The 55714-nt window shown below is 71.6% G+C and carries 55 protein-coding genes and 1 tRNA gene (2 of these 56 cut by a window edge); 22 read left to right on the top strand and 34 right to left on the bottom strand.

The annotated features are described in order from the left end of the window. The 4 genes in view from D7I47_RS07200 to D7I47_RS07185 are tightly spaced (at most 14 nt apart) and all read left to right on the top strand, a layout consistent with a single transcriptional unit that may run on beyond the window. On the top strand, positions 1–565 hold the 3' end of the coding sequence (locus D7I47_RS07200; RefSeq protein WP_120762408.1) for an SDR family oxidoreductase. It extends 1751 nt beyond the left edge of the window; 565 of the gene's 2316 nt are visible here — the last part of the coding sequence; the start codon falls outside the window, past its left edge; its stop codon occupies positions 563–565. 14 nt (positions 566–579) lie between these two features. Further along, on the top strand, positions 580–1374 hold the full coding sequence (locus D7I47_RS07195) for a ferritin family protein (RefSeq protein WP_120762407.1): 795 nt from the start codon (positions 580–582) through the stop codon (positions 1372–1374). Further along, positions 1371–2042, top strand: a complete 672-nt coding sequence (locus D7I47_RS07190) for a DUF6498-containing protein (protein WP_120762406.1) — start codon at positions 1371–1373, stop codon at positions 2040–2042. The genes D7I47_RS07195 and D7I47_RS07190 overlap by 4 nt, the downstream gene beginning before the upstream one ends. After that, a complete protein-coding gene (locus D7I47_RS07185) occupies positions 2039–2581 on the top strand; it encodes a TetR/AcrR family transcriptional regulator (RefSeq protein ID WP_120762405.1) in 543 nt (180 codons plus the stop codon). Before D7I47_RS07190 ends, D7I47_RS07185 begins: the two co-directional genes overlap by 4 nt. Positions 2582–2669: 88 nt before the next feature. On the opposite strand, the gene D7I47_RS07180 is transcribed toward D7I47_RS07185, so the two are convergent. From D7I47_RS07180 to aceA, 4 genes are all read right to left on the bottom strand, one after another. Continuing rightward, a complete protein-coding gene (locus tag D7I47_RS07180; RefSeq protein WP_120762404.1) occupies positions 2670–3701 on the bottom strand; it encodes an SDR family NAD(P)-dependent oxidoreductase in 1032 nt (343 codons plus the stop codon). A gap of 106 nt (positions 3702–3807) precedes the next feature. Beyond that, complete coding sequence (locus D7I47_RS07175) at positions 3808–4362, bottom strand: adenylate kinase family protein (RefSeq protein WP_120762403.1); 555 nt, start codon at positions 4360–4362, stop codon at positions 3808–3810. Next, on the bottom strand, positions 4362–6023 hold the full coding sequence (aceB, locus tag D7I47_RS07170) for a malate synthase A (protein ID WP_120762402.1): 1662 nt from the start codon (positions 6021–6023) through the stop codon (positions 4362–4364). The genes D7I47_RS07175 and aceB overlap by 1 nt, the downstream gene beginning before the upstream one ends. A 107-nt stretch (positions 6024–6130) precedes the next feature. Then, positions 6131–7447, bottom strand: a complete 1317-nt coding sequence (gene aceA, locus D7I47_RS07165) for an isocitrate lyase (protein WP_120762401.1) — start codon at positions 7445–7447, stop codon at positions 6131–6133. Between the two features lie 145 nt (positions 7448–7592). Between aceA and D7I47_RS07160 the strand changes: the two genes are divergently transcribed. Beyond that, the gene (locus D7I47_RS07160) at positions 7593–9053 is read left to right on the top strand and encodes a helix-turn-helix transcriptional regulator (RefSeq protein ID WP_120762400.1); all 1461 of its coding nucleotides are present in this window, start codon (positions 7593–7595) and stop codon (positions 9051–9053) included. 92 nt (positions 9054–9145) lie between these two features. Here the strand turns inward: D7I47_RS07160 and D7I47_RS07155 are convergent, their stop codons facing one another. The 10 genes from D7I47_RS07155 to D7I47_RS07110 all read right to left on the bottom strand — a co-directional run bounded on the left by D7I47_RS07155 (position 9146) and on the right by D7I47_RS07110 (position 19558). After that, entirely contained in the window at positions 9146–10747 is a 1602-nt protein-coding gene (locus D7I47_RS07155) for an SLC13 family permease (protein WP_120762399.1), read from the bottom strand. A 37-nt stretch (positions 10748–10784) separates the two neighbouring features. Next, positions 10785–10991 (bottom strand): hypothetical protein, encoded by a 207-nt coding sequence (locus tag D7I47_RS07150; RefSeq protein WP_157981661.1) that lies wholly within the window; start codon positions 10989–10991, stop codon positions 10785–10787. A gap of 48 nt (positions 10992–11039) precedes the next feature. Next, positions 11040–12440: an NtaA/DmoA family FMN-dependent monooxygenase gene (locus D7I47_RS07145; RefSeq protein WP_120762397.1), complete on the bottom strand. Its 1401-nt coding sequence runs from the start codon at positions 12438–12440 to the stop codon at positions 11040–11042. A gap of 10 nt (positions 12441–12450) precedes the next feature. Then, on the bottom strand, positions 12451–13629 hold the full coding sequence (locus D7I47_RS07140) for an acyl-CoA dehydrogenase family protein (RefSeq protein ID WP_120762396.1): 1179 nt from the start codon (positions 13627–13629) through the stop codon (positions 12451–12453). Beyond that, a complete protein-coding gene (locus D7I47_RS07135; RefSeq protein ID WP_120762395.1) occupies positions 13626–14618 on the bottom strand; it encodes an aldo/keto reductase in 993 nt (330 codons plus the stop codon). Before D7I47_RS07135 ends, D7I47_RS07140 begins: the two co-directional genes overlap by 4 nt. Then, on the bottom strand, positions 14615–15772 hold the full coding sequence (locus D7I47_RS07130) for an acyl-CoA dehydrogenase family protein (protein ID WP_227000931.1): 1158 nt from the start codon (positions 15770–15772) through the stop codon (positions 14615–14617). Before D7I47_RS07130 ends, D7I47_RS07135 begins: the two co-directional genes overlap by 4 nt. After that, on the bottom strand, positions 15769–16431 hold the full coding sequence (locus tag D7I47_RS07125; RefSeq protein ID WP_120762394.1) for a methionine ABC transporter permease: 663 nt from the start codon (positions 16429–16431) through the stop codon (positions 15769–15771). Before D7I47_RS07125 ends, D7I47_RS07130 begins: the two co-directional genes overlap by 4 nt. Then, entirely contained in the window at positions 16424–17467 is a 1044-nt protein-coding gene (locus D7I47_RS07120) for a methionine ABC transporter ATP-binding protein (protein WP_120762393.1), read from the bottom strand. The genes D7I47_RS07125 and D7I47_RS07120 overlap by 8 nt, the downstream gene beginning before the upstream one ends. A gap of 89 nt (positions 17468–17556) precedes the next feature. Then, positions 17557–18549, bottom strand: a complete 993-nt coding sequence (locus tag D7I47_RS07115) for a MetQ/NlpA family ABC transporter substrate-binding protein (protein ID WP_120762392.1) — start codon at positions 18547–18549, stop codon at positions 17557–17559. A gap of 145 nt (positions 18550–18694) precedes the next feature. Continuing rightward, a complete protein-coding gene (locus D7I47_RS07110) occupies positions 18695–19558 on the bottom strand; it encodes an alpha/beta fold hydrolase (RefSeq protein WP_157981660.1) in 864 nt (287 codons plus the stop codon). A 69-nt stretch (positions 19559–19627) separates the two neighbouring features. On the opposite strand from D7I47_RS07110, the gene D7I47_RS07105 reads away from it, so the two are divergent. Continuing rightward, positions 19628–20302 (top strand): TetR/AcrR family transcriptional regulator, encoded by a 675-nt coding sequence (locus tag D7I47_RS07105; protein WP_120762390.1) that lies wholly within the window; start codon positions 19628–19630, stop codon positions 20300–20302. On the opposite strand, the gene D7I47_RS07100 is transcribed toward D7I47_RS07105, so the two are convergent. Continuing rightward, complete coding sequence (locus D7I47_RS07100; protein WP_120762389.1) at positions 20266–20796, bottom strand: TetR/AcrR family transcriptional regulator; 531 nt, start codon at positions 20794–20796, stop codon at positions 20266–20268. The two genes, D7I47_RS07105 and D7I47_RS07100, sit on opposite strands and share 37 nt — an antisense overlap. Positions 20797–20882: 86 nt before the next feature. Between D7I47_RS07100 and D7I47_RS07095 the strand changes: the two genes are divergently transcribed. After that, entirely contained in the window at positions 20883–21809 is a 927-nt protein-coding gene (locus D7I47_RS07095) for an SDR family NAD(P)-dependent oxidoreductase (RefSeq protein WP_120762388.1), read from the top strand. Positions 21810–21818: 9 nt separating this feature from the next. Here the strand turns inward: D7I47_RS07095 and D7I47_RS07090 are convergent, their stop codons facing one another. The 3 genes from D7I47_RS07090 to D7I47_RS07080 are packed head-to-tail and all read right to left on the bottom strand — an operon-like array spanning position 21819 to position 24440. Then, positions 21819–23006, bottom strand: coding sequence for an acetyl-CoA C-acetyltransferase (locus tag D7I47_RS07090; RefSeq protein WP_120762387.1), 1188 nt, complete (start codon positions 23004–23006; stop codon positions 21819–21821). Beyond that, positions 23003–23659: a CoA transferase subunit B gene (locus D7I47_RS07085; protein WP_193726464.1), complete on the bottom strand. Its 657-nt coding sequence runs from the start codon at positions 23657–23659 to the stop codon at positions 23003–23005. The genes D7I47_RS07090 and D7I47_RS07085 overlap by 4 nt, the downstream gene beginning before the upstream one ends. A gap of 4 nt (positions 23660–23663) precedes the next feature. Then, the gene (locus D7I47_RS07080; RefSeq protein ID WP_120762386.1) at positions 23664–24440 is read right to left on the bottom strand and encodes a CoA transferase subunit A; all 777 of its coding nucleotides are present in this window, start codon (positions 24438–24440) and stop codon (positions 23664–23666) included. A gap of 131 nt (positions 24441–24571) precedes the next feature. Here D7I47_RS07080 and D7I47_RS07075 point away from each other — a divergent pair, with 131 nt between their 5' ends. Then, on the top strand, positions 24572–25366 hold the full coding sequence (locus D7I47_RS07075) for an IclR family transcriptional regulator (RefSeq protein WP_120762385.1): 795 nt from the start codon (positions 24572–24574) through the stop codon (positions 25364–25366). Positions 25367–25513: 147 nt separating this feature from the next. On the opposite strand, the gene D7I47_RS07065 is transcribed toward D7I47_RS07075, so the two are convergent. Then, a complete protein-coding gene (locus D7I47_RS07065) occupies positions 25514–25777 on the bottom strand; it encodes a ribbon-helix-helix protein, CopG family (protein WP_120762384.1) in 264 nt (87 codons plus the stop codon). 63 nt (positions 25778–25840) lie between these two features. On the opposite strand from D7I47_RS07065, the gene D7I47_RS07060 reads away from it, so the two are divergent. From D7I47_RS07060 to D7I47_RS07040, 5 genes are all read left to right on the top strand, one after another. Continuing rightward, positions 25841–26626 (top strand): sulfite exporter TauE/SafE family protein, encoded by a 786-nt coding sequence (locus tag D7I47_RS07060; protein ID WP_120762383.1) that lies wholly within the window; start codon positions 25841–25843, stop codon positions 26624–26626. A 246-nt stretch (positions 26627–26872) separates the two neighbouring features. Then, positions 26873–27289 (top strand): hypothetical protein, encoded by a 417-nt coding sequence (locus D7I47_RS07055; protein WP_120762382.1) that lies wholly within the window; start codon positions 26873–26875, stop codon positions 27287–27289. Further along, on the top strand, positions 27286–28515 hold the full coding sequence (locus D7I47_RS07050) for an Nramp family divalent metal transporter (protein ID WP_120762381.1): 1230 nt from the start codon (positions 27286–27288) through the stop codon (positions 28513–28515). The genes D7I47_RS07055 and D7I47_RS07050 overlap by 4 nt, the downstream gene beginning before the upstream one ends. Continuing rightward, positions 28512–28901 (top strand): hypothetical protein, encoded by a 390-nt coding sequence (locus D7I47_RS07045; protein WP_120762380.1) that lies wholly within the window; start codon positions 28512–28514, stop codon positions 28899–28901. Before D7I47_RS07050 ends, D7I47_RS07045 begins: the two co-directional genes overlap by 4 nt. Beyond that, the gene (locus D7I47_RS07040) at positions 28888–29229 is read left to right on the top strand and encodes a PRC-barrel domain containing protein (RefSeq protein ID WP_120762379.1); all 342 of its coding nucleotides are present in this window, start codon (positions 28888–28890) and stop codon (positions 29227–29229) included. The genes D7I47_RS07045 and D7I47_RS07040 overlap by 14 nt, the downstream gene beginning before the upstream one ends. Positions 29230–29247: 18 nt before the next feature. Here the strand turns inward: D7I47_RS07040 and D7I47_RS07035 are convergent, their stop codons facing one another. The 5 genes from D7I47_RS07035 to D7I47_RS07015 all read right to left on the bottom strand — a co-directional run bounded on the left by D7I47_RS07035 (position 29248) and on the right by D7I47_RS07015 (position 34815). Continuing rightward, positions 29248–30504, bottom strand: coding sequence for an ATP-binding protein (locus D7I47_RS07035; RefSeq protein ID WP_120762378.1), 1257 nt, complete (start codon positions 30502–30504; stop codon positions 29248–29250). Between the two features lie 84 nt (positions 30505–30588). Next, entirely contained in the window at positions 30589–31347 is a 759-nt protein-coding gene (locus D7I47_RS07030) for a carbohydrate ABC transporter permease (protein ID WP_120763856.1), read from the bottom strand. Positions 31348–31403: 56 nt separating this feature from the next. Then, a complete protein-coding gene (locus tag D7I47_RS07025) occupies positions 31404–32423 on the bottom strand; it encodes a carbohydrate ABC transporter permease (protein ID WP_227000927.1) in 1020 nt (339 codons plus the stop codon). Positions 32424–32466: 43 nt separating this feature from the next. Next, positions 32467–33702 carry a sugar ABC transporter substrate-binding protein gene (locus D7I47_RS07020; protein ID WP_120762377.1) on the bottom strand — a complete coding sequence of 412 codons (1236 nt, stop codon included), beginning with the start codon at positions 33700–33702 and terminating at the stop codon, positions 32467–32469. A 108-nt stretch (positions 33703–33810) separates the two neighbouring features. Then, the gene (locus tag D7I47_RS07015; protein WP_120762376.1) at positions 33811–34815 is read right to left on the bottom strand and encodes a LacI family DNA-binding transcriptional regulator; all 1005 of its coding nucleotides are present in this window, start codon (positions 34813–34815) and stop codon (positions 33811–33813) included. A gap of 214 nt (positions 34816–35029) precedes the next feature. On the opposite strand from D7I47_RS07015, the gene D7I47_RS07010 reads away from it, so the two are divergent. The 5 genes from D7I47_RS07010 (at position 35030) to nhaA (ending at position 42364) form a co-directional block, all read left to right on the top strand. Then, complete coding sequence (locus D7I47_RS07010) at positions 35030–36916, top strand: glycoside hydrolase family 127 protein (RefSeq protein ID WP_120762375.1); 1887 nt, start codon at positions 35030–35032, stop codon at positions 36914–36916. A gap of 71 nt (positions 36917–36987) precedes the next feature. Then, the gene (locus D7I47_RS07005) at positions 36988–39162 is read left to right on the top strand and encodes an RICIN domain-containing protein (RefSeq protein WP_120762374.1); all 2175 of its coding nucleotides are present in this window, start codon (positions 36988–36990) and stop codon (positions 39160–39162) included. Between the two features lie 87 nt (positions 39163–39249). After that, positions 39250–39576, top strand: a complete 327-nt coding sequence (locus D7I47_RS14755; protein WP_157981659.1) for a hypothetical protein — start codon at positions 39250–39252, stop codon at positions 39574–39576. 90 nt (positions 39577–39666) lie between these two features. Continuing rightward, on the top strand, positions 39667–40482 hold the full coding sequence (locus tag D7I47_RS06995; RefSeq protein ID WP_120762373.1) for an SDR family oxidoreductase: 816 nt from the start codon (positions 39667–39669) through the stop codon (positions 40480–40482). Position 40483: 1 nt separating this feature from the next. Beyond that, positions 40484–42364: a Na+/H+ antiporter NhaA gene (gene nhaA / locus D7I47_RS06990; RefSeq protein ID WP_120762372.1), complete on the top strand. Its 1881-nt coding sequence runs from the start codon at positions 40484–40486 to the stop codon at positions 42362–42364. Here nhaA and D7I47_RS06985 read toward each other — a convergent pair. Together D7I47_RS06985 and D7I47_RS06980 are read right to left on the bottom strand one after the other, a co-directional pair. Next, positions 42345–44045, bottom strand: coding sequence for an ABC1 kinase family protein (locus D7I47_RS06985; protein WP_120762371.1), 1701 nt, complete (start codon positions 44043–44045; stop codon positions 42345–42347). The two genes, nhaA and D7I47_RS06985, sit on opposite strands and share 20 nt — an antisense overlap. Before the next feature lie 4 nt (positions 44046–44049). After that, positions 44050–44568: a PadR family transcriptional regulator gene (locus D7I47_RS06980; protein WP_120762370.1), complete on the bottom strand. Its 519-nt coding sequence runs from the start codon at positions 44566–44568 to the stop codon at positions 44050–44052. Positions 44569–44671: 103 nt separating this feature from the next. Here D7I47_RS06980 and D7I47_RS06975 point away from each other — a divergent pair, with 103 nt between their 5' ends. Then, positions 44672–45133 (top strand): phage tail protein, encoded by a 462-nt coding sequence (locus tag D7I47_RS06975; protein WP_120762369.1) that lies wholly within the window; start codon positions 44672–44674, stop codon positions 45131–45133. Positions 45134–45228: 95 nt separating this feature from the next. After that, the gene (locus tag D7I47_RS06970) at positions 45229–45615 is read left to right on the top strand and encodes a DUF2510 domain-containing protein (RefSeq protein WP_120762368.1); all 387 of its coding nucleotides are present in this window, start codon (positions 45229–45231) and stop codon (positions 45613–45615) included. 166 nt (positions 45616–45781) lie between these two features. Here the strand turns inward: D7I47_RS06970 and D7I47_RS06965 are convergent. Next, a tRNA-Arg gene (locus D7I47_RS06965) sits at positions 45782–45854 on the bottom strand. Between the two features lie 179 nt (positions 45855–46033). Here D7I47_RS06965 and D7I47_RS06960 point away from each other — a divergent pair. After that, entirely contained in the window at positions 46034–47074 is a 1041-nt protein-coding gene (locus tag D7I47_RS06960) for a zinc-binding metallopeptidase family protein (protein WP_227000925.1), read from the top strand. 98 nt (positions 47075–47172) lie between these two features. Next, on the top strand, positions 47173–47805 hold the full coding sequence (locus D7I47_RS06955) for a winged helix-turn-helix domain-containing protein (protein WP_120762367.1): 633 nt from the start codon (positions 47173–47175) through the stop codon (positions 47803–47805). Positions 47806–47906: 101 nt separating this feature from the next. Here D7I47_RS06955 and D7I47_RS06950 read toward each other — a convergent pair whose 3' ends face one another. The 7 genes from D7I47_RS06950 to D7I47_RS06920 form a co-directional block, all read right to left on the bottom strand. Further along, on the bottom strand, positions 47907–48809 hold the full coding sequence (locus D7I47_RS06950) for an N-acetylglucosamine kinase (protein WP_120762366.1): 903 nt from the start codon (positions 48807–48809) through the stop codon (positions 47907–47909). Further along, on the bottom strand, positions 48806–49774 hold the full coding sequence (locus D7I47_RS06945) for a glycoside hydrolase family 113 (RefSeq protein ID WP_227000923.1): 969 nt from the start codon (positions 49772–49774) through the stop codon (positions 48806–48808). Before D7I47_RS06945 ends, D7I47_RS06950 begins: the two co-directional genes overlap by 4 nt. Next, a complete protein-coding gene (locus D7I47_RS06940; protein ID WP_120762365.1) occupies positions 49771–52215 on the bottom strand; it encodes a glycoside hydrolase family 2 protein in 2445 nt (814 codons plus the stop codon). The genes D7I47_RS06945 and D7I47_RS06940 overlap by 4 nt, the downstream gene beginning before the upstream one ends. Next, entirely contained in the window at positions 52212–53057 is an 846-nt protein-coding gene (locus D7I47_RS06935) for a carbohydrate ABC transporter permease (protein WP_227000921.1), read from the bottom strand. Before D7I47_RS06935 ends, D7I47_RS06940 begins: the two co-directional genes overlap by 4 nt. Then, positions 53054–53995: a carbohydrate ABC transporter permease gene (locus D7I47_RS06930; RefSeq protein WP_120762364.1), complete on the bottom strand. Its 942-nt coding sequence runs from the start codon at positions 53993–53995 to the stop codon at positions 53054–53056. Before D7I47_RS06930 ends, D7I47_RS06935 begins: the two co-directional genes overlap by 4 nt. Next, entirely contained in the window at positions 53995–55311 is a 1317-nt protein-coding gene (locus tag D7I47_RS06925) for an ABC transporter substrate-binding protein (protein ID WP_120762363.1), read from the bottom strand. Before D7I47_RS06925 ends, D7I47_RS06930 begins: the two co-directional genes overlap by 1 nt. Positions 55312–55425: 114 nt before the next feature. After that, on the bottom strand, positions 55426–55714 hold the 3' portion of the coding sequence (locus D7I47_RS06920) for a TRIC cation channel family protein (RefSeq protein ID WP_120762362.1). The gene runs 65 nt beyond the window's last position; the window shows 289 of its 354 coding nt (coding positions 66–354); the start codon falls outside the window, past its right edge — the gene reads right to left on this strand; the stop codon is at positions 55426–55428.

The raw sequence follows: 55714 nt of genomic DNA, 5'->3' as shown, positions 1-55714 counted from the left end.
GTTCATCCGCACCTTCCTGCGACGCTACGAGGGGATGCCCCAGGCCCGCCTCGAGAAGATCGTCGACGGCGGCTACGCCGACACGATGCTCGGCCACACCGCGACCACGGCGCTCGAGCGGGCCGCCGCCCACCGCGCGGCCGGGCACCGCACGGTGCTCGTCACGGGATCCATCGGCACGCTCACCGCCCCCGTCGCGGCCGCCTTCGACGAGGTCGTCGGCGGGCAGATGCACGTCAAGGACGGCCAGCTCACCGGCTACCTCGGCCGCCCGCCGCTCGTCGACGAGGCGCGCGCCAACTGGCTGCGGCAGTACGCCGAACGCGGCGGCTACGACCTGTCGGCCTCCTACGGCTACGGCGACAGCCACGCCGACCTGGTCTGGCTCGAACTGCTCGGCCACCCGCACGCGGTCAACCCCGACAGCCGCCTCGCGCGCGAGGCCGGCCGGCGGCGGTGGCGCATCGACACCTGGAAGAGCGGATCCCGCGCCGCGAACCGTGCTTTGATGGCGGAAGGCACCGCATCCGGCACCCCCGAGGAAGGAGCGGGCGGCCGTCGCTGACCGCCCGAGCGCCCATGGCATTCGACATCGACAAGTACACGGCGAACTCGGATGCCGTCGCCTGGGCCGACCTCGACTTCGACGTCTTCGACGAGCATCCGCTGCCCGAGAACACGCTGCGCACCCTGCGCTACATGTGCGACATCGAGTACCACACCACCTGCTACCTGCGGGACCTGCTCACGACCCCCTCGCACAACGAGCCCGAGGTGGGCGCGTTCATGACGATGTGGAACCGCGAGGAGTTCTGGCACGGCGAGGCGCTCGCCGCGGTGCTCGCCAAGCACGGCATCACCGTCGACTACGACATCCTCAAGGCCACCCGCCTCAAGCTCGGCTGGAAGGACCGCCTCGACCCCATCAAGCAGTCGATCATGGGCGGACTCGTCGGAGGCGACTTCGTCGCCGTGCACATGGCGTGGGGCGCCGCCAACGAGTGGTCGGCGAACGCCGCCTACCTGCGCATGGCGGAGCTCGAGGGCAACCCCGTGCTCGGCGAACTGCTGAAGCGGATCGCGCGGCAGGAGACGCGGCACGTCGCCTTCTACGCATCCCAGGCACGCGACCGGCTGAAGGACTCGAAGAAGGCGCAGAAGATCGCCCGGTTCGCGCTGTCGCGGTTCTGGGGCCCGGTGGGCTCGGGGGTGCAGGAGGAGTCGGAGGTGACGCACGTCATGACCCACCTGTTCGCGGGGCCGGAGGGTCGCAAGCTCGTGCGCGACGTCGACTCGCACATCGCGAAGCTGCCGGGCATGGAGGGCCTCACGATCGTCGAGGACTCGCTCGAGAAGCGCGGCATCGCGGCGTGATCCCCGCACCGCTGCGCACGGCGGGGCTCTGGCTCAGCGTCGCCGTGTACCTCGTGCTGCCGCTCGTCGGCCTGTTCGCGTGGGGCTGGGACTGGCGTCCCATCGTGCTGCTGTACTGGCTCGAGAACATCACCATCGGCGGGGTCGTGTTCATCTCGCTCGTGCGCCGCGCCCGCGGCGGCGAGGGCGTGCAGGCCGGGTTCCCGGCGGCGTTCTTCCTCATGCACTACGGGCTGTTCACCTTCGTGCACGGGGTGTTCGTGATCGTCGGGATCACGCTCATCCCGATCATGACCGACACCCCGGGCGCGCCCTTCAACCCTTGGTGGGTGCTCCTCGCGTGGCTCCTGACGACGGCGGTGCAGTGGGTGCTCGCGCTGCGGGTGGTGCCGCCGCGCCCGGGCGGGATCGGGAGCGCGTACGGGCGCGTCATCGTGCTGCACGTCGTGATTCTCGGCGCCGTGTGGCTCATCGCCGCGTTCGGCCTGCCGTCGACCGTCGCGGTCGCGCTCGTCGTGCTGCACGCAGTGGTCGACGTGATCGAGCTCGTCGTCGGCTCCCGGATGGCGAGCGGGCGCTACCGCTGGGAGCAGACCTCCCCCGGCCGCTTCGCGCTGCGCCGCATCCCGGAGGGCGAGGGCGGCCCCAGCGATAGAGTCGCCGGGTGACCACCCCCCGCGTGCCGGCCAAGGAGTCGATCCGCGCGGCGGCGGCGAAGCTCTTCCCGGTGAAGGGCTACACGGGCACCTCGGTGCGCGACATCGCCGCCGAGGCCGGCGTGGATCCGGCGCTCGTCATCCGCCACTACGGGTCGAAGGAGGGGCTGTTCCTCGAGATCATGCGCGTCGACGAGTCGGCCCCGCCGCTGCTCGACGGGCCGCTCGAGACGCTCGGGGAGCGCTTCATCGACTACGTGCTGACGCCCGACGACGAGGTGCGCGGGGTGTTCCTGGCGCTGCTGCGTGCGAGCGAGTCGGAGGGCGTCGCGCCGCGGCTGCGGCTCATGCACGAGACGGCGTTCGTGGCGCCCCTGCTCTCCCGACTCGAGGGGCCGGATGCCGAGCTCCGCGCGCGCCTCGCGGCCGCCCTCGTCGGCGGCCTGCTCTACAGCCTGTGGGTGGTGGGCGACGAGCAGCTCCTCGCCGCCGACCACGCCGACCTCGTCCGCCGCTACGGCGCCCTCCTCCAGTCCCTCATCACCCCGTGACGCTGACTGGTCGGTTTCTCGCCCCATTCGTGTGGTTTGAGGCCAGAAACCGACCAGTCACGTATGTCGGGTGAGGGCTGGGGCTGGGTTACTGCACCTGCCAGCCTCCGTCGGAGGCGAGGATCTGACCCGTCACGTTGGTGGCGTCGTCGCTCAGCAGCCAGGTGATGGATGCGGCGAGCTGCGCGGGCTCGGCGACCGGCGGGATCGTGGTGAGCAGCGATCCGACGCGCTCCTGCCCGAGCTCGGAGGCGAAGCTCGCCTCGATGTTGGTCGCGACGGCTCCCGGCGCGACCGCGTTCACGCGGATGCCCTTGCCGGCATACATGAACGCGCTCGAGCGGGTGAGCCCGACGACCGCGTGCTTCGAGGTCGTGTAGGCGAGGCCCGCGGCCGAGCCGCGCAGCGCCGCCTCGGAGGCGACGTTGACGATCGACCCGCCGCCCGCCTCGAGCATGAGGGGCAGCACGGCGCGCGTCAGCTTGAACATGCCGTCGACGTTGACGTTCATGACGCGGTCCCAGACGGCGTCCGTCACCTCGTGCAGCGGCGTCATGTCGTCCATGATCCCCGCGACGTTGGCGAGCGCGTCGATCCGGCCGCCCGCCGCCGCCACGATCGCGGCGACCGAGTCGGGGTCCGTGATGTCGCCCGCGACGATCGCGACGTCGTCGCCCGCGTGCTCGGCGGCGAACTCGTCGAGGCGCGGCTGCGAGACGTCGACCGCGATGACCCGGCCGCCCTCGCGTGCGACACGCGACGCGGTCGCCCTGCCGATGCCCGAGCCGGCTCCCGTGACGACGACGGTCTTGCCGGCGAAGCGACCCGGCGTGACCCGCTCGACCCAGGCGGATGCCGTGGGGGCGGTGGCGTCGTCCTCCTCCTCGACGGGAGCGACCCCGCCGTTGACCTTGACGACCATCTCGTCGATGACCGCCTGCGGGAGCTGGCCCTTGCTGAGGGCGACGAGGCGCTGCAGGGGGAACAGCTTGACCGGCGCGAGCGCCTTCTCGGTCTGGCCGCCCTGCGCGAGCAGCTCCCGGAGCAGCTCGCCGCCGACCGGATGCCTGAGCCAGTCGCCGACCGACGACTTCGCGGTGAGGGGCTTGTCCTTGGCCATGATGACCTGTCCTTTCTGCGGCCTCGACGTCGAGGCTCAGGACAAGTCTGGACACGCCTCCGAGAGGTGTCAACAGTGTTGACACCTCTCGGAGAGGACTCACAGATCAGGCCGCGATGAGCGCCTCGCGCAGCCCGTCGAGCAGCCGCTCGAAGACCTCGTCGACCTCGCCCACGGCATCCAGTTCGACGACCCGACCGCGGTAGTGCTCGAGCAGGGCCTCCTCGGCGGCGCGGAAGCCGCCGATGCGCGTCGCGATCACCTCGGGGGTGTCGTCGGCGCGCTCGCGAGCCGACAGCCGCGAGGCGAGCACGGCATCCTCGACGTCGAAGTGCAGCGCGACGTCGAGCTCGGCGGCGCGCGCCCGCAGGAAGCGATCGAGCAGCCGGGCCTGGATGACCGAGCGCGGGAAGCCGTCGAGCACGAAGCCCGAGGTGTGCGGCTCGAGCTCCTGCTCGACGATGCCCACCACGAGATGGTCGGGCACCAGCTCGCCGCGGTCGACGTAGGCCCTCGCCCGCTCGCCGAGCGCGGTGCCGTCGGCGATGTGGGCGCGGAGCAGGTCGCCGACGACGATGCGCGGCACGTTCAGCCGTTCGGCGACGAGCTCGCCCTGCGTGCCCTTGCCCGCACCGGGAGGACCGACCAGCACGATGCGCATCAGGCGGCCCGCCCCTCGCCCACCGGGATCGGACCCGTCGAACGCGCCTCGAGGGCCGCGGTCACCTCGGGCTCCACGAGGAAGCGCGAGTACGCCTCGATCGTGAGGAAGGTGGGGAACTCCTCGCCGAGGGCGAGGCCCCGCACGAGCTCCGCAGCGTCGTCGAAGCGGCCGTCCTCGGTGCGGTGCTCGGCGAGCGCCGCACCGAGCAGGTTCTCGACGTGGGCGGCGGTCACCTTGGTGCCCTCCTTCGTGACGGTGCCCTGACGGATCCACTGCCACAGCTGCGAGCGGCTGATCTCCGCGGTCGCGGCGTCCTCCATGAGGTTGTCGATCGCCGCGGCGCCGACGCCCCGCAACCACGACTCGAGGTAGCGCAACGCGATCGACACGTTCGCGGCGACCCCGGCATCCGTCACCTCGCCGTCGATGCGCAGATCGACGAGCTCGCGGGCCTCGACGTGCACGTCGTCGCGCAGGCGGTCCACCTGGTTGGGCTTGTCGCCGAGCACGGCGTCGAACTCGGCGCGGGCCGTGTCGATGAGGTCGGGATGCGCCACCCAGGTGCCGTCGAAACCGTCGCCGGCCTCCCGGCGCTTGTCGGCGGAGACCTGCTCGAGCGCCCGGGCGGTGACCTCGGGGTCGCGGCGGTTCGGAATGAACGCGCTCATGCCGCCGATCGCATGCGCCCCCCGCTTGTGGCAGGTGGCGACGAGCAGCTCGGTGTAGGCGCGCATGAACGGCACGGTCATCGTGATCCGCGCGCGGTCGGGCAGGGTGAACGCCGCCCCGCGCCCGCGGAAGTTCTTGATGATCGAGAAGATGTAGTCCCACCGTCCCGCGTTGAGGCCCGCGCAGTGGTCGCGCAGCTCGTAGAGGATCTCCTCCATCTCGAAGGCCGCCGGGATCGTCTCGATGAGCACCGTCGCGCGGATGGTGCCGTGCGGGATGCCGAGCAGTTCCTCGGTGAAGCTGAAGACGTCGTCCCACAGCCGCGCCTCGAGGTGCGACTCGAGCTTCGGCAGGTAGAAGTACGGCCCCGAGCCGCGCGCGATCAGCTCATGCGCGTTGTGGAATGCGTACAGGCCGAAGTCGACGAGCGAACCGGACGCGGGGCCGGCGATGCCGGGGGCGTCCGTGTAGCGCAGGTGCTTCTCGACGAGGTGCCAGCCGCGCGGGCGGAACACGATCGTCGGGGTCTGCTCGCCGAGGCGGTACTCCTTGCCCTCGGGGCTCGTGAAGTCGACCTGCCGACGGATCGCGTCGAACAGGTTGAGCTGGCCGCCCACGACGTTCGCCCAGGTGGGGCTCATCGCATCCTCGTGGTCGGCGAGCCAGACCTTGGCGCCCGAGTTCATGGCGTTGATCGTCATCTTGCGGTCGGTCGGGCCGGTGATCTCCACGCGGCGGTCCTCGAGGCCGGGGCCGGCGCCGGCGACGCGCCACTCCGGGTCCTCGCGGATCTCGCGGGTCTCGGGCAGGAAGCGCAGGTCGCGTCCGTTCTCGATCGCCCGACGCCGCTCCATCCGGGTGGCGAGGATCTCGTGCCGGCGGCCGACGAAGCGGTCGTGCAGCCGCGTGAGGAAGCGCAGCGCCTCCGGGGTGAGGATCTCGTCGAAGCGCTCGCCCTGCGGGCCGAGCACCTCCATCCGTGCGTTCATCTCAAGTCTCCGTGTGGTTTCGGAGGCCATAGACATGTCTAGCGACCAGTTGGACACCCGCGTGCCGGTGTCTATCGGGTCAGAGACATGTCTATGGCCATCGAGGGTCAGTGGAACTGGTCGGACTCGGTGCTGCCCACGAGGGCGAGGGTGGCCGAGTCGGGGTTGAGCGCGGTGGCGATCCGGTCGAAGTAGCCGGTGCCCACCTCGCGCTGGTGCTTGGTGGCGGTGTAGCCGCTCTTCTCGGAGGCGAACTCCGCCTCCTGCAGCTCGACGTAGGCGGTCATGTGCCGCGCCGAGTAGTCCTTCGCGAGCTCGAACATCCCGTGGTTGAGGGAGTGGAAGCCGGCGAGGGTGATGAACTGGAAGGCGTACCCCATGGCGGAGAGCTCGCGCTGGAACTTCGCGATCTGGTCGTCGTCGAGGTGGCGCTTCCAGTTGAAGCTGGGCGAGCAGTTGTACGACAGCTTCTGCTCGGGGAACTCGGAGTGGATCGACTCGGCAAAGGCCCGCGCGAGCTCGAGGTCGGGCTCGGCCGACTCGACCCACAGCAGGTCGGCGTACGGCGCGTAGGCGTGACCGCGGGCGATGACCGGACCGATGCCGTTCTGCACCTCGTAGAAGCCCTCGGCCGTGCGGGTGCCGGTGAGGAACTCGCGGTCGCGCTCGTCGTGGTCGCTCGTGAGCAGCGTCGCGGCGAGCGCGTCGGTGCGGGCGATGATGACGGTCGGGGTGCCCGCGACGTCGGCCGCGAGCCGGGCCGCGTTGAGGGTGCGGATGTGCTGGCTGGTGGGCACGAGCACCTTGCCGCCCATGTGGCCGCACTTCTTCTCGGAGGCCAGCTGGTCCTCCCAGTGCACGCCCGCCGCGCCCGCCTGGATCATCTGGTGCATGAGCTCGTAGGCGTTGAGCGGGCCGCCGAAGCCGGCCTCGGCATCCGCGACGATCGGCGCCATCCAGTCGCGGCTCGTCTCGCCGGTCTCGGCGAACTCGATCTGCGCGGCGCGCTGCAGCGCGTTGTTGATTCGGCGCACGACGGCCGGCACCGAGTTGGCCGGGTAGAGGCTCTGGTCGGGGTAGGTCTGGCCGGAGAGGTTCGCGTCGGCGGCGACCTGCCAGCCGGAGAGGTAGATGGCCTCGAGGCCCGCGCGCACCTGCTGCACGGCCTGGTTGCCGGTGAGGGCGCCCAGGGCGGCGATCCAGTGCTCGGGGTTCTCGGAGTTGGCGAGGATCGACTCCCACAGCCGCTCGGCGCCACGACGGGCGAGCGTCGCCTCCTCGCGGACCGGCCCGCGCAGCGCGACGACGTCCTCCGCGGTGTAGTCGCGGCGGATGCCGCTCCACCGCGGGTCGGCGGCCCACTCGGCCTCCAGCTCGGCTGCGGTCTGGGTCTGGTCGCCGGGGCGGGCGGGGGTCGTGCTCATGGTCGGTTCCTTCCGATTCGGGTCCGCGGGATGCGGTGCGTAGATCGATCGTGCGCCCGCCGCATCCGGGTTTCTCCACAGAATCCGCCCGAAATTCTCAGCTTTTTCTCTTGAGCAGAAGAACGGCGGATGCGACGATCGACGCATGACCACGGCAGCCGACGCGACGTTCGACGATGAGGACGTGCTCGACTCCCTGACCGTCGGTCGGCGCATCCGGCAGCTGCGCCTCGACCGCGGCATGACCCTCGACGCCCTCGCGACCCAGCTCGGCCGCGCCATCTCGCAGGTCTCGCTCATCGAGAACGGCAAGCGCGAGCTCAAGCTCGGCGAGCTGCAGCGGCTCGCCCGCATCCTCGACACGAGTGTCGACGAACTGCTCAAGCAGGAACCGCCGAGCAGGCGCGCCGCCCTCGAGATCGCGCTCGAACGCGCCGGCCGCGGGCCGCTGTTCCAGAGCCTCGGCCTCGACCCGGTGCCGATCCGCAAGACGCTCAGCGACGACGCGATCGAGACGATCCTCGCGCTGCACGACGAGCTCGGCCGCCTGCACCGCGAGCGCGCGGCCACCCCCGAGGAGGCCCGCCGCGCCAACGCCGAGCTGCGCCGCGAGCAGCGCAAGGCAGGCAACCACTTCCCCGAGCTCGAGCGCACCGCCGCCGAGCTGCTCGCCGCCGTCGGGCACGAGGGCGGCCCGCTCTCCCAGCGCGTCGCCTCCGAGCTCGCCCGCCACCTCGGCTTCACCCTGCACTACGTGGCCGACCTGCCGAGCACCACGCGATCCGTCACCGACCACGCGAACGGGCGCATCTACCTGCCGGTGCGGCAGGGCGGCGACCCGCGCAGCGCCCTGCTGCAGGCGCTCGCCGCCCACGTGCTCGGCAAGCAGGAGCCGCGCGACTACGCCGAGCTGCTGCGGCAGCGCGTCGAGACGAACTACCTCGCGGGCGCCCTGCTCATCCCCGAGCAGAGCGCGGTCGACTTCCTCACCTCGGCGAAGGCGAAGCGCGAGCTCTCGGTCGAGGACCTGCGCGACGCCTTCGCGACGAGCTACGAGACGGCCGCGCACCGCTTCACGAACCTCGCGACCCGGCACCTCGACATCCCCGTGCACTTCCTCAAGGTGCACGAGTCGGGCGCGATCTCGAAGGCCTACGAGAACGACGGCGCGCTGTTCCCGACGGATGCGCTGGGCGCGGTGGAGGGGCAGGTGGTGTGCCGCTACTGGTCGGCCCGTCAGGTGTTCGACGTGGAGGACCGCTTCAGCCCGTACCACCAGTACACCGACAAGCCCAACGGCACCTACTGGTGCACCTCGAGCATCCAGTCGACCGGCAACGGCTCGTTCTCGGTGAGCGTGGGCACGCCGTTCGTGAACGTCAAGTGGTTCCGCGGGCGCGACACCCCGGTGCGCCGCGCGTCGACCTGCCCCGACCCGGCGTGCTGCCGGCGGCCGCCGGATGCGCTCGCGGCCCGCTGGGAGGACGCGGCGTGGCCGAGCGCGCGCCTGCACTCGTCGCTCCTCGCGGCGATGCCGACCGGCACCTTCACGGGCGTCGACCTGACCGAGGTGTACGAGTTCCTCGAGGCGCACGCCCCGGAGTAGCGCTCGCCTCCCCTTCGTTCGGGAGGACGACACGCCGCCTCGAGCGCCGAGGTGGGGTGCTGAGCGGCGTGTCATCCTCCCGAACGGAAAGCTCAGGGCTCGAACGGCCAGATGAGCGGCACGTAGAGCACCGAGACCGCGAGGAAGAGCAGCGCGAGGGGCAGCCCGAGGCGCCAGTAGTCGCCGAAGCGGTAGCCGGCGGGCTGCATGACCATGAGGTTCGCGGGCGTCGCGAGCGGGGTGAGGAACGAGGCGGCGCCGACCACGGTGAGCGCCATCATGAACGGCTGCACGCTCACCTGCATCGACTGGGCGAGGGCGATCGAGATCGGGGCGACCACGAGCACCGTCGCCACGTTCGAGATGAACTGGCCGAGCACGAGGGTGATGACGCCCAGCACGAGCAGCGCGAGGTGCGGCGACCCCGACCCGATGAAGCCGAGCACGGCATCCGCCACGCCCCCGGCCGCGCCCGTCGTGACGAACGCGGTCGACAGCGGCACCATGCCGGCGATGAGCACGATCGTCGTCCACGAGACGGCCCGGAACGCCTGTGCGGGCGAGAGCACGCGCGCGACGATGAGGGCCATCACGGCGAGCAGTCCCGCGATCACGGGCGGCACGATCGCGGTCGCGAGCAGCAGCACGAGGGCGGCGAGCACCCCGAGCGAACGCTTCGCGCCGGCCCCCAGCGGCACCGCCCGACGCAGCTCCTGGGGCGGCGTCACCGCGATGACGTCGGCCGAGCGCGCGTACCGCTCGAGCGCATCCCACGGGCCCTGCACGAGCACGGCATCGCCCGCCCGCAGGGTGGTCGTGCCGTCGGCGTTGGGCCGCGACTCCTCGGTGCCGTCGGGGTTGGCGTGGCGGATCGCGAGGATCACGAGGTCCTCGTCGCGGGTGCGCATGCCGGCGATGATCTCGCGGCCGATGAGGGTCGACCGCGGCGCGATCATCACCTCGACGACCCCCTCGCGCACCCCGATGAGCGGGCGCTCGAGCTCGAGCTGGTACGACTCGCGCAGCGTCTTCGCGGTCGCCCGTGCGTCGCGCGGCACGCCGAGGCGGTCCGGCTGCCGCACGGGCAGCAGCCGTCCGCCGCCGAGCGCGACGATCGCCGCCGTGCAGACGACGAGCGGAAGGCCGACGAGCGCGAACTCGAAGAAGCCGAAGGGCCTGCCGCCCGCGGCGACCGCGAGCTCCGACACGAGCAGGTTGACCGGGGTGCCCGTGAGGGTGAGCAGCGACCCGGCGCTCGCCGCGAACGCGACCGGCAGCAGCAGCTTCGACGGCACGATCCCGGCGCGACTCGCGACCACCACGACGACGGGCACGAGCGCGGCGACGGCGCCGTTGATGCTGATGAACGCCGTCAGCACGGCGACGATGAGGGCGATCACGAGCGTGAGCGGCCGGCGCGCGGTGCCCGCGCGTGAGATCACCAGCTGACCCACCCATGCGGTCACCCCGGTCGCGTCGAGGGCCTCGCTCACGATGAAGAGGCACGCGATGAGCAGCACGGTCGGCTCGGCGAACCCCGCGAGCACCTGCCCCAGCTCGAGCACGCCGGTGGCCCAGAGCGCCACCATGACACCGCCGGCGACGACCGCGAGCGGCACCTTGCCGGAGGCGAACGCGACGACCGCGAGGAGCAGGATGACGACGGTGGCGATGACGGGGTCGAGAGGCTCCACGCCCTCACGATACGGGCGGATCAGCGCCCGCGCGCGCTCAGGTCACCGGGCTCGACGGTGGTGCGGCGATCACGGGGATGGCGGTGTCGGTGCCCGGGGGCACGAGCGAGCCGAGCTCGTCGCGCGAGACGCTCGTGTGGTGGGGCTGGCCGACGACGTAGCCGTCGGCGTCGAAATGCTGGGGATGCACGCCGGTCGACTCGTCGAGGGGGTGATCCTGCACGTTCTGCGCTGAATCGTTCATGACACCAGTGCACGCCTGTCGGCGCCGCTTGGCAAGGGGGTTGCGGGGCTACCCGAACCGCAGCGCCTCGCGCGGCACCTCGAGGGCGGCACCGCCGCGGTAGCGCCGGGCCGGATGCGCGTCGGGCAGCCGGGGGCCCGCACCGAAGAGCGTCTCGCGCAGGGTGCGCGGCTCGGCCGGACGCTCGGCGAGCCGGCCGCGGCGGCGGAGCTCCGGCACGACGAGTTCGGCGAAATCGCGGGCGGTGTCGAAGGAGTGGTACTGCCGCAGGTTGATGCCGTCGACCCCGTCCTCGTCGAGCCAGCGCTCGATCTCGTCGGCCACCACCTCCGGCGTGCCCGCTACGAAGTACCGCCCCTCGCGGGAGGTGCGCACGGTGGCGAGCGCCTCCCCCACGGTCGTGTCGGGCGCGAGGTACGGCACCGCCGAGTGCGGCACGCCCGCGGCGTCGAGTGCCGCACCGATGGTCTGCTCCGGCGGCAGCGCGGGCAGGTCGATCGGGAAGCTGCTGTGCGCGAGGATGCCGTCGATGCTCGTGCGCTCCTGGTACAGCCGCCAGCGGTCGGCGGCCTCCTCCTCGGTGCGGCCGACCACGACGCCCGCCTGCACGACGAAGCGCAGGTCCGATCCGTCGCGTCCGTGGCGCACGGCGGCCTCCCGCATCCGCGCCGCGTTCGCCCGGAAGTCCGCGGCACTGCGGCCGCCCGTGAAGACGAGCTCGGCGTGCCGCCCCGCGAACTCGATGCCGGCGGGCGAGCCGGTGGCCTGGTAGAGCACGGGGGTGCGCTGCGGCGAGGGGGCGCTCAGGTGCGGGCCCGCGACGCGGAAGTTCTCGCCCACGTGGTCGATGTAGCGCACCTTCGCCGGGTCCGCGTAGACGCCGCGCGCCGCATCCGCGACGATCGCGTCGTCGTCCCAGGAGCCCTCCCACAGCTTGTAGACGACGTCGAGGAACTCGTCGGCGATCTCGTAGCGGCGGTCGTGCGGGATCTCGTCGTCGAGCCCGAAGTTGCGGGCGGCGTTCGGCAGGTAGGAGGTGACGATGTTCCAGCCGACGCGCCCGCGGGTGAGGTGGTCGAGGGTCGACATGCGCCGCGCGAAGGTGAACGGCGGCTCGTAGCTCGTCGAGAAGGTGACCCCGAAGCCGAGGTGGCGGGTGACGGCGGCCATCGCCGGGATGACGAGCAGCGGGTCGTTCGAGGGCAGTTGCAGCCCCTCGCGGGCGGCCGTCTCGAAGCCGCCGCGGAAGGTGTCGTAGGCGCCCACGACATCCGCGAGGAACACCCCGTGGAAGCCGCCGTCCTCGAGCAGCTGCGCGAGTTCGAGCCAGTAGGAGATGTCGTCGAAGCGGTGCCGGTTGTTGCCGGGCAGCGTCCACAGGCCGTGGGTGATGTGGCTCACCGTGTTCATCTCGAACAGGTTGAGGATGAGCTGCTTCTTCTCGGGCACGGGTCTCTTCCTAGCTCTCGCCGTTGGTCCACCACGACACCACGGGGGTGCCGTTCACGAGGTGGTCGCCGACGTTGCGCGCCTTGAAGCGCGCGGGGTTGTGGGATGCCACGGTGCGCGCGTTGCGCCAGTGGCGGTCGAGGGCGAGGCCGGTCGAGACGGCGCTCGCGCCGCCCACCTCGAACAGCTCGGTGGCGGCCCGCAGCACGTTCGGGATGACGACGAGCTGTGCACGGGTCATGGCGAGTTCGGCGTCGTCCACCCGGGCGCGCTGCTCGTCGTCGGGCGCGTCCGCGAGGATCGCCGCGCTCGAGCGCCGCAGGGCGGCGACCGCGTGGGCGAGGGCGGCATCCGCGGCGAACGACGCCGCCGAAAGCTCGCCCACGGTCTCCTGCACGATGGGATCCTCGCGCGGCAGGGCGGCGACCGCGTGCGAGTAGCTCCGCGTGCGGGCCCGCACGAAGCGCACGCCGTCGTCGACGACGGCACGCCCGATCCCGGCGAGCACGGCCAGCAGCACGAGCTGCACGAAGGGGCCGGCATGGGTGGGCCGATCGTCGCGTTCGAGCACGTCGGCATCGCGCACCCGCACCCCCTCGAACACGGTCGTCCCGGATCCGGTCATCCGCTGGCCGAAGCCGTCCCAGTCGTCGAGACGCGCGACGCCCGCCGCATCCGTGCGCACGAGCACGCCCACCGGGGTGCCCTCGCGGTCGGCGAGCACCGAGACGAGGTCGGCGAAGAGCGTGCCCGTGGAGTAGAACTTGCGGCCGTCGAGCCGCAGGCCGTCGCCGTCGGAGGTGAGGCGCGTGTCGTAGCCGCCGACCTTCGCGGTGCCCTTCTCGAACGTCGCGTTGCCGTGGATGGCGCCGTCCGCGAGCAGGGCGAGCCGCGCCTCGCGGGTGGCAGAGGCCGGGGCGTGCAGGGTGCGGTCGATGAAGGAGAAGTGCGATCGGAACAGCTGCGCGAGGTTCGGGTCGCGGCGGGCGAGCTCGGCGAGCAGTTCGAAGAGCTCCGCGTGGTCGGCCGCGTCGCCGCCGTGCTCGCGCGGCAGCGTGACGCGCGTGAAGCCCGCCTCCCGCAAGCGCTCGACCTCGGCGTACGGCAGCCGCCGTTCGTGCTCGCGCGCCACCGCCTCGGCGCCCACCTCGTCGAAGACGGGGGCGAAGCGGGCGACGAGCCCGCTCATCCGGCGGCCTCGGTGCGCTCACGGCCCTGCGAGATGTCGCCGACGTGCCGGGCGCGGTCGCCCGCGACGCGCGCGCCGAGCGGTTCGAGGGCGGCGAGCGCGGCGGCGCTCAGGCGGATGCCGGACGCCGCGAGGTTCTCGTCGATGCGCTCCGGACGCCTGGTCGACGGGATCGGCACGACGTCGACGCCGAGCGCGCGACCCTGCTCGCCGAGCCAGGCGAGCGCGAGCTGGGCGGGCGTGATGCCCTCGGCCTCCGCGACCGCGCGCACCGTCTCGCCGATGGGGGCGTTCGCGGCGAGACGCTCGGCGTCGAAGCGCGGGAAGTTGCGGCGCAGGTCGCCCTCGGGCAGCTGCGTCACCGGCGAGACGAGGAAGCCGCGTCCGAGCGGCGAGTAGGCGACGAAGCCCACCCCGAGTCGCGCCGCCGTCGGGATGACCGCGGTCTCGACGTCGCGACTCCAGATCGACCACTCCGACTGCACCGCCGTGATCGGGTGCACGGCGTGGGCGCGTTCGAGCTCGGCAGCCGTCACCTCGGAGAGCCCGATGCGCTCGACGACGCCCTCGGCCACGAGTTCGGCGAGGGCGCCGACCGTCTCCTCGATCGGCACCCGGGGGTCGACGCGGTGGTAGTAGTACAGCTCGATGCGCTCGACCCCGAGCCGGCCGAGGCTCCCCTGCACGGCCTCGCGCACGTAGGCGGGATCGCCGCGGAACCGCGGCCCGCCCGGCGCCGGGTCGCGCAGGAAGCCGAACTTGGTGGCGAGCACCACCTCGTCCCGCCGTTCGCGCAGCACCCGCCCGACGAGGCGCTCGTTGGAGCCGGCGCCGTACACATCCGCCGTGTCGATGAGGCGGATGCCCGCGTCGAGCGCGTGGTGCAGGGTGGCGAGGGCGCTCGCCTCGTCGGTCGGGCCGTACACCTCGGCGAGCGCCATGCCGCCGAAGCCCTGCTCCCCGACCTCGAGTCCTGCCAGTTCGGTCATGCGCCGGGCGCCTTCCAGTCGGGCAGCGTGCCGTTCAGCTCCCACTGGCCGACGGCGCGCGTGCGCTGGATCACGGGGTTGTGGGAGGCGATGGTGCGCACGTTCCGCCAGTGCCGGTCGAGCGCCGGACCCGCGCCGACCGCGGAGGCGCCGCCCACCTCGAACAGCCGCGTGGTCGCGTCGAGCACGAGCGCGGGCACGACCTCCTGCAGGCGGAACACCTCGAGCTGGAGCTCCTGCAGCTCCCCGGCATCCACCTCGCCGTCGGTCGCCCGCCCGAGCTCGGCGGCAACCGACAGCACGAGACGCCGGGCGGTCGCGGCGGCGACGCTCAGTTCGCCGACGACGAGCTGCACGAGCGGGTCCTCGCGCGGCAGCGTCTCGCCGGCGAACCCGAAGGTGCGGCGTCTGGGGCGGACGAAGTCGACCGTGTCGTCGAGGGCGCGCTGCGCGATCCCCGCGATGACGGCGAGCAGCGTCAGCTGGTACACCGAGCCGAGGTGGTGCCAGCGGGCGGCATCCGTCTGCGGCGGCACGATGTCGTCCGCGTCGATGCGGGCGGCATCGAAGGTGGTCGTGCCGGAGCCGGTGAGGGGCTGGCCGAAGCCGTCCCAGTCGTCGACCGACCGCACGCCGTCCTGGTGGGCCGAGACGGTCACGCCGACCCGCTCGTCGCCGTCGAGGGCGGAGAGGTGGATCCAGTCGGCGTAGATCGAGCCCGTCGTGTAGTACTTCGTGCCGCTGAGGCGCAGCTCGTCTCCGTCGCGCGAGATGCGGGTCTCGAGCCGTGCGGTCTCCTGGCGCTCCGACTGCGCGTTGCCGACGAAGTCGCCGGCGAGCACGCGATCCCACCACAGCTGCGGCGCATCCGCACCCTGCACGCGCAGCGACTCGACGAAGGCGAGGTGTCCGCGCTGGATGTGGGCGAGGCTCGGGTCGGCGGCGGCGAGCCGGATGAGCAGGGCGAAGAGCCGCTCGAGCGACACGGGGTCTCCCCCTCGCTCGGCGGGCACCCGCAGGGTCGTGAAGCCGAGCTCGCGCAGCTCGGCGAGCTGCGGGCCGAGCAGCCGCCGCTCGCGCTCGCGCTCGGCGGCGGTCGTGCGGATGCTGTCGAGGAACGCCTCGAAGGCGGCCTCGTCGAAGGCGGCGCTCAATGCATCACGCTCCGCGCGATCCGGTTGCCGATCGCCTGGAGTCCCTGCACGAGCACGACCAGCGCGATGACCACGATCCAGATGACGGTGTAGTCGAACCGCGCCCACCCGTAGTTGAGGGCGAGGTAGCCGAGCCCGCCGCCCCCGAGCGTGCCGGCGACCGCGGTCGCGTCGACGAGGGCGACGACGATGTAGGTCAGGCCGAGGATCATCGGCCCGAGCGACTCCGGGATGACGATCGTGAAGAGCACGCGCACGGGGCTCGCGCCCATCGCCGCGCCCGCCTCGACGGCACCCGCGTCGACCGCGACGAGGTTCGTCTCGATGACGCGCGCGATCGCCACGCTCGCGACGATCGTGAGCGGCAGCGTCGCGGCCAGGGGGCCGAAGCCGGTGCCGAACACGAGCCGGGTGACACCCACGAGCGCGATCGCCACGATGAGGAACGGCACCGGCCGCACGAGGTTGATGACGAAGTTGAGCACCGCGTAGACGACGCGGTTCTCGAGCAGGTTGCCGGGGCGCGAGGCGTAGAGCCACAGCGCCAGCAGGATGCCGATGACGGCCGCCGCCGCGAACGAGACGCCCGTCATGACGAGCGTCTCGCCGAGCGCCTTCCAGAACCGGGGCAGGAACGCCTCGAGGTCGAACTCACGCATGGACTGCCTCCCGGTCGGTGATCTCGCGCACGGAGGTCGTCTCGCCGAGCTCGGCGAGCGCCGCATCCACCGAGGCGTTGTCGCCCAGCAGCTCGACGGTGAGGCTGCCGAACAGGCGCGACTGCAGCTCGTCCACACCCCCGTAGACGATGTTGAAGTCGACCCCGTGCGCCCGCGCGACACGCGAGAGAAAGGGGTCGTTGGACTCGCGGTTCTCGACGTGCAGCTGCACGATCCGCCCGTGGTGCACGGCGCGGATGGCGGCGAGCGTCTCGGCCGACGGCACGTGGTGCAGCACCGAGGAGACGAAGCGCTGCGTCGTGGGGTTCTGCGGGTTCGAGAACACCTCGTAGACCGCACCGTGTTCGACGACGCGGCCGGCATCCATCACGGCGACCTTGTCGGCGATGCGGCGGATCACGTCGATCTCGTGGGTGACGAGCACGATCGTGACGCCGTACTCGGCGTTGACCCGCTGCAGCAGCTCGAGCACCTCGCCCGTGGTCTGCGGGTCGAGTGCGCTCGTGGCCTCGTCGGAGATGAGGATGTCGGGGCGGGTGGCGAGGGCGCGCGCGATGCCGACGCGCTGCTTCTGGCCGCCGGAGAGCTGCGAGGGGTAGGCGAGTGCCTTGTCGGTGAGGCCGACGAAGTCGAGCAGCTCCTCGACGCGGTCGAGGGTCTCCTCCTTGCCGACGCCGGCGAGGGCGAGCGGGTAGGCGACGTTCCGGTAGACGGTGCGCGAGCGCAGCAGGTTGAACTGCTGGAAGATCATGCCGATGCGCTGCCGGGCGCGGTACAGCTCCGGGCCGGTGAGGCTCGAGATCTCGCGTCCACCGACCAGCACCCGCCCGCTCGTCGGCCGCTCGAGCGCGTTGATCGTGCGCAGCAGGGTCGACTTGCCCGCGCCCGAGTAGCCGACGATGCCGTAGATCTCGCCCGCCTCGATCGTGAGGTCGACGTCGCGCAACGCCTCGAAGGTGCGCCCCTTCGTCTGGAAGCTCTTCGAGACCTGGTCGAAGGTGATGGCGGTGGTCATGGGTGGGTCCTCCTCATGCCGGTTCCTGCGTGTTCATGCCGAGGCGGGGCCGCCCGGATCGTGTCCGAGTCGGCCCCGCTCAGCGGGTGCTACTTGTTCTGCTCCGCCGACTTCTGCAGCTCGGCGAGCTTGGAGCGGAGCTTCTCGACGGGCACGTCCACGAGGATCGTGTTGCCGAAGTACTCCTCCTCGAGGGCGTCGGCGACGCGCGGGTCGGCGTACGCCTCCTTGAGGATCGCCCAGGCCGGGTTGTCGACGTCGTCGGAGTTCACCGCGACGACGTTGATGTACGGCAGGTTCTTCTCGTCGAGCGAGTCGTCGAGGAAGAGCGCGTCCTCCTTGGTGACGCCCTGGGCCGGGTCGAAGTAGGAGGTTCCGACGACGACGGCCGAGAGGCTCGGGTCGTCGAACTGGGTCGGGATGGTGCGGGCGCCGAGCGCGACGAACTCGAGGTTCTTCGGGTTCGAGGTCACGTCGTCCGTGGTGGGGAAGTCGCCCGCGTCGTCGGCGAGCTCGATGAGACCAGCCGAGGCGAGGATGTTGAGGGCGCGGCCGCCGTTGGACGGGTCGTCGGGGATGGCGATCTTGCCGCCCTCGGGGATGTCGGCGACGTCGTCGAGCGTGGCGGAGAAGATGCCCCACTGGGTGATGACGGTCGAGAACACCGGGGTGATGTCGGCGCCCGACTCGGCGTTGAACGCCGAGAGGTAGAGGATGTGCTGGAACGCGTTCGCGTCGACGTTGCCTGCCTGCAGCTCGGTGTTGGGAAGCACCCAGTCGTCGACGTTGACCCACTCGACGTCGAGGCCCTTCTCGGCCGCGACCTCCTTGATGGCGTCCTGGAACTTGGAGTCCTCGGCGACGGCGATCTTGACCGTGATCGGCTCGGTGACGTCGTCGCCGGCGGCCTCGGCCTTCTCGGTGCCGAGTGCCTTGAACAGGAACACGCCTCCCACGACGATCGCCGCGACGGCGACGACCGCGAGGACGGCGAGCAGGGTGTTGCGCTTCTTCTTGGCTGTGGCCGCGACGGCCGAGCGCAGTTCGCTCTGACCCTCGGGCGTCGACTTCTCGTCGGACACGGTGGTTCCCTTCGTGGTGGAGTCTCCCGGGTGCGGGGAGAGCCCAGTACACGCCAGGCTCGCCACGAGGCCAAACGCGTTTCGTAACGCGCGGCGTCACCGCGTCATCCGCGGAAACGCGGCGTCACATGGGGGCCCTGCGGGGCTACGGATGCGCGGGGATCGCCGCCCGCGCGAGGTGCGCGAGCACCGCGTCGCGGGTCTCGGGCGCGCTGAGCACGCGGGTGTGACCGACGCCGTCGAGCAACAGCAGTTCGGCCGAGGGGTGCGCGGCCTGAAGCAGTCGGGAGGCCTCGGCGGGCAGCTGGCGGTCGGCCGTGCCGTGCACGAGCAGCAGCGGCAGCAGCTCCGGCAGCGGATGCGCGAGGGCGTCGTAGCGCTCGGCGAAGCTCACGGGTGTCTCGCCGAGGTGGCGCACGAAGCGCTCCTCGAGGCGGGCGGCGGTCGCCGGGCGCAGCCGCGTCATCCGGGCGAACTCCCCCAGGAACGCGGCCGGGGTGCCGGTTCCCGCGATCGAGACCACGGCATCCGCCCGGATGCCGTGCCGGGCCGCGGTGATGCTCGCGAAGCCTCCGAAGGAGTGGCCGACGAGGGCGCGGAGCCGCCCGTGGCGCCACTGCAGCGATTCGAGCGCGGCGAGCCAGTCGCGCACGTCGGTGCGCCCGCGCGCGGCGGCACCGTGGCCGGGTGCGTCGAAGGCGACGACGCGGTAGCCCGCCTCGCGCAGCGGGTCGATGAGCGAGGCGAACTGCGACGCGCGGCCGCGCCAGCCGTGCACGAGCACCACCACGGGCCCCTGCTCGCCCCAGCGGTAGGTGGGGATGCGGCGCCCGCGCACCTCGAGCCACCCGGTCTCGGCGCGACGCATCACGTCGGCGTCGCGCGGCTGCTCGCGCAGGCGCGGGCTCGTCGAGAAGAAGGTGTCGAAGGCGAGACGCGCCCCGAGGCGGGGCGAGACCGCGTCGGCGACGCGGATGACGGCGGATGCGGCGTCGACGACGGTCGGCATGACGGTTCCCATCTATACGTACGATCGTTCGTACTATACATAGCGAACGATCGTACGTAAACTGTCGGCATGACGATCGCGACCGACGGACGCCGCGCCCGCGGCGACGCCTCGCGCCGGGCGATCCTCGCCCGGGCGGCCGACCTGGCATCCGTCGAGGGGCTCGACGGCGTGACGATCGGGCGCCTCGCCGAGGCGAGCGGCCACGGCAAGTCGAGCATCGCGACCCTGTTCGGCAGCAAGGAGGCCCTGCAGCTCGCGACCGTCGCGGCCGCCGCCGAGGTGTTCCAGGCGCGCGTCGTCGACCCCGCCCGCGAACTCCCCCGCGGTGTGGCGCGCATCGCGAGGCTGCTGCGCGGCCAGCTCGACTACTCCCGCGAGCGTGTCTTCCCCGGCGGCTGCTTCTTCGCCGCGACGGCCGCCGACCTCGACTCGAAGCCCGGCCCGGTCGGCGACGCCGTGCGCGACTGGATGCGCACCTGGCACGGCTACCTCGAGAGCCAGCTGCGGTTCGCGATCGAGGCCGGCGAGCTCGCCGCCGGCACGGATGCCGAGAGCCTCGCCTTCGAGCTGTTCGCCCTCACCGACGCCGCGAACGCCCGTTCCCTGCTCACGGGCGACGACCGCCCGTACGCGCTCGCGGCATCCGCGGTGCGTGCGCGACTGCGCGCGGCGGGGGCGTCGGATGCGGCACTCAGGGCGCTCGGTCAGGGGCGGATGCCCGCGAGCAGCATGTCGAGGTAGAGCTCGCGGTCGTCGGCGTCGCCGAGGCGCACGGCGTGCTCGAGTCCGCAGATGAGGCGCTGCAGTGAGCCGAGCGTGAGCTCGGCTCGCACGACGCCCGCGGCCTGCGCGCGTGCGAACACCCGTTCGCCGACCTCGCCGACCTCGGCGCGCAGCGCGGCCAGCTCCGGGATGTCGGACGGGTCGGCCATGAGCGCGGTCTGGAGCCCGGGGTCGTCGACCTGCAGGGCGAGCGCGCCGCGCACGAGCCGGGCGAGCGCCGCACCCGGGTCGGGGTCGGCTTCCGCCTCGCGCGCGAGTTCGCGCAGCCGTTCGAGCGCACCCTCGGCGAGCGCCGCGGCGAGGGCGTCGACGGTCGGGAAGTGACGGTAGACGGTGCCGACGCCGACACCGGCGCGGTGCGCGACCTCGTTGAGCCGCAGCTCGGCGCCCTCGCAGCCCCGCGCGGCGTCGAGGATGCGCGCACGACTGCGCACGGCATCCGATCTCACCATGCCTCGATCATAGCGAAATGGATGAAGCATCCGTTTAATGCTACCGTCAACCGGATAGTTCATCCATTTAGTCTCGAGGAGTCGACATGACCTGGAACCCCCACCGCCTGCCCGACCAGACCGGACGCACCCACGTCGTCACGGGTGCGACCGCCGGCATCGGCTACTTCGCCGCCGAACAGCTCGCCGCCGCCGGGGCCGAGGTGGTGCTCGCCGGGCGCTCGGCCGCACGGCTCGACGCCGCCGCCCACGCGATCCGCCGGCACGTCGCCGGGGCGCGACTGCGGCAGGTGGGCGTCGACCTCGCCTCGCTCGTCTCCGTCGCGCGCGCGGCCGACGAGCTCGCCGCCCTCGACCGTCTCGACGGGCTGCTACTCAACGGCGGCGCCATGTCGCGCTGGAGCGAGCGCAGCGCCGACGGGCTGCCGATGGTGCTCGCGACCCACGTCGTCGCCAACACCGCGCTCCTGACCCGGCTGCTGCCGAGGCTCGCCGCCGACGGCACGCCGGAGCGCCCCGGCCGGATCGTGCACACCTCGAGCGGCTTCGTCGACCGCATCCGGCGGCCGCAGCTGCGCGAGGTGCGTCGCACGCCGCGCCTCGGGATCGTGGCCTACACCCGGGCGAAGGCGCTCACCGAGCTGCTCGCCTTCGAGCTCGACCGGCGCCTGCGCGCGCACGGGGTGCCCGTGCTCTCGCTCGTCAGCCGCCCCGGCGTGGGCGTCGACGCCAAGACCCCCGAGCGCGAGGGGGTGACGCGGCACCTGCCCAACCCCTACACGCCGTGGGCGCAGGGCAAGGACGCGGCCGCCTGGTCGGCCGTGCGCGCGCTCACCGACCCCGCGGCGCAGGGCGGCGAGCTCTACGCACCCCCGAACGGCCGCATCGGATCGCCCGTGCGCATCGACCCGCCCGCCTTCACCGCGCATCCGGATGCCGAACTCGCCCGAGACGTGTGGGCGCAGCTCGCCGAGCTCGCCGGCGTGGCGGACCCGTTCCCGGTGCGCGCCTGAGGGCGCACCTCAGCGCGTCAGGATGAGCGCGTCGCCCTGCCCGCCGCCCCCGCACAGGGCGACCGCGGCCGTGCCGGTGCCGCGACGCACGAGCTCGTGCACCGCGTGCACGACGAGCCGGTTGCCGGATGCGCCGATCGGGTGGCCGAGCGCGATCGCGCCCCCGTGGATGTTGACGACCTCGTCGGCGAGGCCGAGCTCGGCCTGGGACCGCACGACGACCGCGCCGAACGCCTCGTTGATCTCGACGACGTCGAGCGCGGCGGGCGTGATCCCCTGCTTCGCGCAGGCGGCCTCGATGGCCCGCGCCGGCTGGGAGTGCAGCGAGTTGTCGGGCCCCGCGACCTGGCCCGCGGCGCCGACGGTCGCGAGCACCGGCCAGCCCTCGGACGCTGCGCGCACCCGCGTCGTGAGCACGACGGCGGATGCGCCGTCAGAGATGGGCGAGGCGTTGCCCGCCGTGATGGTGCCGCCCTCCGCGAACGCCGGGCGCAGCCCCGCGAGCGTCTCCGCCGTCGTGTCGGGTCGGACGCCCTCGTCGGCGGTCACCCGCGCCGGCTCGCCCCGGCGCTGCGGGATCTCGACGGGCACGAGCTCGGCGTCGAAGACCCCGTCGCGCTGCGCCGCCGCGGCGCGCTGATGCGAGCGCGCCGCCACGGCGTCCTGCGCCTCGCGCGTGATGCCGAGCTCGGGATTGCGGCGCTCGGTCGAGGCGCCCATGCTGTCGTGCTCGTACGCGTCGGTGAGGCCGTCGAGCGCCAGGTGGTCGAGCACCTCGACGCTGCCGTACGCCCAGCCCTCACGCGACCCCATGAGCAGATGCGGGGCGCGCGTCATCGACTCCATGCCGGCGGCCACCACGACCCCCGCGTCGCCGGAGCGCAGCATCCGGGCGGCGTCGATCACCGCGGTGAGCCCCGAGAGGCACACCTTGCCGACGGATGCCGCGTGCACGTCCCAGCCGAGGCCCGCGCCGAGCGCGGCCTGGCGCGCCGGGTTCTGCCCCGCACCCGCGGTGAGCACCTGCCCGACGAGCACGGCATCGACCGCGGATGCCGGGATGCCGCCGCGCTCGAGGGCCCCGCGGATCGCCGCCGAGCCGAGCTGCACGGCGGTGAGCGGTGCGAGCGCGCCCCGCAGCCGCCCCTGGGGCGTGCGGGCGGCCGCGACGACGACGACCTCCGCGACGTCGCTCATCCGGCCGCCCCCACGAGTCGCGGTGCCACGGCGAGCGGCGGCTCGGTCGCCGCGACGACCTCGTCGACGGTCACGCCCGGCGCGGTCTCGACGAGCACGAGGCCCTCGGGCGTCACGTCGATCACGGCGAGGTCGGTGATGATGCGGTCGACGACGCCGCGGCCGGTGAGCGGCAGCGTGCAGGAGTTCACGATCTTCGCCGAGCCGTCCTTGGCGACGTGCTCCATGAGCACGATCACGCGCGCCGCCCCGTGCACGAGGTCCATCGCGCCGCCCGGTCCCTTCACCATCTTGCCGGGGATCATCCAGTTGGCGAGGTCGCCGGCGACCGACACCTGCATCGCCCCGAGGATCGCGGCGTCGATCTTGCCGCCGCGGATCATGCCGAAGCTCGTCGCCGAGTCGAAGAACGCCGCGCCCGGCAGCACCGTCACGGTCTCCTTGCCGGCGTTGATGAGGTCGGGGTCGACCGCGTCCTCCGTCGGGTAGGGGCCGACGCCCAGGATGCCGTTCTCCGACTGCAGCACGACCGTCACATCGTCGGGCACGAAGTTCGGCACGAGCGTCGGCAGGCCGATGCCGAGGTTCACGTAGGAGCCGTCGGCCAGCTCGCGGGCCGCGCGGGCGGCCATCTCGTCGCGGGTGAGCGCCATCCGTCTACTTCCCCTCCGCCGCGGCGACGGTGCGTCGCTCGATGCGCTTCTCGATGTCGGTGCCCACCTCGACGACGCGATGCACGAAGACGCCGGGCAGGTGGATGCTGTCGGGGTCGAGTTCGCCCGGTTCGACGAGCCGCTCGACCTGGGCGATGCAGACACGCCCCGCCATCGCGGCGAGCGGGTTGAAGTTGCGCGCGGCCTTGTGGAACACGAGGTTGCCGTAGCGGTCGCCGGCGGCGGCGTGCACGAGCGAGAAGTCGGTCGTGATGGCCTCCTCGAGCACGTACTCGCGGGAGCTGCCGCCGACCGTGAAGACGCGCACGTCCTTGACGGGCGACGCGACCGCGACCCCGCCCGCGCCGTCGTAGCGGCGGGGCAGACCACCGCCTGCCACCTGCGTGCCGACGCCGGTCTGCGTGAAGAAGGCCGCGATCCCGGAGCCGCCCGCGCGCAGCTTCTCGGCGAGGGTGCCCTGCGGCGTGAGCTCCAGCTCGAGCTCGCCCGAGAGGAACTGCCGCTCGAACTCCTTGTTCTCGCCGACGTACGAGGAGGTCATCTTGCGGATGCGCTGCGCCTGCAGCAGGATGCCGAGTCCCCAGTCGTCGACGCCGCAGTTGTTGGAGACGATCGACAGCTCGCGGGTGCCCTGCGCGAGCAGCGCCTCGATGAGGGCGATCGGATTGCCGGAGAGCCCGAAGCCGCCGACGGCGAGGGAGGCGCCGTCGGGGATGTCGGAGACGGCCTCCGCCGCGCTCGCGATCCGCTTGTCGATCATCGTCGATCCTCCGTCGTCGGGTCCGGGTGCGGGGCCATCCTGCGCCGGGCGCGCGGCGCGGCGAAGCGGGGCCTTGCGATGTGGAACCCGGCGGGCGTAGCGTCCACATCGTGGACGTTTCGGATGCGGCGGTGTCCACATCGGCGAGCGCCGGGGGCACGCAGGCGGTCGCCCGCGCCGCCCGGCTGCTCAAGCTCGTCGCGCGCACCGGCGACGGCATCCGCGTCTCCGAGCTCGCGGACCGCGCCGGGCTGACCCGCCCGACGACGCACCGCCTGCTCGCCGCGCTGCGCCGCGAGGGGTTCGTCGACCGCGACGGCGAGACCGGCCTCTGGGTTCCCGGGCCCGAGCTCTACCTCATGGGCACGGCGGCCGCCGCCCGCTACGACGTCGCCGACCTGGCCCGCGACATCGTGCGCTCGCTCGCCGCCGTCACCGAGGAGAGCGCCTTCTTCTCGGTGCGCCAGGGGGATGAGACGGTGTGCCTCGTGCGCGAGGACGGCAGCTTCCCCATCCGGTCGTTCGTGCTCTCGGAGGGGGTGCGCTTCCCGCTCGGAGTCGCCTCGGCGGGGCTCGCGATCCTCGCCTTCCTGCCCCCGCCGGAGGTCGACGCGTACTTCGCACGGCATCCGGAGCTCGCCGAACGCTGGGGCGCGCCCCACGGCGAGAAACGCCTGCGCGCCCGGCTCGCCGAGACGCAGGAGCACGGCTACGCCCTCAACCCCGGCCTCATCGTCGAGGGCAGCTACGGCCTCGGCGCAGCCGTGTTCACGCGCGCGGGGCACCCGCAGTGGGCGCTCAGCCTCACCGGCGTGCAGTTCCGCTTCACCCCGGAGCGTGTCGAGAAGCTCGGCCGCATCCTGCTCTCGCACGCCCACCAGCTCACGGCGCGCATCGCCGCCACCGGCCGCGGCACCTGGCGCTGAGGCGTCGCTACGGAAGCAAATCGATCATCTGACGAAGCTGACGCGCGGGGTTCTCGTCATCCAGCTCTTCGACCCAGAGAGCCCAGGTGGCCGCATGAACAGAGTCCTCGGCCGCGATGCCGTGCCTCAGCGCGGATGCGTGGACCTTCACGCCGCGGATGCCGCAAGAGCATCGCGGATGACTTCCGAGCGGGTCTTCCCCTCCCGTGCGGCGCGGGCATCGATCGCGGCGAGCTCCTCCGCGGTCAGGCGAAGCGCGACGACCTGCGAAGGCTCCGCGCCCCGACCGGGGCGACCTCGCCCTCGGCTCTTGAGCGCCTCGACGTCATACCCCGCCTCGGCCTCGGCGGCCCATGCTGCGATCTGCTCCTCGGTGACCGGCTTGCCGTCGATCGTCTCGCCCGCGCTCATGGGGATATCGTATGACGAAATTAGCGGTGTGGCGAGGGTCATCGCCTGCGCGAGGATGGGAGGGTGACGAGCTCCCCCGCGCCCGGCCGCCCCGGCGTGGTGCCGCTGCTCGCGATCGGCGCCCTCACGGGGTTCGTGTCGGGGCTGTTCGGGGTGGGCGGCGGCATCGTCATCGTGCCCGCCCTCGTCGCCGCGTTCCACATGGACCAGCGCCGTGCCGCCGCGACCTCGCTCGTCGCCCTGCTGCCGATCTCGGTCGTGGGCACGGTGGTCTACGCGCTGAGCGGTCAGGTGCACTGGCTCGCGGCCGCCCTGCTCGCCGCCGGCAGCGTCGTCGGCTCGCCGATCGGCGTGCGGCTGCTGCACCGCATCCCGCACCGCGTGCTGCCGTGGATCTTCGTCGGCTTCATCGCGGTCGTCATCGTGACGCTGCTCGTCTCGCCGCCCTCACGCGACTCCGCGCTCGCGATCACCTGGGCCTCGGGCGCGGCCCTCGTCGGCATCGGACTCGTGGCCGGCATCCTCTCCGGGCTCGTCGGCGTGGGCGGCGGGGTCGTCGCGGTGCCGGGGCTCGAGGTGCTCGTCGGAGCGGGCGACCTGCTCGCACGCGGCACCTCGCTCGCGATGATGATCCCGACGACGGTCGTCGGCATCCTGACCCATCGCCGGCACCTCGACCCCGACCTGCGCTCGGGCCTCACCCTCGGCGCCGCCGCGGTCGTCGTGACGCCGTTCGGCTCGTGGCTCGCGCACCTGCTCGACCCGCGCCTCGGCTCGATCCTCTTCGTCGCCTTCCTCGTGGCGGTGTGCGTCGTCGTGGTGCTGCGGGGTCGGCACCCGCGTCCCTAGCGCCGCGATTCCGCAACTCAGGAGATGTCCGCGATCCGGGGCGCTTCATCCCGCATCCGTCCCACTTCTCCTGAGTTGCGAAACCGGCGGGGTTCGCAACTCAGGAGGGATGCCGGGATCCGGGCCCGAGGCAGCCCTTTTCGCCGAGGTTTCCTGAGTTGCGAAACCCGCTAGACCGGATGCGGGGCCGCGTCAAGGGGGCGGGCGGAAGTAGGTGACGGGCGGCGGGCGGAGGAAGGTGGAGCGGTGCCCCTCCGCCGCCTCGTCGTCACCGCAGCCGCGCTCGCGCTCGCGGCGGGGCTCGCGGGGTGCGCGTCCGTCGACGACGCGCTCGCCGACGCGGCGGATGCCGGGGTCGCCGCGGCCGGGTCGTCGGTGCTCGCCCTCGAGTTGCACGCCGACGGCGCGGCGCCCGCGCCGCTGACCGACACCGTGCTGGCCGACGCGATCGCCGAGTTGACCGACGCCTCCCGCGGCGTGCTCGAGCTCACCCCCGGCGACCCGGACGCCGAAGCGAACCGCGACGCGGTGGAGGCCGCCCTGCGCGACGCCCTCGACGCCGTGGTCGGCGCCCGCGCCGCGCTCGGCCGCGGTGAGGCCACCGGCGGCTGGGCGGACCGGCTCGCCGCGGCCCGCGCCGCCCTCGTGGAGGCGGCGCCGTGAAGAAGCTGTTCGCCGCCGCCCTCGGCGTGCTCACCGCGATCGGCGGGTTCGTCGACATCGGCGACCTCGTGACCAACTCGGTCGTCGGCTCGCGGTTCGGCATGTCGCTCGCCTGGGTCGTCGTGGTGGGCGTCGTCGGCATCTGCCTGTTCGCCAACATGTCGGGTCGCGTCGCCGCGGTGAGCGGCCGTGCGACGTTCGAGATCATCCGCGAGCGCCTCGGGCCGCGCGCGGGGCTCGCGAACCTCGGCGCGAGCTTCTTCATCAACCTCATGACGATGGCCGCCGAGATCGGCGGCATCGCGCTCGCCATCCAGCTCGTCACGGGCATCGGCCCGCTGTTGTGGATGCCGCTCGCCGCGTTCGCGGTGTGGATCGTCATCTGGCGCGCCAAGTTCTCGCAGCTCGAGAACGCGGCGGGGCTGCTCGGCCTCAGCCTCATCGTCTTCGTCGTCGCGGTCGTGATGCTCGGACCCGACTGGGGCGCCCTCGCGCACCAGGCCCTGCAGCCGAGCATCCCCGCATCCGAGAGCCCGGCCACCTACTGGTACTACGCCGTCGCCCTGTTCGGGGCGGCGATGACCCCCTACGAGGTGTTCTTCTTCTCCTCGGGCGCGATCGAGGAGGGCTGGACTCGCAAAGACCTCGGCCAGGCGCGCGTCAACGTGCTCGTCGGATTCCCGCTCGGCGGGCTGCTCTCGCTCGCGATCGCGGCATCCGCGACGATCGTGCTGCTGCCGCAGGCGATCGCCGTGACCTCGCTCTCGCAGGTGGTGCTGCCGGTCGTGGAGGCGGGCGGCACCATCGCCTTCGCGTTCCTGCTGGTGGGGATGCTGGCCGCCTTCTTCGGGGCCGCGCTCGAGACGACGCTGTCGAGCGGCTACACGATCGCGCAGTACTTCGGATGGTCGTGGGGCAAGTTCCGCCGGCCCGCCCAGGCCGCGCGGTTCCACCTCGTGATGATCGTCGGGTTGCTCCTGGCACTCGCGATCCTGCTGACGGGTGTCGATCCGGTGGCGGTCACCGAGTACTCGGTGGTGTTCTCGGCCGTCGCGCTGCCGCTCACCTACGTGCCGATCCTGATCATCTCGAACGACCCCGACTACATGGGGGATGCCGTGAACGGCCGGGCGGTCAACGCGATGGCGCTCGTCTACCTCGGGATCATCCTGGTGGCGGCGCTCGCCGCCATCCCGCTCATGATCGTGACGGGGGCGGGCGCATGACGAAGCACGACTCGGTGCGCGCGGGCCGCGTGATCGACGCGCAACTGCACCTGCTCGACCGGCAGGTGCTCGACCGCGAGGGCGTGCCGGTGACGGCGGTCGACGACCTCGAGCTGAGCGACATCCCGTTCGACGCCGACCTCGCGGGGGTCGAGCCGCCCGTGATCGACGGCCTGCTGAGCGGCGCGGTGCTCGGCACCCGCATCTTCGGCGGCCGACCGCCCGCGAGCCGGTGGCACCGGATCCCGTGGGGTTCGATCGCCGAGCTCGGCATCGCGATCCGCCTCGACGCGCATGCTGACGACCTCGAGCTCACCTGGCCGGAGCGCTGGGTGCGCGACCACATCATCGGCCGCATCCCGGGGGGTCGCCATGATCCTGAGTGACGTGCTCGGGCACGAGGTGCGGGAGGCGGACGGCACGCGCGTCGGCCGGATCATCGACGCGCGCTTCCGCCTCGAGGGCGGCGGCACCCCCTCGCAGGCGCGACTCGTGGGCTTCATCGTGAGCCCCCGCTCGGCCGCCTCGTTCCTCGGCTACGAGCGCACCGTCGCCTCGCGGCCGGTGATCGTGGACCGCATCCTGCGGTTCATGCACCGCGGCTCGTTCCTCGTGCGCTGGGAGGATGTGGCCCGCATCGAGTCGGCGGGGCGCGTGCTGCTCCGTGAGGGCTACGAGCGGTTGCCGTCGGAGCTCGCCCCCGACGAGAGGTGAGAGCCGGGTCCCCGTCGCCTACGGCCCGAGCACCGAGATGGGGACGACGAGCACGCCATCGGGGCGCCGAAGTGTGTAGCGACCCGCGGTCACCACGACGAGGGCCGCGGGCGCACCATGGCGATCCACGTCGACTCGTTCGGCGAACGACATGAGCGCGTCGGCGGCCACGTCGGCGGCAGCCTCGCCCAGCTTGAACTCGAAGGCGGCCCAGCGTCCGTCCGGCAACTCGAGGACGGCGTCCACCTCCCTGCCTGTCCGGGTGTCACGCCACGACGACAACGTTCCCCCCAACGACTGCGCGTACACACGCAGATCCCGGAGGACGAGTGACTCGAAATGGAATCCCGCGGCGTTCAGGTCGGCCAGCAGCTCCCGAGTTCCCACCCTCAACGCCGCGAGACCCAGTGCAGGGTCGACGAAGTGATGCACCGCACTTGTGCGCAGCTGCGCGCGCGACCGCATGTGAGGTCGCCACGCGGGCAGCGGCTCCAGGAGCATCAGCCTCTCCAGCGAATCGAGGTAGTTCGTCAACGTTTCCGCTGCGACGGGCCCCCTCTCACCCCCGATGTCGGCCGCGAGAGCCGTCCGTTTGAGCGGCGTTCCGACCGCCCGGCCGAGCGCGGCGAGCAGTCGGGAGATGCGCGCAGGGTCGCGCCGAGGCCCCATCGCCGGCACGTCGACCTCGACCACGTTTGCCAGATAGCCCTCGAGCCACCTGCGAGCGTCTGGCTCGTCGAGGGCGAGCGTGTCGGGCCACCCACCGATCACGATCCGCGTCAAGATCTCGGGGACGGTCAGGGCGCTCGGGCGGGCGGACGCAGGCGCGTCGCCGTCGAGCAGCGCGGCGAGGCTCACCGCCCCCGTCGAGTGCCCGGATTCGAGGAGACTCATCGGACGCATCGTCAGGCGCCCGATGCGTCCGGCGCCGGAATGCAACCGCGCGTCATCTCTGGGTCGCGCAGAGCCGGTCAGCAGATACAGCCCCCGCCCGTCGTGATCGTCGACCGCGCGTCGCACGAGGTTCCACAGTTGCGGCACCTCCTGCCACTCGTCGAAGAGAATGGGCGTCGGATTCTCGAAGAGTTGGTCCGGATAGGTTTCGAGGGCGGCACGGGTCGCGACATCGGTGTCGATACGGAGCACCGTCTGGGCATATTCGGAAGCCGTTCTCGTCTTGCCGACTGCCTTCGCGCCGTCGATGGCCACCGCGCCCACGACCCGCATGAGCTGCTCCAGCTCATGTTCGAGGATTCGCGCGCGGTATCCGGCCACCGTCGAAGTCTAGCTTCTATCTGGTTTCAGATCGATGTTTCATCCGCGATGAGATCGTGGATCTATCCGCGAGGGCAACCGACCTCACTTGACGGCGCCCGCCGTCACGCCGGCCGCGACGTAGCGCTGGGCGACCACGAGCAGCACCGCCGCGGGGATCGAGGCGACGACGGCGGTGGCCATGATGGCATTCCAGTCCTGGGTGTTGTTGCCGATGTAGCGGTAGATGCCGATCGTGATGGGCTGCAGCTCGCCGCCGCGGTTGACCGTCGAGGCGAAGAGGAAGTCGGACCACGCCCACAGGAAGGTGAAGAGCGAGACCGTGACGACCGAGTTGCGGCTGATCGGCAGCACGACCGAGCGGAAGGTGCGCCAGGCGCCCGCCCCGTCGATCTTCGCCGCCGAGATGAGCTCGTCCGGGATGCCGGACATGAACGCGGTGAAGATGAGCACGCCGAACGGCACCGCGAGCGTCGAGTCGGCGAGGATGAGGCCGGGGATCGAGTCGAGCAGCCCCCAGTTGAAGAAGATGAGGTAGAACCCCATCGCCATGATGATGCCGGGGATCATCTGCGCGATGAGCATCACGAAGTCGATCGCCCGGCCGCCGCGTGGCCGCAGCTTCGCGAGCGCGTAGGCGGCGGGTGCCGAGAGCGCGAGGGTCAGCACGACGGTGCCGAGCCCCACCACGAGGCTCGAGAACAGGTACGGCAGCTGGTCCTGGAGCACCTTCGCGTAGCCGTCGAAGGTCGGGGTGATCGGGATGATGTCGGGCGGGTCCTTGCGCAGCCGCTCGGGCTGGGTCAGCGAGACGTTCACCATCCAGTACAGCGGGAACAGCATGATCGCGGTCAGCACGACCCCGATGGCGCTCGTCAGGATGCGCGTGGTGCGGGCGTTCACGACGCGTCCTCCGTGCTGCGCTGGGTGCGGATGTAGATGATGCCGAAGACGAAGGCGATGAGGATCAGCAGGTTGCCGACCGCGGCGGCCGGGCTGAGGTCCGGGGATCCGCCGCCGAAGCCGAGCCGGTACGACCAGATCGCGAAGGTGGTCGACGAGTCGCCGGGGCCGCCCCGGGTCATGATCCAGATGATGTCGAAGACCTTGAGCGTGTAGACGAGGCCGAGCAGCAGGGTGATGGCCGAGACGGGCCGCAGCATCGGGAAGGTGATGCGCCAGAAGGTCTGCCAGCCGTTGGCGCCGTCGAGCGAGGAGGCCTCGTAGATCTCGGAGGGGATGTTCTGCAGCCCCGAGTACATGATGACGAGGTTGAACGGGATGCCGATCCAGATGTTGGCGAGCAGCACGCCCGTCATGGACCACTGCGGCGAGGTGAGCCAGTTCACCTGCGGGATGCCGAGCACGGCGAGCGCGGAGTTGACGATCCCCGAGTCGGAGTTGAGCATCCACGCCCACACCGAGGCCGAGACGAGCAGCGGCAGCAGCCACGGCACGAGGAACAGCGCGCGCAGGGTGGTGGCGAGCGGGAACCGCCGGTAGAAGAACACCGCGAGCGCGAGGCCGATCGCGAACTGCACGATGATCGAGCCGAAGGTGAACACGACGGTGTTCCACAGCGCCGGGCCGAAGGTGGGGCTGCCGAGGATCTCGATGTAGTTGGCGATGCCGACCCACGGCGCCTCGCCCGTGATGAACGAGGCGAGCGTGTAGTCGCGGAAGCTCAGGTCGAGGTTGCGCAGCAGCGGGTAGGCGTAGAAGACGACCATGTAGATCGCGACGGGGGCGATGAACGCCCACGCGACGAGCTGCTCGCGCAGCCGCTGCCGCCGCTGCCGGGCGCTGCGCTCGTCGGGCGCCCGGCGCGGGAGGGCGGCGCGGGTCTCCCCCGCCGCCCTCCCGTCGTGGCACAGCTCCCCGCCCGCACCGGTGCGTGGTGCGGTGTGCATCGTGGTCATCAGGTGTCTCCGGTGATCTGGTGCGGGCGGGGTGGTGCGGTGCTCAGCCGAGCTTCGCCGCGGCGGCCTTCTGCGCGGCGGCGAGGGCGTCGGCCGGGCTCGAGCCTCCCGAGAGCGCGTTCTGGATGGCGGTGTAGACCTGCTCCGAGATGATGCCGTACGAGACGCCGAGGTTGTCGGCGGTGCGCGGCTTGGCGTCGCCGACGGCCGTCACCCAGAACTGCAGGCTCGGGTCGGCGGCGAGCTGCGCCTGCTGCCCCGCGGCGGTCGGCGCGATGTAGCCGAGGGAGTCGGCACCGTTGTTCCCCTCGGTCAGGCACTTCACGATCTTGACGGAGGTCGCGTACCGCGAGGTGTCCTTCTGGATCGGGATGGTGATGAACTCGCCGCCGGTCGGTGCCGGGGCGGCCTTGCCGTCCTCGCCGGGGATCTGGATGACGCCGTAGCCGGCCTCGTCCGCCTGCGACTTGAACCACGAGCCGTTCTCGGCGAAGCCGAACTCGCCCGTCTTGAACTCGTCCCAGCTGGTGCCCTGCGTGTTCTGCAGCACCGACTGCGGCGCGAGGCCGTCGCTGACCCATCCGGTCCACAGCGACAGGGCCGACTCCGCTTCGGAGGAGTCGAGCGCCGTGAGGTCGGCGCCGGCACCCCAGAACCACGGGAGGAACTGGAAGGTGCCCTCCTCGGTGCCGACGGCCGAGAAGGTGATGCCCTTGTGGCCGGATGCCACGACCTTCTCGAGCGCCGCGGTGAGCGAGGCGCCGTCGACGACGGAGGCGATGTCGACGCCCGCCGCCTCGAGCACGTCGGGGTTGTAGTAGAGGCCGAGGGTGTTGGCGCCGACGGGCACGCCGTAGGTCTTCCCGTCGATCTCACCGGCGGTGAGGATGTTCTCCTGGATGTCGGAGACGTCGAGGCCGTTGTCGTCGGTCGTGGTGAGCAGCCCCGCGTCGGCGAGCGTCGACACCTTGGGGTTGTCGACCATCGCGATGTCGGGCAGCTTGCCGGCGGCTGCGGTCGTGAGGTCCTTGACCGTGTCGCCCGTGTTGCCGGCGTTGCGCTTGATCGTGATGCCGATGTCGGCGGCGCAGGCGTCGATCGCCTTCGCCCAGTCCGAGCTGGCGTCGCGGTCGGGGTACGGATCCCACAGGGTGTACTCGGTCGAGCCGGACGACGTGTCGTCGCCGGACGGGGTGGAGCATCCGGTGAGTGCGGCGGCGACGAAGACGCCGCTCAGCACGGTGGCGCCGACGAGGCGGGCCTTCCGATTCTTGTCCACGGTATTCCTCTCTGAATGGTGCGGGTTCGGGATGTGTTCTGTTGGGTGATTCCTGTCGAACCGGTTCGACGCTGTGCCGACGGAAAATGCCGCCCGCGCCAGCGCGGGTCAGCGGGTGCTGCCTCGATCCGTCAGTTCAGGTGCAATGAACCGGACGACGGGGGCTGCAGCGCCCTCGCCGTCCCGCATCCGCTGCACGAGCGCCTGAACCGCAGCGCGGCCCAGCTTGTCCGGCGACGTCTCGATGGCCGTGTAGGGCAGCGAGAACAGTCGACCGAAGTCTTCGGAGAAGATGCCGACGACCGAGAGGTCGCGCGGCACCTCGACGCCGCGCGCGTTGAGCACGGGCGGCAGCGCGGCGATCATCGCGTCGTTGTGCACGATGACCGCGGTGGCGGTGGGGCGTTCGTCGAGGATGCGGTTCCACGCCTCGGTGATCGCGGGCTGCTGCGACTCGCCGTAGTAGGAGTGCATCCGCAGTCCGTAGCGCGCGCCCCGCTCGAGCGCCGCGTTGCGGAAGCGCCACACGTAGGCGCCGCCGCGGGTGATGACGTGCTCGTTGGGCGAGATCAGCACGATCTCGCGGTGCCCGAGCTCGTGCAGGTGGTCGACGAGCATGCGGGCGGCCTCGCCGAAGTCGAGGTCGAAGACGTCGAGGCCCTCGGTGTCGTGCGGCATGCCGACGAGGGCGCCGGGCTGCCGTGCGCCGCGCAGCAGCGGCACGCGCGCGTCGTGCTCGGCGACGTTGAGCAGCACGACGCCGTCGACCATGTCGGAGTCGGTGATGCGCTTGAGCGCGCGCGGCCCGTCGTCCTCGGTGACCATGAGGATGTCGTAGCCGGCCTCGCGGGCGGCGTCCGAGATCGGCAGGACGTACTGCAGCATGGCGGGCGAGAACTCGTCCCGGAAGAACTGGACGAGCAGGCCGATGACCTTGGTCTGGCTCGTGGCGAGCGCGCGGGCTCCGGCGTTCGGGGTGAACCCGAGCTCGCGGATCGCCTCCTCGATGCGCTCACGGGTCTCGCCGGAGATCGCGCGCTTGCCCGACAGCGCGTACGAGACGGTGCTGCGGGACACTCCCGCGGCCTTCGCCACGTCGCCGATGGTCGCCACGCGCCGTTCTCCTTCGAACCGATTCGATCAATCTGGGGCCATTCGAGTCCAGATTCTGCCGGATTTCGTGGTCGAACGCGAGAGCCGCGTCGAATCCGACGAAAACCGGGCTTGAATCCGGTCGATGTGGGGGCTACGGTAATCGAACCGGTTCGACGATGCAAGCGGCAAAATCGAACCGGGATCCTCCTCCGCGTTCGACGACAGGACCCACGTGAGCATCACCGCATCCGCCCCGCCCGCCCCGAGCGGGCCGGTCTCCCCGCGCCACGGGGCGCTGCGCCCGCTCGGCCTCGCCGAGGTGCGCATCACGGGAGGGCTGTGGGGCGGGCTGCAGGAGCTCAACGCGCGCGCCATCATCGACCACTGCCTCGGCTGGATGGAGCGGATCGGCTGGATCGCGAACTTCGACCGGATCGCGGGCACCGCCGACGGCGAGCACGCGGGCATCGAGTTCGTCGACTCGGAGGTCTACAAGCTGCTCGAGGCGATGGCCTGGGAGCTCGGCCGCCGCGACGACCCCGCGCTCGCGGAACGCTACGACGCGCTCGTCGCGCGGGTCGCCGCTGCCCAGGATGCCGACGGCTACATCAACACGAGCTTCGGGCATCCCGGTCAGCGTGCCCGCTACTCCGACCTCGAGTGGGGGCACGAGCTGTACTGCGCGGGGCACCTGCTGCAGGCGGCGGTCGCCCGGCTGCGCACGGGCCACGACGACGAGCTGCCCGCGATCGCCCGCCGGGTGGCCGACCACCTCTGGGAGGCGTTCGGCCCGGACGGCCGCGACGCGATCTGCGGCCACGCCGAGATCGAGGTGGCGCTCGCCGAGTTCTCCCGGGCCACGGGCGAGCCCCGCCACCTCGAACTCGCCCGTCTGTTCGTCGAGCGCCGCGGGCACCGCACCCTCGCGACCACGCTCTTCCAGGGCAGCGACTACTTCCAGGACGACGTGCCGGTGCGCGACGCCGAGGTGCTGCGCGGCCACGCGGTGCGCGCCCTCTACCTCTCGGCCGGCGCACTCGACGTGGCCGACGAGACGGGCGACGACGAGCTCGCGTCCGCCGTCGAGGCGCAGTACCGACGCTCCATCGAGCGCCGCAGCTACCTCACCGGCGGCGTCGGATCGCACCACCAGAACGAGGAGTTCGGCGAAGACTACGAGCTGCCCGCCGACCGCGCCTACGCCGAGACCTGCGCCGCGATCGGCTCCGTCATGGTGGCCTGGCGGCTGCTGCTGCGAACCGGCGACGCCGGTTACGCCGACCAGCTCGAGCGCACCCTCCTCAACGCCGTGCTCGTGTCGCCGCGGCACGACGGTCGCGCGTTCTACTACGCCAACACCCTGCACCAGCGGGTGCGCACGCATCCGAACGCCGACGACGAGCTCAGCGAGCGCGCCGAGGCGAGCATGCGCGCGCCCTGGTTCGAGGTGTCGTGCTGCCCCACCAACGTGGCGCGCACCCTCGCCTCGCTCGCCGGCTACGTGGCGACCACCGACGGTGCGGCGCTGCAGCTGCATCAGTTCGTGACGGGCGAGGTGCGCGTGCAGCTCGACGCGGGGGCGCTCGCGGTGCGCGTCGAGACGGCCTACCCGCACGACGGCCGGGTGCGTGTGACGGTGCTCGAGGCCCCGGATGCCGAGGTCGGCATCGCGCTGCGGGTGCCCGGCTGGGCCGACGGCGCGACGTTCACGGCGGCCGGTGCGACCGCACCCGCCTCCCCCGGCTACGCGACCGCCCGCCGGGTCTTCGCACCGGGCGAGCAGCTCGAGCTCGTGCTGCCGCTCGAGCCGCGCCTCACCGCGCCCGACCCCCGCGTCGACGCCGTGCGCGGCCAGCTCGCGGTGGAGCGCGGCCCGCTCGTGCTCGCCCTCGAAGACGTCGACCTGCCGGACGGCGTCGACGTCGAACACGTCGAGCTCGACGAGGCCGCGCCCGTCATCGCGACGGCCGACGGCGCCGAGGTCGCGCTGCGCGTGCGCACCGACGCCGACCTGCCGCTCGCGCCGGCGGACGGCATCCGCGCTCGGCTGCGCCCCTACAAGGACTGGGCCAACCGCGGCCCCTCGACGATGCGCGTCTGGATCCCGACCGTGCGCTGACCAGACGTCCCGGCCCCCGCCGGGACTGCGCGGCATCCGTCGCGCACCACATCGGAAGCAAAGGAGCTTTCATGCGAAGCACCACCACCGCGGACGCGCCGACGTCCCGGCGCCGGGCGGCAGCACTGCTGCTCGGCACGCTCCTCGCGGTGACGGGGGTCGGTCTGACCGCATCCCCCGCCGCCGCCGCGACGACGACACTCGTCGTCAGCGCCGACCAGACGCTGAGGCCGGTGAGCTACGTGGCCACCGGAAGCCTCTACGGTCTGGCCGACGCGAACACCCCGTCCGACGCGCTCGTGCAGGCGATCAAGCCGAACACCTTCGTGCAGATGCCGCCCGGCGGTCACCAGCAGGGCACGGGCGACATCCTCGTGGTCGCCTCGAAGGCCCAGCGGGCGGGCGCCAAGCTCGTGCTGCGGATGTCGGACTACTACGCCGGCTGGCCGTACCAGTTCTCGTGGGACACCTGGCTCGCGACCGTGCGCGACATGGTCACGCAGATCAAGAACTCGCCGTACTACTCCTCGGTCGTCGCCTACGCGCCGTGGAACGAGTCGGACAACACGTGGCTGGCCTCCAACGGCACCTTCGAGGACTTCTGGACGCGCACCGTGCAGGAGATCAAGAAGATCGACGCGACCAAGCCCATCCAGGGTCCGAGCTTCTCGGACAACATCTCGACGATGCGCACCTTCCTGCAGAACGCCAAGAACACGGGCACCCTGCCCGACATCCTGGCGTGGCACGAGCTCATCCGCTCGGGCAAGCTCATCACCGACCTGCAGACCGTGAACGGCATCCTCTCGGACCTCGGCATCAGCCAGCGCCCGATCGACATCGAGGAGTACGCGGCACCGGCCGAGGTCGGGCTGCCGGGGCCGCTCGTCGGCTACATCGCGAAGTTCGAGCGCTACGGCATCACGCGCGCCGAGCTCGCGTTCTGGAACCAGTCGGGCACCCTCGGCGACCTGCTCACGAGCCGCGGCGGCAGCCCCAACGCGGCCTACTGGCTGTACACCTGGTACGCCCAGATGAGCGGCAACATGGTCGTCACGACGCCGCCGAACGCGTCGACGGGCATCGACGGGGCGGCATCCGTGAGCGCCGACAAGAAGACGGTGAGTGTCATCGTCGGCGGCGGCTCGGGCGACACGGCCGTGCAGATCAACGGGCTCGGCTCGCTGAGCCTCGGCAGCACGGTGACCGTCAAGGTGGAGCGCACCCAGTCGCTCGGCCGCACCGTGGCGTCGTCAGGCGCCACGACCCTCTCGACCGCCACCTACACGCCCGTCAACGGCAGCATCACGGTGCCGATCACCGCGACCACGAACGACGCCTACCGCGTCACCGTGACCCCGGGATCCGGCGGCGGGTCGACGGGCGTCGCCGGCACCTACCGCATCACCAACGTGCACAGCGGCCTGCCGCTCGACACCGCGGGGTCGGGCACCTCGGCCGGCACGCTCGTGCAGCAGGCGACCGCGAACGGCTCCAGCACCTCGCAGGTGTGGAACGTGACGGATGCGGGGAACGGCCAGTACAAGATCGTCAACTCGAAGAGCGGCCTGGTGCTCGGCATCCAGAACGCCTCGACGAGCCAGGGGGCGTCCGCGCTCATCTGGGGCGACAACGGCACGACCGACCACCTGTGGACGTTCGTGTCGGACGGGGCGGGGCACTACAAGATCCGCAACGCCAACAGCGGTCTCGTGCTCGGGGTGACCAACATGAGCACGAGCTCGGGCGCCCAGGTGCTCCAGTGGCCCGACAACGGCACCGAGGATCACCTGTGGACGCTCGGTTCCGCGACAGCGTCGCTCGCCGGCGACTACCGCATCACGAACCAGAACAGCGGCCTGCGGCTCGCCACCCAGAACGCGGGCACGACCGCCGGCACCCTCGCCGTGCAGTCGACCGCGAGCACCTCGACCACGCAGGTGTGGACGCTGCAGGATGCGGGCAACGGCCAGTTCCGGATCGTGAACAAGGCGAGCGGTCTCGTGCTCGGCATCCAGAACGCCTCGACGAGTCAGGGGGCGTCGGCGCTCGTGTGGAACAACACGGGCACCGCCGACCACTTCTGGACGTTCGTGTCGGACGGGGCGGGGCACTACAAGATCCGCAACGCCAACAGCGGTCTCGTGCTCGGGGTGACCAACATGAGCACGAGCTCGGGCGCCCAGGTGCTCCAGTGGGGTGACACCGGCACGGCCGATCACCTCTGGAACCTGACGGGGGCCTGAGCCACCGCCCGAGAACCGGAGGCCGGTCGCCCGCGCGGCGGCCGGCCTCCGTCACGCGCCCGCGGGCGGATCGCCTACGCTCGCGACATGCCGTTCGTCGCCGACACCGCGCCCGGGTTCCCCGTGGCGCTCGTCGTGGTGGTCGAGCTCGTCGGCGTGATCGTCGCGGCGGGGCTCGTGGTGCGCCGGATGCGGCGCGCGCCGCAGGGCCCCGCGGAGGCGGATGCCGCATCCGCGTCCGAGGTGCTGTGGGGTCTGCACGTGCCCGGCACCCCCGTGCAGCGGATGGGCAGGACGCTCGCGATCGGCTTCGCCATGTTCGACCCCGACGAGGCCTCGAACGTGGTGCGCTCGACCGACGGCGGTGCCAACTGGTACGTCGTGCCCCGCGACAAGTGGGGCGACGCGGAGTAGCGCCGAATCCTGGCCGAATCGGCAGGATCGGGCAAGAGCATCGCAGGATCGCCCTCACACTCGCGCCACCTCTGCGGCTTGGCTGGACGCATGGACGCCCAGTCGACGACCCACCCGGCCACCTCCCTCCACACGGCGAGTCTCGAAAGGGTGCGCTCCCTCGGCGCGCCCGGCGTGCTCGCGGGAAGGGTCGCCGTGATCTTGGGCGCGACCGGATGGATCGGACGCGCGCTCAGTCGGCACCTCCTGGACGCGGGCAGCTCGGTCGTCATCATCGCCCGCGATCTCGCGCGACTCGAACAGCTCGAGAGCGAACTCGATGCCGGCGGACGAGTACTCGCCGTCGCGGCCGATGTGACCTCTCAACTGGAGGTGGACGACGCCCGTGCCGCCGCACTCGAGGCCTTCGGGCGCGTCGACCTCGTCGTCGTGCTCTCCGGGGCGATCATGGGGTCCGCGTTCGAGGACGGCGTACCGGCCGACTGGGCGGAGATGATCGACGTCAACCTGCGCGGCCTCCTCCACACGACCCAGACCTTCACGCAGCCGCTGCTCGACGCCGCGAGCTCCGGCACGGCGGCGGACCTGGTGCTGCTCGGCGCCATCAGCGAGGAGTCGCACTCACCCCGTTTCGCCGTGTTCAACGCGGTGTCGGCGGCGATCGCACAGCTCGGTCGAACGCTGCGCGACGAGTACGGGCCGCGCGGGATGCGCGTGCATGTCGTCGCGCCCGGCTTCCACCCGAGCGCGGGTGTCGACGAGAGTCCGGTGCGCGATCCCCGGCAGGGACGTGCCCATGCGCCGGTCACCCCGAAGTCGATCGCTGCCGTGATCGCCCTCGCTGCGGCCTTGCCCCCCGAGGCGAACCTCGCCGAGGTCGTGCTCCTCCCGACGGGGAGCAGATGACATGACGGAGCTGATCACCCGCATCCGACGCAGCCCGGTCGCGCTCCGCGGCGCCGTGGTGCTCATCGCGGCGACCCTCGTCGCGCTCACGTGGGCGAATCTGCCGGGCGAGGGCTACGCATCCTTCTGGCACCTGCCGCTCGGATTCGAGGTGGGCGGCTACACGTTCCGCCTCGACCTGCGGCACTGGATCAACGACGCCGTGATGGCGCTGTTCTTCGCGCACGTGACCCTCGAGGTGCGTCGCGAGCTCGAGCTCGGCGAACTGCGCGACTGGCGCCGCGCCAGCGTGCCGGTGGTCGCCGCCGTCGCAGGTCTCGTCATTCCGGCGCTCGTCTTCTTGGCGGTGACGTGGGGCACCGAGGCGGTCCACGGTTGGGGAGTGGTGGTGTCGACCGACACCGCGTTCGTGCTCGGGATGCTCGCCCTGGTCGGGCGCGGGATGCCGCCCCAGCTGCGCGTGTTCCTCGTGACGCTCGCGGTCGCCGACGACGTGGGTGCCCTTGCCGTCATCGCGTTCGCCTACACGGATCACTTCGATCCGTTCCCGCTGCTGCTCGCCGCCGCCGGGCTCGCCGCCATCGGGGTCATGCGTCTGTGCGGAGTCTGGCGCGGCACGCTCTATCTGATCCCGTCGATCGTGGTCTGGGTCGGGTTCCTGCTCTCCGGCGTGCACGCGACGCTCGCGGGGGTGGCGATCGCGCTCCTGCTGCCGATCTTCTCCGCCCGCTCGGCCGACGTCCGTCACGCTCAGGACCATGTCCGGGCGTTCCAGCTCGCCCCTTCGGCGGGTTCGGCGCGCACCGCCGAGGAATCACTCGCACGCACGATCTCGGTCAACGAACGCGCCCATCGTGCCCTCACCCCGTACGTGACCTGGCTGATCCTGCCGCTCTTCGCGCTCGCCAACGCGGGTGTGCGCATCACCCCCGAAACACTCGCCGAGGCCGCCGGGTCGCGGCTCACCTGGGGAATCGTCCTCGGCCTGGTCGTGGGGAAGATCGTCGCCATCTCCCTCGCCAGCTGGATCATGCTCCGCGCTCGACCGGATGCTCTCGGCGACGCCGTGCGGATGCCGCATGTCTTCGCGGTGAGCGTGCTCGCGGGCATGGGCTTCACGATCTCCCTGTTCGTGACCGAGCTGGCGTTCGCCGATCCGGGTCAGGTCAGCAGCGCGCAGATCGGCGTGCTCGCCGCCACGCTTCTCGCCGCGGTGCTCGGCGCGGTGGTGTTCGGCATCCTCGGTCGTCGTGAGCGCAGCCACGCTCCCGATCGGGCGCGGCTGAGCCCCGCCTTCGACGCGCACCGCGACCGCGTCATCGGAGATGCGGATGCGGCGCTCGTGACCGTCGTCGAATACGGCGGCTACGCGTCACCCTTCGCCGCGGCCTCGCACGAGATGCGTTCGGAGATGTCGCGGAGGTTCGGCACGGACGTCGCATACGCGTTCCGCCATCTTCCCTCGAGTGAACCGCTCGAGCGCCACGCCGCACTGGCCAACGAGGCCGGCGCGGAACAGGGCAGGTTCTGGGAGATGCGCGATGCCCTGCTGAGCGAGGCGCCCCTTCGGGATCCGCGACAGCTCCGCCGCGCCGCCGCGGCCGCCGGCCTCAACCTGCGACGATTCGAGCGGGACCTCGCGGCGGAGGTCGGACGTTCGCGGGTCGACGAGGACACGTCGGACGCACGCGCCATGCACCTGCTCGAGGCGCCGGCCTTCTTCATCGACGGGATGCGCTACACCGGAGCGCTCGACGCGGACTCCGTCAATGCGGCCGTGCGTGAGGCGCGCGACCGGGTTCGGGACGCGACGATCCCCGCACGATCCGGGGGTGCCCGAGTGGGCGGCCGACGCGCCGGGCTCAGAGGCGGCGGAAGGTGAGCAGCACGTGGCCGAGGGGCACGACGGCGGCGACCATGAGGAACCAGCCGAGCACCTCATCCGCCCGCACAAGCAGCACGCCGGTGAAGAGCATCGCCGCGAAGACGATCGCCGAGATGAGGCGGGCGAGCATCCGCTCGAGCGAGGCGAGGCGGCGCTCGACGCCGGGTGCCCGCACCGCCAGCTGCCCGCGGTCGATGCGCGTGGCGAGCTCGTCGAGGCGGCGCGGCAGGCGGCCGAGCGTGGTCGCGTAGCCGAGGGCGCGCTGGCCGAGCTCGCGCACGTCGAAGCCGGAGCGGCTCAGCACCGCGCGGGCGAACGGGTCGACCGCATCCCACATGTTGAAGTCGCGGTTGAGTGCGCTCGTGACGCCCGAGATGAGGGAGATGGTGCGGATGAGCAGCAGAAAGTTCTCGGGCAGCTGGAACGGCAGCGAGCGGATCGTGTCGCCGAACTGCCTCGCGAACGCCTCCAGCTCGCGCGGGTCGAGGTCGTGCAGCTCGGCGACGCCCATGCCGCCGAAGCGGTCGAACGACGCCGACATGACGCGCTCCAGCTCGTCGGTGTCGGCGCCCGGCAGCAGCACGCCGAGGCGCTCGAGCGAGGTGACGAGGGCGCGTCCGTCGCGGGCGACCACCGCGAGGATGAACTCGCGCAGGCCCGCGCGCAGCGCATCCGAGATCTCGCCCATCATGCCGAAGTCGACGAAGGTGAGGTGCCAGTCGCCGCCCGTGCCGGACTCGCCCGGCGTGACGAAGATGTTGCCCGGATGCGGGTCGGCGTGGAAGAAGCCGGCCACGAAGATCTGCTGGAAGGTGGCCCGCGCGAGCTCCTGCGCGACCGCGGCCGGGTCGATGCCGGCCGCGGCGAGCGCCGTGACGTCCGTGATCTTGATGGCGGTGACGTCGGAGAGGGTGAGCACGCGCAGCGAGGTGCGGTCCCACACGACGACGGGCGCGGCGACGCGGGGGTCGTCGGCGAAGTCGGCGGCGAAGCGCTCGGCGTTGCCCGCCTCGTGCAGGTAGTCGATCTCGGCGAGGCTCGTGGCGGCGAACTCCTCCACGAGCGCGGGCGCGTCCACCCGCGACGACACGAGCCGCACGCGCGCGAGCCACCGCCCCACCCGCCGCAGCGCCGCGAGGTCGACGCCCACGACCTCCTCGATGCCGGGGCGCTGCACCTTCACCACGACATCCGTGAAGCCGACGTCGGCGGCGATGCCGGGCGACAGCTGCGCGCGGTGCGCCTGCCCGAGGGATGCCGCCGCGATCGGCACCGGGTCGAACGCCACGAACGCCACGTCGAGCGGGATGCCGAGCTCCGCCTCCGTCTGGGCGCGGATGCGATCGAACGGCTCGGCGGCGACCTCGTCCTGCAGGCCCTCGAGCTCTTTCGTGATCTCGGGCGGCAGCACGTCGAGGCGCGAGGAGAGGAACTGCCCGACCTTGATCATGAGCCCGCCGAGGTCGACGGCGAGGCCGTGGAACCGTCGCGCCAGCCGCTGCAGCCGCCGCGCGCGGCCGCGCTCCGCGAGCCCGGCGAGGCCGACGCGCGGCAGCACGAGCTCGAACCACCAGGCCTGCACGAAGGCGCGCGTCGCGAAGCGCATGATGCGGCGGTAGCGGGCGCGGAGGTGGCGACCCTCCGCGCCCGCGGGCGGACCGCCGCCCGGCTGCGGCATCCGGTCAGTCCTCGGCGAGGATCGCGTAGAGCTTCTTGCGCGCCTCGTCGACGATCGCGACGGCGCGCTCGTTCTGCTCGGGCGTGCCGTTCTGCGCCACCTGTGCGGCCGCCTGCGCGAGCTTCACCCCCGCCTTCGGCAGCGCCAGGTTCCGTTCGGCGCGGGCGCGGGCCGACTCGCCCACCTCGGGGGCGTCGGCGGCCTCCGCAGCCTCGCGGCCGGCATCCGTGAGCGAGTAGACCTTGCGCTCGCCGGTCTGCTTCGCGGTGACGAGCTTCTCGTCGGCGAGCAGCTGCAGGGTGGGGTAGACGGTGCCGGCGCCGGGCGACCAGGCGCCGCCGGTGCGCGCCTCGATGGCGCGGATGATCTCGTAGCCGTTGAGCGGCCCCGCGAGCAGTTCGACGAGGATCGCCGTGCGGATGTCGCCCGCACCCGCGCGCCGCCCGATGCCCGCGGCGAGGGTCTCGCGGAGGCCGTCGACCGCCTCCCAGAGGTCGAACCCGTTCGGAACTGAAGCGCGCATGTTCGGAATCCTCTCGACGATGGGGTCACCATACCCCCGGCGGCCGGGAGGGCGATCAGGAATCGAGAAGCGCCCGCGGCGGCCGCTCACTACCGTGGGCACCATGTCGTACGTCGTCGATTTCGTGAACGTCTCCACGGTGGGCCTCGAGAGCTCGCCGGTGGCGGATGCGCTCGCCGGTCTCCGGGCCAACGAGGCCCGCTACATCACCAACAAGTACGCGCACACCTTCACCGTCTCCCCCGCGAGCGAACAGGCCGACGCGATCGCCTGGGTGAACCGCGTGCTCGCCGAGCGCGAGCTCGAGATCGCGTCCCCGCCGCTCGAGGCGACCGCGTTCGAGGCCGGCGGCATCCGCTTCGCGTACGTGTTCTACGAGAGCGGGCTCGCGATCAACGTCATGTACACGATCGAGGACGGCGGCAAGCGCGCCGTCGGCTTCAAGCTCTCGGAGGGCATGGAGGTTCCCGCGGAGCTCGCCGCGCGCTTCAAGTTCGCGCGCCAGAACTCGAAGCTCGCGGGCACCATCCGCGGCTCGTTCTTCGTCATCAAGGGCGAGTACTGAAGGGCTTTCGCCACTCGGCGCCGTGACGATGGACGGCGCCCCTGGTCTCTGGATAGAGTCGCGCGACGACGTGCCGCGAACCGAAGGAGGCTCTCATGGCGAAGGCTCAGGCTGGGTGGTACGACGACGGTCAGGGGCGGCAGCGCTGGTGGGATGGCGCCGCCTGGACCGATCAGTATCAGGACCCCGCCACCGGCGGTGGGATCGGCGGCTTCGTCGAACGAGCACAAGCGGACGCCGTTTCGGGCGCCCAGCCACGCCCGGCACCAACGGGCATGAGCTACGTCGTCCTCCAGGTGGTGCTCAAGGAGAAGTTCTTCGGAACGGGATCGGGCAACCTCACCGAGCTCGAGCGGGCGATCAATGCTCAGGCGGCGCTCGGCTACCGCCTCCACACCATCACGACGGCGTCGTCGGGCAGCACCGGCTTCGGCGGAGGCGACCGTATCCAGGCGACCATGGTGTTCGAGAAGCTCGTCTGAGCTTCGGTGCGGAGGCATCGCCGACCGTCCGTGCGCGGTCTCGAGACGCGTCCGGCTGCGCCGGGCGCTCCTCGACCACCTATGGTTACGACGGCTCCCACCCCGGGTGGTCGAGACACTCGCCACCAACGACGAAAGCCCGGCCGATGGCCGGGCTTTCACACTGTGCGCCCGGAGGGACTCGAACCCCCAACCTTCTGATCCGTAGTCAGATGCTCTATCCATTGAGCTACGGGCGCATGTCGACGCGAGGTCAACCTGACGACTATATCAGGGCGACGCGCGTGCTCGGGACACGCACCCGAGACCGAAGCGGGCGCAGGATGTCAGTCGCCGTCGACCGCGCTCAGCGGGGCGCCCCCGCGCGGGAGGGGATTGACAGCGCGTCGGGCGCATGCATCCGGCCTAGACTCCGAGCGTGGCCGTGCCCCGATGCCCCCGCTGCGGGCAGTTCGTGTTCCTCGACGAGCTCGGCTGCCGGCACTGCGACGCCCCCCTCGGCTACCACCCGCCGAGCCTCAGCTACCAGCTCGCTGACTCGGCCGGCATCGAGATCGACGGCGAGCGCTGGTTCCCGTGCGGCAACCGCGCGTGGGGCTGCAACTGGCTCGTCGACGAGAGCGCCGGCACCGGGCGCTGCTTCTCGTGCAGCACGAGCCGCCGGCTGCCGCCGCAGAGCGACACCGTCGCGTGGGAGAAGCTCGCGGATGCCGGGGTCGCCAAACGCCGCCTCATGGTGCAGCTGTTCGAGCTCGGGCTGCCCATCACGCCGTACTACGAGCAGGAGGGCGGGCTCGGCTTCGACCTGCTCTCCAGCCTCTCCGAGAACGCACCCGTCATGATCGGGCACGCGAACGGCATCATCACGATCGACCTCGCCGAGACCCTCGACGCCCGCCGCGAGGCGCTGCGGGTCTCGCTCGGCGAGCCGTACCGCACCATGCTCGGGCACTTCCGGCACGAGATCGGCCACTACTACCAGCGCGTGCTGCTCACCACGGATGCTCTGTGGGATGAGTGCCGGGCCCTGTTCGGCGACGAGCGCGCCAGCTACCGCGAGGCGCTCGACCGCCACTACAGCGTCGGTGCCCCGGAGGGCTGGCGCACCTCCTTCATCTCCGAGTACGCGACGATGCACCCGTGGGAGGACTTCGCCGAGTGCTTCGCCCACTACCTGCACATCCGCAACACCCTCGCCACCGCGGCCGCCGCCGGCATGGTGCTCGACGCGTCCCGGGTGTCGGGCATCGTCGACCACGACATCGTGCCCGACGCCGACTACACGCAGGAGACCACCGAGCAGATGCTGCACGACTGGGAGTGGGTGTCGCTGTTCTTCAACCGGGTGAACCGGGCGATGGGCCAGCGCGACCTCTACCCCTTCGAGCTCTCGCAGCCGGTGCACGCGAAACTCGACTTCATCCACCGGCTCGTCACCCCGTACAGCCCCACGCGCTGAGCGGGCGCGACGTCACACAGTGTCGTGTTTCGTCGCACACCGTCGCACTGTGACACGACGTTGGCGCCGGTCGCGGCGGGTCGGGGAGACTCGAGCGCATGACGGTCGAGTACGTCGCGATCCCCTGGGAGGCGGGCAGCCGCCCGCGCCCCGGCGCGCCGATCGCCGCACCCGCCGGCCTCGAGTTCCGCGGCTTCGGCATCTACGTCGGGCTCGACGGGGCGACAGCGGATGCCGCGGGCGTCGACGTCGCGACGCTCGTCTCCGACGTGCAGCGCGCGCTCACCGACATCCCCGGGGCGGCGACCTTCGCCTCCGTCGTGCTCGCCCCCGAGGGTGAGGATGCGGCGCCGCTCGACGTCGTGCGCACCGCCCTCGGCGAGCCGACGGTGAGCCGCGCCCCGGCGCCGGCGCCGACCCCGCAGCACGGCGTGGTGGTGGACCTGGCCCGGCACCGGGTGAGCGTCGACGGCTCCGCCGTGCACCTCACCTACCGCGAGCAGGCGCTGCTCAACCACCTGGTCCGCCACCAGGGCGTCGTGCACGACCGACGCTCACTGCTCGTCGCGCTCACCGACACCGACAACCCCGACGACATCGGGGAGCGCACCATCGACGTGTACCTGCAGCGGCTGCGTCGGCGGATCGCGCCGTACGCGGAGGTGATCCGCACCGTGCGGGGGCGGGGGTACCGGCTCGACCCGCATCCGGATGTGACGGTGATCAGCTGAGGCCTCTGCTGCACGTGTGCATGGGTTTCGATACGCCGCTTCGCGGCTACTCAACCAACGGGAGGGGGCCGCTTCGCGGCTACTCAACCCGCGGGAGGGGACTACGCCTCGGAGACGAGGGTGCGGAGGGGGTGGCCGTCGGCGAGGGCGGCGAGCGCCGCCACCCCGTCGAGGCCGGAGCCGTGGGGCGCCTCGAAGCGCACCTCGGGGTGCACGGCACGCAGCAGCTCCTCGAAGCCCGAACGCACCGCGGCGCCGCGGAAGACGCCGCCGATGGCGCTCACCACGGGGGCGGCGTCGACGCGGCGCAGGGCCGTCGTCACCGACAGGGCGAGCTCCTCGGCGGCCGAGGCGCAGATGCCGGCGGCCACCGCATCCGTGTCGGCGCGCGCCGCGACCGCCTCGGCGAACCAGGCGACCACGCTCACGCGGGCGGCATCCGACTGCAGCTGCACGTAGGCGTCCTCGAGCACCGGCCAGCGCGCCTGCACCACCTCGGTGAGCGAGGTCGCGGGGCCGCGACCGTCGTGGGCGCGCATGACCGCGTCGAGCGCCGCCCGGCCGAGCCAGAACCCGCTGCCCGCGTCGCCCATGAGGTAGCCCCAGCCGTCGACGCGCGCCACCCCGCCGGGGCCGACGGCGAGGGTCACCACGCCGGTGCCGGAGGCGACGACCGCGCCGTGCTGGTCGCCGAGCGTGCCGAGGAACGAGCTCACCGAGTCGTGCGTCAGCAGCACGCGCCCGGGGGTCAGCTCGTGCACGAGGGCGCGCAGCTCCGCGGCGTCGTCCTCGGCCGAGGTCAGCCCCGAGACGCCCGCGGCGAGCACCTCGACGGGCGCGCCGACCGAGGCGACCCGCGCCACCTCCGCCAGCTGCGGCAGCAGGGGCGCATCCGTGCGGATGCCGGGGAACCCCCGGTCGACGGGCGCGGCGCCCGCGCGCGAGACACGCACCTTGATGCCGGTCTGACCCGCGTCGAGGGCGAGCGAGACGGCGTCGGTCATGCGTGCTCCGTGCTCCTCGAGGTCCAGTCGCGATAGCGGGCCGCCATGAACGCGCCCGCCGGCTTGCCGTACGGGCAGTAGTCGTCGTTGCCGGCCGCCGCCCCCTCAGCGTACAAGTGCGCCGGCCAGTCCCAGAGCATGAGCCCGCGCACCCAGGGCCGCGCCTCGACGGCGGCGAACATCGTCTCGTAGTAGCGCAGCTGCTCCTCGCCCGACGGCTCCCCCGGCAGGTTCCAGTCGTTCGGCAGCTGCGCCGAGCCGGTGCGCGAGGGGCAGCCCGCCTCCATGAAGAAGAACGGCTTGCCGGATGCCGCGACGACCGGCTCGATGCGGTCGAGCTGTGCCTGCCAGCTGTCGATCGGGTAGTAGCCGCTCGACGAGATCACGTCGACGGCGTCCCACCAGCTGAGGCGGTCCTCCTGGTACTTGTCGCAGTTGTAGGTGACGAGCCCCGAGTACACCTCGCGCACGGCCGCGATGAGCGCGCGCCAGTGCGCCTCCTGCCCGTCGGCGCGCACCATCTCGCAGCCGACGCAGAGCATCGCGCAGCCCTCGGCCTCGGCGATGCGGGCCGCGTGCAGGATGAACTCCGTGTAGCTCGCGAACCACTGAGCCCAGGTCGCCTCGCCCGGCACCTCGTGGTCGAAGAAGCCGATGTGGGCGCGCCAGGTGCCGTCGGCCACGTTCACGACCGGCTTCAGGCACACCGTCAGCCCGAGCGCGTGCGCCTCGCGGATCGCCCACACGATCTCGTCGTCGGTCACCGTCGGCTCCCGGTCGTACGGGATCTCGGTCGAGAAGATGTGCGCCTGCTCGGCCGCGTAGGCGATCGCCGTCCAGGTGACGCCGTGCTCGGCCATCGCCCGCATCGACGAGGCCGCCTCCGGAGTGGCCCAGGTTCCGCGGGTGCCGACCCAGCCCCACGTCATGCCGGCGATCGGGTCGCCCGGGATGCGGCCGCTCATCGCGTCACCAGCTGGTTGCCGGAGCGCAGCACGCCGGGGGCGGCCACGGCATCCACGGTGAGGCCGTCGACCCCGCGCACCGTGAACCGCGCCGACTCGCCCGGCAGCAGGGTGACGAGCCCGCGGTCGACCGCGGCATCCGGATGCAGCTTGTCGACGAGCAGGGTCACGTCGCGCAGCAGCACGGATGCCGTGACGGTCACCGCGGTGCCGTCGTCGGCCCGCTCCACGGCGACGGCCGCGTCGGCCGCCGGCAGCGCGGAGTCGCGCGGCTCGGCGAAGAACCAGGTGCCGCGCACCCCGTCGAGCTCCGCGAGCGCGAGCTCGGAGGCCGCGTCGGATGCCGCCGCGACCTCCGCGGGAAGCGCAACGGTCGCCGAGGAGCGCGGCGCGAGCGACACCGCCACGGTGGCCGAGGCGAGCGGTGCGCCGTCGTAGCCGAGCCGCGTCAGGACGAGGTCGCCCTCCCATCCTTCGGCCGTGTCGTTGCCGACCACGGCGACGAGCCCGTCCTGACGCGGCTGGATCGTGACCACGCGCGGCGCGAAGGCGTTCTGCAGCGCGTGGAAGAGCGGCTTCTCGCGCCCGTCGCCGTCGATCGCCGCCCACGAGGTGACGGGCCAGCAGTCGTTGAGCTGCCACACGATCGCACCCGAGGTGTGCGGCGCGTGCGAGCGGAAGTGGTCGAGGGCGGCGCCCACGGCGTTGGCCTGGTTGAGCTGCATGGCCCAGTGCCAGTCCTCCATGTCGCGCGGCACCCGGTAGTGGGCGAGCAGGCCGTCGGAGAGCTTCTGGTTGCCCTCCAACGCCTTCTGGTGCACGATCATGCCGGGCGACTCGGGGGTGAGCGGCTCGTCGGAGAGCGCGCGACGCAGGGTCGTCCAGGTGGGCGGCCCCTGCCATCCGAACTCGGCGACGAAGCGCGGGGTGTGCTCGCGGTAGCTCGGCCAGTCGCGCCGGTTCCACTGCTCCCAGAGGTGCACCGAGCCCGCCGTCTCGTCGTTCGGGTGCAGTTCGCCGCCCGGGCTGAACGGGCTGCCGGGGGCGTAGGGCACGTGCGGCGCGAGCTCGGCCACCACCGCGGGCAGCAGCTCGTAGTAGTAGTGCGCACCCCAGGTGGCGCCGTCGAGACGGCGCTTCCAGTCCCAGTCCTCGTAGCCCCACAGGTTCTCGTTGTTGCCGGTGAGCAGGGCGAGGGATGCGTGGTGCGCGATGCGGGTGACGTTGTCGCGCGCCTCGGCCTCGACCTCGGAGCGCAGCGGCTCCTCCTCCGGATAGGCGGCGCACGCGAACAGGAAGTCCTGCCAGGCGAGCAGCCCGAGCTCGTCGCACAGCTCGTAGAAGGCGTCGTCCTCGTAGATGCCGCCGCCCCACACCCGCACGAGGTTGAGGTTCGCGGCGACCGCCTGCCGCAGCCGACGCGCGTAGCGGGCGCGGTCGACGCGTGGGAAGAGCGCGTCGTCGGGGATCCAGTTGACGCCCTTCACGAACACCGGCTGCCCGTTGACGACCAGCTGGAAGGGGCGGCCGTCGGCGTCCGGTTCGGTGTCCCAGTGCAGGGTGCGGAAGCCCACGCGGCGGTGCGCCTCATCGAGCACGCGGTCACCCGCGCGCAGGCGCACGGTCACGTCGTACAGCGGCTGCGCGCCGTAGCCCACCGGCCACCAGCGCTCCACCTCGGCGAGCTCGAGCGTCGCGGATGCGGTGCTCGCCCCCGCGGGCACGGTCGCGGCCGCCCGCTCCCCCGCCGCCTCGAGCTCCAGCTCGAGCTCGGCAACCGCCGTGGTGGCGAGCTCGACCGCGACGGCGATGCGGCCGCCGTCGCCCTCGGGCGTCGCGACGACCCGCGAGGCGGCGAACCGCGCCGTCGACCACGCCTCGAGGCGCACGGGGCGCCAGATGCCGCTCGTGAAGGTGGCGATGCCCCAGTCCCAGCCGAAGTTGCAGGCCGACTTGCGGATCGCCTCGAAGGGCATCGGGTAGGGCCGCGGGCGGGCGCCGAGGGCGAGGCTCTGCGCGTCGGCATAGCGCACGGGACTGCGGAAGGCGACGGTCAGCCGGTGGGAGCCTGCGGTGAGCTGCTCGCCCAGCTCGATGCGGTGGGTGCGGTGCTGGTCGGCGACCTCGGCCACCGGCTCGCCGTCGAGCAGCACGGTCGCCACCGTGTCGAGGCCGTCGAAGACGAGCGCGCGGCGCTCCTCGGCCGCCTCCGCCTCCGTCACCTCGAAGCCCAGCTCGTACGTCCAGTCGACGAGCCCGATCCAGGCGAGCGCCGACTCGTTGTCGTCGAGGTAGGGGTCGGGGATGCGGCCCGCGTCGAGCAGGGCCTGGTGCACCACCCCGGGCACGACGGCCGGCAGCGCGGCGGCGCCCACGGCATCCGGAACCGGGCCGCCCGCGGCGCGCACGGTCCACCCGGTGTGCAGTTCGCGCGCGCTCACTTGACCGACCCCGAGGCGAGACCGCGGTAGATGAAGCGCTGCAGGAAGACGAAGGCGATGAGCGTCGGCACGATGACGAGCACGGTGCCCGCGGCGATCGTCTCCCAGTGGGCGCCGAAGGGCCCCTTGAAGCGGAACAGCGAGGTGGAGATCACGCCCTCCGACGGCCAGTAGAGGAACGGCAGATAGAACTCGTTGTAGATCGCGATGCCCTTCACGATGACGACCGTCGCGATCGCGGGCCGCAGCAGCGGCAGGATCACGCGCCAGTAGATGGTCCAGCGGTTGGCGCCGTCGAGCATCGCGGCCTCGTCGATGGACGCGGGGATCGACTGCATGAACTGGATGAAGATGTAGATCGAGATGATGTCGGTGCCCATGAACAGCAGGATCAGCGCGGCCATCGAGTTGTAGAGCCCGAGCCCGTTGATGATCTGGAACGTCGCCACCTGGCTCGTGACACCGGGGATGAGCGTCGCCACGAGGAACAGCCCCACGATGAGCTTCTTGCCCCGGAAGTGGAAGCGGTCGATCGCGTAGGCGGCCATCGTGCCGATGAGGATCGTGCCGGTGAGCGAGAACAGCAGGATGACGGTCGTGTTGAGGAAGCCCTCGACCATGCCGCCCCGGACGAACGCCGTGACGTAGTTCTCGAAGTTGAACCAGTTCGCGGGCAGGTCGAACGGCCCGGTCTGCCCGAGCTCCTGCGAGGTCTTGAAGCTCGCGATGAACAGCGCCGACAGCGGCACGAGGGTGACGATCACCCCGATCACGAGCGAGACGTACTTGACCGTCGTCGCCGAGAGTCCGGCCATCCGGACGCGGGCGGGTGCGGTGCTCATGTGAGGTCCACCTTCTCGTCGGGGAAGATCTTGCGCTGCACGAAGGTGACGAGCAGCACGATGGCGAGCAGCACGATCGCCATGGCCGAGGCGAGCCCCACCTGGCGGAAGTTGAACGCGGTCTGCAGCGTCTGGATGACGAACGTCGAGGTGCCGTTGGCGCCGCCCGTCATGATGAACGGGATCTCGAAGACCGAGAGACTGCCCGCCACCGCGAGGACGAAGCTCAGGCCGACGATCCGCCGGATGCCGGGGAAGGTGAGCGCCCAGAACTGCTGCCACTTGTTGGCGCCGTCGATGTCGGCGGCCTCGTAGAGCTCACCCGGGATCGACTGGATGGCGCCGAGGAAGAGCACGAAGTTGAGACCCGTGTACCGCCAGACGGAGGTGCCGGCGAGCGAGACGTTCGCGATCGCGGGGTCGCCGAGCCACTGCGGCGGGTCGGCGAGCCCGAACCAGCCGAGCACCGTGTCCAGGCTGCCGCCCGGCTGGAAGAGGTAGAGGAAGACGAAGCCGATCGCGACGCCGTTGATGAGGTACGGGAAGAACAGCACCCCGCGGAAGAAGTTGGAGAACCGGGTGCGGTAGCTCAGCAGCGCGGCGAAGTAGAGGGCGATCGCCATCTGCACGAAGGAGCCGCCGAAGTAGTAGAGGCTCACGAAGAACACGCCGAAGATCTGCGGGTTGGTGAACACCTGCACGTAGTTGTCGAGCCAGACGACGTTCTTCTCGAGGTCGAGGCCGTCCCAGTCGGTGAACGAGTACCAGAGCATGTTCACGGCGGGCAGGTAGGTCAGCAGCAGGAGCAGGCCGACCGCGGCCGCGAGGAACAGGTACGGGGTGAGGGATGCGAAGAACCCCTGCCCGGCGGGGGCCCCGGAGGACCCCCGCCGGCCGCGGCGCCGAGGCACGCGCGGGGTTGTGGTGATGGGGCTCATCAGCCCTGCGCGGCCCGGGCGTCGGCCCAGCGCTCGTTCAGCTCGGCGAAGTACGACTCCTTGTCGCCGTCGGCGGCACCGCGGGCGATGTCGACGAGCTTCTGCCGGTAGATGTTGCCCCAGATGTCGATCTGAGCGGCGTCGGCGATGTTGTTGAACAGCGCCTCCTTGCCGGCCGGTGCGGCGTTCAGCTCGAGCAGCTCGACGCCCGCGTCGGCGAAGCCGGCGAGGTTGTCGGGCAGGTCCTTCGAGAGCAGCGGCGAGACCATGCCCTGCGTGTCGGTGAATCCGGAGTCCTCGATGAGGAAGTCGATCCACGCCTTCGCGGCGGCCTTGACCTTCGAGTGCTTGTTGATGCCGAGGTTGTAGTCGCCGCCGACGATCGCGTACTGCGTGCCGTCGGATGCCGTGGCCGGGAAGGCCGCGTAGCCCACGACCGAGGGGTCGATGCCGTTGTCGGTGGCGGCCGCCTGCATCTGCGAGATGGCCCACGAGCCGAGCGCCATGGTGGCGATCTTGCCGGTGGCGAAGTCGACCTTCGACTGCTCCCAGTTGGTGGTGAGCGGGTCGGCCTCGGTGAAGCCGCCGGCCACCGACTCGTAGATGAGCGAGTCGATCGCGTAGAGCTCACCGCCCTCCGTCCACGGGGCGTCCTCTTCGGCGATCTTGTTCACCGCATCCGGGTCGCCGGTGATGGCGCCCATGTTGCCCGACCACTGGCTGAGCGGCCAGCCGTCCTTGTAGTTGGTGTACAGCGGGATGGCGCCGGTCGCCTTGATCTTGGCGGCCGCGGCGAGCCACTCCTTCTCGGTGGTCGGGAAGGTGTCGACGCCCGCCTGCTCGTAGACGTCCTTGTTGTAGAGGATGCCGTTGGCGTTGCCGCCGAGCGCGATGCCGTACTGCACGCCCTCGTAGCTCTTGGGCGCGAGGAAGCGGTAGGTGGACTCGAGGTCGGCGGTCTGGCCGAGCGGCTCGAAGAAGTCGGCGAGCTGGTCGGGCAGCACGCTGTTGGGGATGCCGAGCACGTCGCCGTAGTTGGTGGTCGAGAGGCGGGTGCGCAGCTCGCCCTCGTAGTCGGTGATGCCCTCGAACTTGACGGTCGCGTCCGGGTACTTCGCGTGGAACTCCTCGGCGTACGTGTCGAAGGTGCCGTCCTCGATGAGGTCGGTGCGCCAGGTGACGAAGGTGACCTCGCCGGTCACCTCGCCGTCCAGGCCGTCGTCGCTGCCGGTGGGGGCTCCCGAGCAGGACGTGAGCAGCAGCGCCGCGGTCGCGGCGCCGGCGATCGCTGCCGCGACTGCCTTCCGTGATGCCATGTGAATACTCCTTTGTATTGACGGACCCCGGGGGTGCGTGGCGCAGGCATCCATCCCGCGCCCATGGGGGATTGAGAAGGACACTATGGACTAAAGCGTTTTAAGTAAAGCGCTTTATCGAATCGTTGCCTCCCGGGCGCGACGCCCACGGAGGGCACGCTGTTCGGGGAAGCTCCACCCGAACGCCACGGCGGCGACGCGTACCATCGCGGTGACCGCGGCGGAGACGATCCCCGCGATCGGCACGGGCGTGCCGACGTGGACGAGCAGGATGAGCACCCCCGAACCGGCGGCGGCGGCCACCGCGTACAGCGTCCCGACCTGCAGGATCGAGATCGGGCGGTTGAGGATGACGTCGCGCAGCATCCCGCCACCGATCGCGCCGATCACGCCCACGACGATC

The sequence above is a fragment of the Protaetiibacter intestinalis genome, from assembly GCF_003627075.1.
In the GTDB taxonomy this organism is placed as follows: Bacteria; Actinomycetota; Actinomycetes; order Actinomycetales; family Microbacteriaceae; genus Homoserinibacter; species Homoserinibacter intestinalis.
Note: the sequence above shows the minus strand (reverse complement) of the source record. Positions and strands in the feature narration are given on the sequence as shown.

What these genes read in the sequence shown, in the direction of transcription:
- D7I47_RS07195 (WP_120762407.1), top strand. Translation starts at nt 580, where the DNA reads ATGGCATTCGACATCGACAAGTACACGGCGAACTCGGATGCCGTCGCC.
- D7I47_RS07180 (WP_120762404.1), bottom strand. Translation starts at nt 3,701, where the DNA reads ATGGCCAAGGACAAGCCCCTCACCGCGAAGTCGTCGGTCGGCGACTGG.
- D7I47_RS07175 (WP_120762403.1), bottom strand. Translation starts at nt 4,362, where the DNA reads ATGCGCATCGTGCTGGTCGGTCCTCCCGGTGCGGGCAAGGGCACGCAG.
- aceB (WP_120762402.1), bottom strand. Translation starts at nt 6,023, where the DNA reads ATGAACGCACGGATGGAGGTGCTCGGCCCGCAGGGCGAGCGCTTCGAC.
- aceA (WP_120762401.1), bottom strand. Translation starts at nt 7,447, where the DNA reads ATGAGCACGACCCCCGCCCGCCCCGGCGACCAGACCCAGACCGCAGCC.
- D7I47_RS07160 (WP_120762400.1), top strand. Translation starts at nt 7,593, where the DNA reads ATGACCACGGCAGCCGACGCGACGTTCGACGATGAGGACGTGCTCGAC.
- D7I47_RS07150 (WP_157981661.1), bottom strand. Translation starts at nt 10,991, where the DNA reads ATGAACGATTCAGCGCAGAACGTGCAGGATCACCCCCTCGACGAGTCG.
- D7I47_RS07140 (WP_120762396.1), bottom strand. Translation starts at nt 13,629, where the DNA reads ATGAGCGGGCTCGTCGCCCGCTTCGCCCCCGTCTTCGACGAGGTGGGC.
- D7I47_RS07135 (WP_120762395.1), bottom strand. Translation starts at nt 14,618, where the DNA reads ATGACCGAACTGGCAGGACTCGAGGTCGGGGAGCAGGGCTTCGGCGGC.
- D7I47_RS07125 (WP_120762394.1), bottom strand. Translation starts at nt 16,431, where the DNA reads ATGCGTGAGTTCGACCTCGAGGCGTTCCTGCCCCGGTTCTGGAAGGCG.
- D7I47_RS07120 (WP_120762393.1), bottom strand. Translation starts at nt 17,467, where the DNA reads ATGACCACCGCCATCACCTTCGACCAGGTCTCGAAGAGCTTCCAGACG.
- D7I47_RS07110 (WP_157981660.1), bottom strand. Translation starts at nt 19,558, where the DNA reads ATGCCGACCGTCGTCGACGCCGCATCCGCCGTCATCCGCGTCGCCGAC.
- D7I47_RS07105 (WP_120762390.1), top strand. Translation starts at nt 19,628, where the DNA reads ATGACGATCGCGACCGACGGACGCCGCGCCCGCGGCGACGCCTCGCGC.
- D7I47_RS07100 (WP_120762389.1), bottom strand. Translation starts at nt 20,796, where the DNA reads ATGGTGAGATCGGATGCCGTGCGCAGTCGTGCGCGCATCCTCGACGCC.
- D7I47_RS07095 (WP_120762388.1), top strand. Translation starts at nt 20,883, where the DNA reads ATGACCTGGAACCCCCACCGCCTGCCCGACCAGACCGGACGCACCCAC.
- D7I47_RS07090 (WP_120762387.1), bottom strand. Translation starts at nt 23,006, where the DNA reads ATGAGCGACGTCGCGGAGGTCGTCGTCGTCGCGGCCGCCCGCACGCCC.
- D7I47_RS07085 (WP_193726464.1), bottom strand. Translation starts at nt 23,659, where the DNA reads ATGGCGCTCACCCGCGACGAGATGGCCGCCCGCGCGGCCCGCGAGCTG.
- D7I47_RS07080 (WP_120762386.1), bottom strand. Translation starts at nt 24,440, where the DNA reads ATGATCGACAAGCGGATCGCGAGCGCGGCGGAGGCCGTCTCCGACATC.
- D7I47_RS07065 (WP_120762384.1), bottom strand. Translation starts at nt 25,777, where the DNA reads ATGAGCGCGGGCGAGACGATCGACGGCAAGCCGGTCACCGAGGAGCAG.
- D7I47_RS07045 (WP_120762380.1), top strand. Translation starts at nt 28,512, where the DNA reads ATGACGAAGCACGACTCGGTGCGCGCGGGCCGCGTGATCGACGCGCAA.
- D7I47_RS07040 (WP_120762379.1), top strand. Translation starts at nt 28,888, where the DNA reads ATGATCCTGAGTGACGTGCTCGGGCACGAGGTGCGGGAGGCGGACGGC.
- D7I47_RS07030 (WP_120763856.1), bottom strand. Translation starts at nt 31,347, where the DNA reads ATGCTGTTCCCGCTGTACTGGATGGTGAACGTCTCGCTGACCCAGCCC.
- D7I47_RS07025 (WP_227000927.1), bottom strand. Translation starts at nt 32,423, where the DNA reads ATGACCACGATGCACACCGCACCACGCACCGGTGCGGGCGGGGAGCTG.
- D7I47_RS07005 (WP_120762374.1), top strand. Translation starts at nt 36,988, where the DNA reads ATGCGAAGCACCACCACCGCGGACGCGCCGACGTCCCGGCGCCGGGCG.
- D7I47_RS14755 (WP_157981659.1), top strand. Translation starts at nt 39,250, where the DNA reads ATGCCGTTCGTCGCCGACACCGCGCCCGGGTTCCCCGTGGCGCTCGTC.
- D7I47_RS06995 (WP_120762373.1), top strand. Translation starts at nt 39,667, where the DNA reads ATGGACGCCCAGTCGACGACCCACCCGGCCACCTCCCTCCACACGGCG.
- nhaA (WP_120762372.1), top strand. Translation starts at nt 40,484, where the DNA reads ATGACGGAGCTGATCACCCGCATCCGACGCAGCCCGGTCGCGCTCCGC.
- D7I47_RS06985 (WP_120762371.1), bottom strand. Translation starts at nt 44,045, where the DNA reads ATGCCGCAGCCGGGCGGCGGTCCGCCCGCGGGCGCGGAGGGTCGCCAC.
- D7I47_RS06980 (WP_120762370.1), bottom strand. Translation starts at nt 44,568, where the DNA reads ATGCGCGCTTCAGTTCCGAACGGGTTCGACCTCTGGGAGGCGGTCGAC.
- D7I47_RS06975 (WP_120762369.1), top strand. Translation starts at nt 44,672, where the DNA reads ATGTCGTACGTCGTCGATTTCGTGAACGTCTCCACGGTGGGCCTCGAG.
- D7I47_RS06970 (WP_120762368.1), top strand. Translation starts at nt 45,229, where the DNA reads ATGGCGAAGGCTCAGGCTGGGTGGTACGACGACGGTCAGGGGCGGCAG.
- D7I47_RS06955 (WP_120762367.1), top strand. Translation starts at nt 47,173, where the DNA reads ATGACGGTCGAGTACGTCGCGATCCCCTGGGAGGCGGGCAGCCGCCCG.
- D7I47_RS06950 (WP_120762366.1), bottom strand. Translation starts at nt 48,809, where the DNA reads ATGACCGACGCCGTCTCGCTCGCCCTCGACGCGGGTCAGACCGGCATC.
- D7I47_RS06945 (WP_227000923.1), bottom strand. Translation starts at nt 49,774, where the DNA reads ATGAGCGGCCGCATCCCGGGCGACCCGATCGCCGGCATGACGTGGGGC.
- D7I47_RS06935 (WP_227000921.1), bottom strand. Translation starts at nt 53,057, where the DNA reads ATGAGCACCGCACCCGCCCGCGTCCGGATGGCCGGACTCTCGGCGACG.
- D7I47_RS06930 (WP_120762364.1), bottom strand. Translation starts at nt 53,995, where the DNA reads ATGAGCCCCATCACCACAACCCCGCGCGTGCCTCGGCGCCGCGGCCGG.
- D7I47_RS06925 (WP_120762363.1), bottom strand. Translation starts at nt 55,311, where the DNA reads ATGGCATCACGGAAGGCAGTCGCGGCAGCGATCGCCGGCGCCGCGACC.